Origin of the sequence: Pseudomonas sp. D4002, assembly GCF_013385665.1 — a bacterium.
GTDB lineage: Bacteria > Pseudomonadota > Gammaproteobacteria > Pseudomonadales > Pseudomonadaceae > Aquipseudomonas.
Genome location: NZ_JACAPN010000031.1, coordinates 10,550 through 52,487 on the forward strand (window position 1 = coordinate 10,550; position 41,938 = coordinate 52,487).

The following is a 41,938-nucleotide window of genomic DNA, read 5'->3' on the forward strand; positions in this document are numbered from 1 at the left end:
CTTGAGGACCGTGTCAGCGCTTGAGTTTGCGCTTGTTGCGATACTGGTCGATCACCACCGCCACCACGATGATCAGGCCCTTGATGATGTCCTGGATGTAGGCATCCACGCCGACGAAGGTAAACCCGCTGGCCATCACGCCGAGGATCAGCGCGCCGATCACGGTGCCGGTGATGCGCCCTACCCCGCCCGCCAGGCTGGTGCCGCCGATCACCGCGGCGGCAATCGCGTCCAGCTCATAGGACATGCCCATCCCCGCCTGCCCGGTGGCTGCCCGTGCCGACGCCACTACACCGGCCAGGCCTGCCAGCAGGCCGGCGATGCTGTAGACGATGATCAGGTGGCGCTTGACGTTGATGCCCGAGGTGCGCGCCGCCTGCATGTTGCCGCCGATGGCGTAGGTGTACTTGCCGTACTTGGTGTAGCGCAGGGCGATATGGAAGATCACCGCCACCACCAGGAAGATCACCACCGGCATCGCGCCGTGGCCGATGGCCGTGTAGGAGTCCGAGAGCATGCTCACCGGCTGGCCTTCGGTGTAGTAACGCGCCAGGCCACGGGCCGAGACCATCATGCCGAGGGTCGCAATAAACGGTGGAATCCCGGTGACCGCAATGATACTGCCGTTGATCGCCCCCGCCAGCAGCCCCACGCCCAGGCCCATCGCCACCGGTATCCACACCGGCAGGTCAGTCAATGACGGAAACACCGCACGGGAAAAGTCGGAAGTCTGCGCCAGGCTGGCGGCGATCATCGCCGACAACGCCAGCACCGAGCCCGAGGACAAATCGATACCGGTAGTGATGATCACCTGGGTCACGCCAATCGCCAGCAGGCCGATGATCGACACCTGCAGGATCATCAATACAAGGCGCTGGGAGTTCATCAGGAAGCTCTGGTCGCGCACGATCCAGCCGAACAACTCAAACACCAGGCCGATGCCAATCAGCACCAGCAGGATGCTCAGCTCGGTGGGCATGCGTCGACGGTGCTTGACCGGCGCCGCAGCGGGCTTCTTTTCCTCGGGTTTGCTTTCCAGTATCGCGTTCATAACCACTCACCTTTTTTATCGCGTTGCGCCGGCCACAACGGGCCGGCGCCGTCTGTTCGTTAGTGGACCGCCGTCATACCGGAAGCCAGTTGCATGACTTTTTCCTGGGTCGCATCCGCGCGGTCCAGGGTGCCCATCAGGTCGCCTTCGTGCATCACCATCACCCGGTCGCTCATGCCCAGCACCTCGGGCAGCTCCGAGGAAATCATGATCACCGCCATGCCTTCGCTGGCCAGGTAGGAAATCAGCCGGTAGATCTCGGCCTTGGCGCCCACGTCGATACCGCGAGTGGGTTCGTCGAGGATCAGCAGCCGTGGGTTGGTCATCAGCCAGCGGGCCAACAGGGCTTTTTGCTGGTTGCCACCGGACAAGGTGTCGATGCATTGCTCCAGCGACGGGGTTTTCACCCGCAGCTTGGTGCACATGTCTTCACACAAGGCACGCAGGGCTTTTTGCTGGATAAAGCCATTGCCGGAGTAATGCGGCAGCACAGCCATCTCCATGTTTTCCAGTACCGACAGGCAGGGGAACAGGCCGCTGAGCTTGCGGTCTTCGGTCAGCAGCGCGAAGCCCTTCTCGATGGCCATGTGCGGGTCGGTGATGCGCACGGTCTTGCCGTCCAGCTGGATCTCGCCGCCGGAGCTTGGGGTGATGCCGAAAATGGTTTCCGCCACGTTGGTACGACCGGAGCCCATCAACCCGGCGATACCGAGAATCTCCCCGGCGTGCAGGTCGAACGACACGCCCTGGAATACCCCGTCCAGGCGCAGGTCGCGCACCGACAGCAGCAGATTGCCGATGGGCTTGTCGCGCACCGGGAACAGCTGGCTCAGCTCACGCCCCACCATCATCGAGATCAGGCTGTCGCTGTCCATGCTGTCGGCCCGTTGCAGGCCGATATAGGCGCCATCGCGGAACACCGCCACTTCATCGGCGATGGCGAATACTTCGTTCATTTTATGGGTGATGTAGATGATGCCTTTGCCCTGGGACTTGAGGTCGGCAATGATCGAGAACAGGTGGGCCACTTCCTTGTCGGTAATGGCGGAGGTCGGTTCATCCATGATCAGGATGTCGGAGTCATAGGACACCGCCTTGGCAATCTCGACCATCTGCCGCTCGGCAATGCTCAGGTTGCCGACGTGTTCCTCCGGGTCGAGGTTGATCCGCAGCCGCTCCAGCAATTGCGCGGTGCAGCGGTGCATTTCCCGGTGGTTGACCAGGTGCAGGCCGTTGAGCTGTTCGCGACCGATCCAGATGTTCTCGGCGATGCTCATGTGCGGCATCAGGTTGAGTTCCTGGTGGATCATCGCGATCCCGGCCTTCTGCGCTGCCAGCGGTGTTTCGAATTTGATCGGCTTGCCACGCAAGCGGATTTCACCGGCGTCGGGCTGATAGATGCCGGCGATGATCTTCATCAGTGTCGACTTGCCCGCGCCGTTCTCGCCCATCAGCGCCAGCACCGAGCCGGGGCGCACCCGCAGCTGCACATCGGCCAGGGCCACGACGCCGGGAAAGCCTTTGCTGATGTTGGAGATCTCCAGCAGATAGGGTTCTTCCAGTACCAAGGGCTGGATACCGGGAGGCTGGGAAGCAGTCGCTTGAGCAAACATATCGGGTACTCCGTCAGCAGGGCCGCCGTGGCTGCCCTGCCGGTTTATTGTTGTTATTAAGGGCTACTTGAAGTCTTTGACGTTGTCCGGGGTGATCAGCTTGAACGGGATCACCACGTTCTGCTCGACCGGCTCGTGCCTGGCCATCTTGCGCGCCGCTTCCACCGAACCCACGGCCTGGCCATTGGCGTCCTGGAACGCCGACGCGGCCATGTCGCCCTTGGTAATCGCGTTCAAACCGTCCGGTGTGCCATCCACCCCGGCGATCAACACGGTGCCCGGCTTGGTGCCCGCCGACTTCAACGCCATGGACGCACCGATGGCCATCTCGTCGTTGTTGGCCAGCACCGCGTTGAATTCACGGCCTTGGGTCAGCCAGTCGTTGACCAGGGTCATGCCCTTGTCACGCAGCCAGATGCCGGTCTGTTCCTGCTCGATGGTGATGCCTGGGTATTTGGCCAGGACTTCCTTCACCCCCTTGGTGCGGTTGGTGGTGGAGTTGTTCGCCAGGTCACCCAGCAGGATCACGATCTTGCCCTTGCCGCCGAGCTTTTCGGCGATGTACTGCATTTGCAGGCGACCCGCCTCGACGTCATTGGAGGTCACGGCCACGATGCCTTTGGGCAGATCCGTCTGGTCGGGACGACGGTTGACGTACACCAGCGGAATGCCCGCTGCGAGGGCCGCTTTACTGATATTGGCGGTAGACGCCGTGTCGACCGGGTTGACGATGATGGCGTCGACTTTCTGGCTGATAAAGTTCTCGACCTGGCTCAGTTGCTTGACCACATCGGCGCGGGCGTCTTCGAACTGCAGCTGCACGCCGTCACCCTTGGGGTAGGACTTGGCTTGCTTGTCCATGTCCTCGCGCAGGTAAGTCAGGAAGGTGTCATCGAACGCCGACATGCTCACGCCCACCTTGATATCGGCCGCCGTGGCGAAACCACTGGCGAGCATCATGGACAGGGCCAGCGCGGTAAAACGGATCGGGGTCTTCATGAACGGTCTGTCTCCAATTTCTTGTTGGTTTTGTGGACGTTGCGTTTTTCAGAGCGAAGCGGTCGGCAGTCGAACGATCGGCGCCCCCGGAATGCAGCACACCAGGGAACCCTTGCTTTCGACGCACAGGACATTCAGGAGGGAAAAGTAAAACGGCCGGGCGCGGGGCAGACCGCGTGGCTGGAGGGCAGGACGTAAAACTCGCAGTACAGCGTTGAAGATTTTCATCTGACGGTACCTGGTTGTTTTGATCTTGTTTTTGTCGAGTCGCCCGAATCGAGTCCGAACGTACTTTATGCAACCTGGAATGACTTTATTGGAAAATAATTTCCATATCAACCTGTTTTAGAATTTTATTCTATTTTTCATCCATGAGGCTCCATAGCCGCCATTTCCACTACCTGCTGGCGCTCTGAACTCAGGCGCGCGGCGTCCAGTACGCGGGTGGTTGCCAGCGCATCCAGGACGTTCACCGGCAACTCGCCGTGGCCTTCCACCGCGCTTTGCAGCTGACTGTAGAACTGATTCCAACGGCCCTTTTCCGACGGCACCCGCTCACGATCCGGCCCCTGCTCGAACCAGCCCCAGCGTCGATGTTCTTCAGCGCCCCAGTGCTCGCCTTCGGTTTTCGGGGTCTTGCCGGCCAGCAGCGCCTCTTCCTGGCCGTCCAGCCCTTCGATGGTGTAGCAACCGGCCGTACCATTCACCCGAAACCGCGGGGCCTGGCTGTTTTGCAGGGCGCTGCCCCACAGGTGTGAAATCACCCCATTGGCGTGGGTCAGCGATACAAAGAAGCCGTGGTCTACGTTCGGCTCATCGGCGGTGTAGTGCAACTGCGCGAACACCCGGTCCACCGGGCCGAACAGTTGCATGGCCTGGTCCACCAGGTGGCTGCCCAGGTCCCGCAGGAAGCCGCCGCCGCTGGCATTGCCCACCGAGCCCGGGTTGTAGCGCTCCACCCGGGATTCAAAGCGGGTGACGGTGCCCAGGGCTCCGGCGTCGATCAGCTTGCGCACGGTGAGGAAGTCCGAATCCCAGCGCCGGTTCTGGTAGACGCTGAGCAGCACGCCCTGGCGCTCGGCGGCGGTGATCAAGGCCTGGGCCTGTTCGGCATTGCTGGCAAAGGGTTTGTCGCTGACCACCGCCACACCGTGTTCGATGGCCTCCAGCACCAGGGCCGGACGGCCCTTGAGGGTGGTGGAGATCACCAGCACGTCGACACCGGCCTCGGTGATCTGCCCGATACTGTCGAAGGCCTTCACTCCGGGGTGATCCGTCGCCAGTTGCTGGCGACGTTCGGGTGACCGTGTCACCACGCCGACAAAGGTCGCCCCCGGCAGGCTGGCTATCAGGGGTGCATGAAATACACGGCCGCCTTTGCCGTATCCAACCAGTCCGATTCGCATACAAATACTCCTTGGTTAATTGTGGCGAGGGAGCTTGCTCCCGCTCGACTGCGTAGCAGTCGCAAGCTTTTGGGGGCGCTTCGCACCCCAGCGGGAGCAAGCTCCCTCGCCACAGGGCAAGCCACAACGGTCTAACAGCACAACTCGCGGGTCACCCGCTCCAGCATCATCCGGTTGGACTCATCCGGCCGGTCTTCCCAGGCAAACACCGACACCGTGGCAATGCCGTCGAACTTGATTTCCCGCAGAGTGCCGAAAAACGCCTCCCAGTTCACCTCGCCCTGGCCGATGTCCAGGTGCTGGTGCACGGTGGCGGTGACGCCCGGCGGGTTGACGATGTAGCGCAGGTTGGACGAAGCGCGGTGGTTGTAAGTGTCGGCAATGATCAAGTGGCTGAGCTTGGAGCCTGCGTACTTGAGCATCGAGGCAATATCGCCCTTGCCGTCGTCATAGAAGAAGGTGTGCGGCGCGGCGTAGAGGTAGTTGATCCAGTCGCGGTCGAGGCCGCGAATGATGTCCACCGACTCGTTGTTGCGCTCGCAGAAGTCGTACGGATGCGCCTGGATATCCAGCTTGATGCCTTCGCGCTCGAACTCCGGCATCAGCTCGTCCATGGAGCGCATGAACTGGTTTTCGCACACCAACGGGTTGTCGGACTGGCCGGTGAATTCGGTGTTGACCAGCTCGCAGTCCATTTCCACGGCGATCTGGATCGCGCGCTTCCAGTTGCGCACGGCGGCAACCCGCAGGCCTTCGTCGGCGGCGGCCCAGTGGTACATGGGCAGCAGGGATGAGAGTTGCACGCCGGCGTCGCTCAGGGCCTTGCGAAATTCCTTGATGCGCGCGCGGTCGACCCGGGGGGCCTTGTAGAACGGCAGGAAGTCTTCCCGGGGCGAGAGTTCGATGTGCTGGTAGCCGAGCTCGGCGGCCTTGTCGACCATTTGGCCGAGGGGCAGGTGGCGGTACATGTAGGGGTCTAATGCGATGCGCATGCTTGAGATCTCCCGAATTTGAGGTAGGAACTCGGTCAAATGTGGGAGCGGGCTTGCTCGCGAATGCGGTGGGTCAGTCGATGCAAATGTTGACTGAAAGGCCGCATTCGCGAGCAAGCCCGCTCCCACACTGACTGCGTTACATCAGTGAGGATTGTGGTTAGCCGTAGAAATGCGGACGGGGTGGCAGGCCTACTTTCACAATCTGCCCACTGTTCTGCGCCTCAATGCACGCATCCGCCGCCACCGCCGCCGCAAAACCATCCCACGCCGACGGCCCCCCCACTTGCCCTGCCCTCACACCGTCGATAAACGCCTGCAGCTCAACGTCATACGCCGCGATGAACCGGTCTTTCCAATCCATCAGGATCGCATTCGACAACTTGGCCCCGCTGCGCATCTGCACCTGGGACGGCTCCGGCAATTTCGCAATACCGGTCTCCCCCACCACTTCGCACTGGATGTCGTAGCCGTACTGGCAGTTCACAAACACTTCCACATCGATGCGCGTACCCTTGGCGGTTTCCAGCAGCACGATCTGCGGGTCACGCAGATGGGCCAGCGCCTTGCTCGATTTACGCGGGAACACCACCTGCACCGACACGTAGTCATCGGCCAGCAACCAGCGCAACACATCCAGCTCGTGGATCAGGGTGTCGGTGATCGCCATGTCGGTCTTGTAGTTCTCACCCACCCTCGGGTTGCGGTGGGCACAGTGCAGCATCAGCGGCTCGCCGATCTGGCCGCTGTCGATCACGGCTTTCAAGGCGCGATAGCCTTGGTCATACGGACGCATGAAACCCACCTGCACCAGGCGCTTGCCGTGGGCCACTTCGGCCTCGACGATCTTGCGGCAGCCTTCGGCAGTCACCGCCAGCGGCTTCTCGCAGAACACGGGTTTGCCGGCCGCAATCGCCGCCAACACAAATTCTTCGTGGCTCGGGCCCCATGAGGTCACCAGGATCGCCTCGACCAGCGGCGAATTGATCAGCGCGTGGCCGTCCGGGTACACCTCGGCGGTGAGTTTCAGGTCAGCGACGACCTTGGCCGCCTGCTCAAGGTTGATGTCGGTCACGGCCACCACCTGGCTGTTGAGCAAGGTCTGGCTGCAGCGACGAATGTGATCCTGGCCGATGGCGCCAGTACCGATAACACCCAACTTCAAAGACATGAAAACACTCCTCTTGTTATTAGTACTGCCGGGCCTTGGCCAGGCGTTCATTGAGTTGTTTGGCCACCGCATCGGTGCGCGCGCTGGTGGACACCTGCGCCACCCCGACGCGCCACCACGACAGGTATTTGTGTATCATGGTTTTCGGCAGGACCTTGATATCAATCAGCGTCGACACGGTTTGCGTGCGCGCATCGGCCAGCGCCGCCTGCAACTGCTCCACGGTGTTGACCTTGTAGGTCTTGCAACCATAGGCCGCCGCACTCATGGCGAAGTCCACCGGCACAAAACCGCCGTCGAGCTTGCCGGTCTCGGGGTTGCGGAAGCGGAACTCGGTGCCGAAGCTGTCCATGCCGTGTTCCATCTGCAAATTGTTGATGCAGCCGAAGGTCATGTTGTCCAGCAGCACCACGTTGATCTTGCGCCGCTCCTGGATCGAGGTGGCCAGCTCCGAGTGCAGCATCATGTACGAGCCGTCGCCCACCAGTGCGTACACCTCGCGCTCGGGCTCGGCCAGCTTCACGCCCAACGCGGCGTTGACCTCGTAGCCCATGCACGAATAACCGTATTCGACGTGGTAGGTGTTGACGCCCTTGCTGCGCCAGCTGCGCTGCAAGTCACCCGGCAGGCTGCCGGCAGCGGCGACGATGATTGCGTCGTCGGCCAGGGCTTCGTTGAGCACACCGAGTACGCGGCTTTGGGTCAGGCAGGAACCGGTCAGCTCGATAAACTCACGCAGCACCGCCGGGTCCATGTGGTCGTTGATTTCAGGGACGAAGTTTTCAGTCTGGTATTCCGCCTGGTAGATCCGGTCGACTTCGACGTCCAATTGCGCCTTGGCATCCCGTGGCTGATCCCCCCAACTGGAACGGTAGTCGCCCAAGGCTTCAGCCAGTGCTTCCAGGCCAACCTTGGCATCCGCCAGCAACTGCACGCCATCGAGTTTCAGTGCGTCGCACGGGCTGATATTCAGGTTGAGAAACTGCACCTCAGGATGCTTGAACAGTGACTTCGACGACGTGGTGAAATCGGTATAGCGCGTGCCGATACCAATGATCAGATCCGCCTCGGGTGCCAGCAGGTTCGCCGCCAGGCAGCCGGTTTCACCAAGACCGCCGAGGTTCAGTGGATGGCTTGAAACCACCGCACTCTTGCCCGCCTGGGTTTCCGCGAACGGAATGTCGAAGCGTTCGGCAAAGGCTTGCAGCGCGGCATTCGCCCCGGAGTATTTGACCCCGCCGCCACACACGATCAGCGGTTTGCGCTTGCCCTTGAACGCCGCCACGGCATCCCCCAGCATCGCTTCGGTCGCCGGGCGACGGTCGATACGGTGCACGCGTTTTTGCAGGAAGTAATCCGGGTAATCCCAGGCTTCGCCCTGCACATCCTGCGGCAGGGCCAGCGTCACGGCTCCGGTTTCCGCCGGGTCGGTGAGCACGCGCATGGCGTGGATCGCCGCCGTCATCAGCTGTTCCGGGCGGTTGATGCGGTCCCAGTATTTGCTGACCGCACGAAAGGCATCGTTGGTGCTGATGCTCAAGTCGTGGAACTGCTCGATCTGTTGCAACACCGGGTCCGGCTGGCGACTGGCGTAGACATCACCGGGCAACAGCAGCAACGGAATCCGGTTAGCAGTTGCGGTCGCCGCAGCGGTCAACATATTCGCCGCACCCGGCCCCACCGAGGAGGAGCACGCGTAGATCTTGCGGCGCAAATGCTGCTTGGCAAAACCAATCGCCGCGTGGGCCATGCCCTGTTCGTTGCGGCCCTGATGCACCACCAGGTCGCCGCTGTCCTGCTCCAGGGCCTGGCCCAGGCCCAGCACATTGCCGTGGCCAAAAATCGTGAAGATGCCGGCGACAAACTTGCTCTGCACACCGTCGACTTCGATGTACTGGTTATCCAGAAACTTCACCAGGGCCTGGGCCATGGTCAATCGGGTTGTGGTCATGGGGTGCTCCTTATCGTTTCTGCAGGTGGGCGATACTCGCCCCCAATGCCTGCTTGATATCGGCCAGGCCGTGCACGCTTGCGGCGAACGGTTCGAACGACAGGTGGCCGCTGTAGCCGGTGCTGAGCAGCGTGTCGATCTGCGCGGCATTGCCCAGGATATCGCCCTCGCCCACCAGCACACGGTGGCCGTCGCGGATCGAGTTCAGCGGTGCGTCGGCATCTTCCACACCGGAGATATGCACCAGCCCGGTCAGTTCGGGGAAGAACTCATGTTCACTGGCCAGGTGGTGGTGGAAGGTGTCATGCACCACGCGGAACACATCCAGGCCGCCGACAGACTTGATCGCATCCACGGCCACGCGTTTGCGGCGCAGGGAGCATTCTTCAAACCCCAGGGGTTCGACAAAACCGAGAATCCCGTATTCCCGCAGGATCGGCGCCAGTTCACTCAAGGCGGTGCGCAAACCGGCCGCGCGCTGGGCTTCGTTGCGCGAGTCGGCGCGGTCGTTCAACGGGCACATCACCAACGCCTGCGCGCCGCATTCGCGGGCGTAGGCCGCCAGCTTGATGGCCTGGGCGCGGCGTTCGTCATTCCACACATCGAAGGGGTACAGCGCGTTGATCGACAGCACCGTGATGCCATGCACCGCGCACAATTCGCGCACGCGGCTGGCAGGGGTGCCGTCTTCAATCTCGATGCCCTTGAGGTCGTTGCGGATCTCGATGGCGTCGCATTTCAGGGTCACCGCCAGCTGGATAAAATCGGGCAGGGAAAGGCTGGGGGCGACCATGCGGTTCAGGGCAAAACGTAGAGGCGACTTCATTATTGTTGTGCTCCACACTCGAAAAAATTTTACTTGGCAGTTGGCATGCTGAATTCAGGGCCCTTGGCGATGCTGTCGGGCCAGCGTTGCATGACGCTCTTGTAGCGGCTGTAGAAACGAATGCCTTCTTCGCCATAGGCGTGGTGGTCGCCGAACAGCGAGCGCTTCCAGCCACCGAACGAATGCCAGGCCATCGGCACCGGAATCGGCACGTTGATGCCGACCATCCCGACCTTGATGGTGCGGGCAAAGGCACGGGCAATGCCGCCGTCGCTGGTAAAGCACGACACGCCGTTGCCGAACTCATGGGCGTTGATCAAGGCCACGGCGCTGGCAAAATCCGCCACCCGCACGATGCCCAGCACCGGCCCGAAAATCTCTTGCTGGTAGATGCTCATTTCGGTGGTGACGTTATCGAACAAGGTCGCACCGACGAAGAAACCACCCTCCGCGCCCGGCACCTTGAAGCCACGACCGTCGACGATCAGCTTCGCGCCCTGGGCCACGCCCTGGTCGATAAACCCTTCGACCTTGGCCTTGTGTTCGGCGGTAACCAGCGGGCCCATCTCGCTGTCTTTTTGCATACCGTTGCCGACCTTCAACTGGTCGATACGCGGCAGCAGTTTTTCGATCAGCCTGTCGCCGACATCGCCCACCACCACGGCAATCGAGATCGCCATGCAGCGCTCGCCGGCCGAGCCGTACGCTGCGCCGATCAAGGCGTCAGCCGCCTGATCCAGGTCGGCGTCGGGCATCACGATCATATGGTTCTTCGCCCCGCCCAATGCCTGCACACGCTTGCCGCGCTGGGTGGCCTGCTGGTGGATGTACTCGGCAATCGGGGTGGAACCGACGAACGAAATCGCCTCGATATCCGGGTGCTGCAACAGGCCGTCTACCGCGCTCTTGTCACCCTGCACCACGTTGAACACACCGTCGGGCAGCCCGGCCTCGGTCAGCAGGCGGGCCATCAGCAAACTGGCGGACGGGTCGCGCTCCGACGGCTTGAGGATGAAGCAGTTACCGGTGGCCAGCGCCAACGGGATCATCCACAGCGGCACCATCACCGGGAAGTTGAACGGGGTGATGCCGGCGCACACGCCCAGTGGCTGACGCAGGTTCCAGTTGTCGATGCCGCCGCCGATGTTGTCGCTGAAATCGGTTTTCAACAGGTTTGGCGCACCGCAGGCGAACTCGACGATCTCGATACCACGGGTGACTTCGCCCTTGGCGTCGGAGAACACTTTGCCGTGTTCGCGGCTGATGATTTCAGCCAGCTCATCGTGGTGCCGGTCGAGCAATTCCTTGAATTTGAACAGCACCCGCGAACGGCGCAGGGATGATTGCTCGGACCACGCCGGGAAGGCTTTCAGCGCCGACGCCACGGCCTCATCGACGGTCTTCTGGCTGGCCAGCCCGACGCGGGCCTGGACTTCGCCGGTGGCCGGGTTGAACACATTGCTGAAACGCTCACTGGCGCTGTCGTGCACCTGGCCGTTGATGTAATGGCCGATTACCGGGGCGTTGCTCATTATTGTTCTCCGTCGAAAGTGCTTAAAGATCCAGCAGCCAGCTGTGCTGCGGGTCGTTATGGAAATGCCAGGCGCGCTTGGGGCCGGCCATCACGTTCAGGTAGTAGGACTCGTAGCCATACGGCACGCTGACCGGGTGATACCCCTTGGGCACCACCACCAGGTCGCTGTTTTCCACGGCCATGGCCTGGTCGATGCTGCGGTCGTCGGTGTAGACGCGCTGGAACACGAAGCCCTGGGGCGGGTTGATCTGGTGGTAGTAGGTTTCTTCGAGAAAGCTCTGGTGCGGCAGATCGTCGGTGTCGTGCTTGTGGGGCGGGTAGCTCGACGAGTGACCGGACGGTGTGCGCACTTCCACCACCAGCAGCGAATGGGCAGGCTCGCTGTCGGGCAGGATGTCGCACACGTAGCGGGTGTTGGCGCCCTTGCCACGTACGCTGCGCTTGCATTGCTCGGGGCGAATCAGACGGGGTGCCAGACCTGCGTCGGTTGAGCCGGGAGCGGCGCAGACGGCAATTTGCACGTCGCTCAGCGCGGTGACCTGGGCGTCGGTGCCTGGCGGCAAATAAGCGGCGAAGGGCGACTTGTCTTCGAACACCGAGTGGCGATCACCGAGGTTTTCCCAGTTGAAGCCTTCGCCCTGAATCGTCACCCGGCCGCTGAGCAGCACCAGGCACAGTTCCTTGTCGCCGGCGGTGACTGGCAAGGTTTCACCCAGGCTCAGGCGGTAGGCGGCGAAGCCCACGTATTCCAGGCGCCCTTCTTCCAGCGCCACCATGGTTTGCCCGCGCTTGCTGCTTTTGACCAACAGGCTCATTGTCCAGTCCTCTCGCTCAACAGTGCGCGCAGGGTGTCGTAACCCTTCTTCGCATAGATGTAGCTCGGCGCCACGGCAGGATCCTGCTCGGCCTCCACTACCAGCCAACCCTGGTAATTGGCGGCCAGCAGCACGTCCAGCAGCGCGGCGAAGTCGATATCGCCGTCGCCGGGCACGGTGAAGGTGCCGTTGACGATGCAATCCGGGAAGCTCCACATCTGGTTGCGTGCCAGTTGCACCACCGGCTTGCGCACATCCTTGAAGTGCACGTGGCAGATGCGGGCGATGTGTTTGCGCAGCACCTCGATAGGCTCGCCGCCACCCATGTAGCAGTGGCCCGAATCAAACAGCAGGCCGACTTCCGGGCCGGTGCGGCGCATCAGTTGGTCGATGTCTTCCGGGGATTCGACGTAGGCGCCCATATGGTGGTGGTACGCCAGGCGCACGCCCTGGGACAGGGTGAAGCGCGCCAGTTCTGTGAGTTTGTCGGCGTATTCCTGCCAGGCCTGTTCGCTGTGGAAGCGCGGGCGTTCGATCAGGCGCACCGGCGAACCCTGGATCGAATCGGCGACTTCTCCATACACCAACACGTTGGCGCCGTTTTCACGCAGCAGTTCGACGTGGCTGGCGATGGCTTCGATTTCTTCCGCCACCGAGCGCCGGGCCAGGCGACTGGAGTACCAGCCGGAGACCAGCGCCAGGCCGTAGGGGCGCAATACATCGCCGACGCCTTTGGCGTCCTTGGGGAATTTGCCGTTGAGTTCAAAGCCTTCGTAGCCGATGTCCTTGCCTTCGCTGAGGGCCGTGCTCAACGGCGTTTCACCGCCCAGGGCCGGCAGGTCGTCGTTGCTCCAGGAGATCGGGTTGATGCCAATTCGGATAGCGGGCATGGCTGCACCTATTATTGTTTTTTCAGAGTTGCCTGAGATCTGCTTTATGTGGGAGCGGGCTTGCTCGCGAAGGCGGTGGTTCAGTTGGTGTATCAGTCGACTGACACTCCGCTTTCGCGAGCAAGCCCGCTCCCACATTTGACCGTGTTTAACTTCGAGAACTGCGCCAAGCATTAATCAACTGCTCAAAGATGCACTGCACCTGCTCAATCAAGGCTTGATCGTCAATCTCCCCCGCCAGCCAGGCTCGGCTCGGTTCCTGGAAGATCGTGCGACCCACGGCGAACCCGCGGCAGGTCTGGCTTTGGCTGGCTTGCTGGAAGCCATCGGCCAGGCATTCGGCGGAAGCGTTCAGGCCCAGCAGCACCACGCCCCGGCAGTAGGGATCGCGCTCCTGGATCAGCTCGTCGAGCTTTTTCCAGTCTGCGGCCGACTGCGCCTCGATCTTCCACCACGCCGGGTAGATGCCCAGGTTGTATAGGCGCTTGAGGCTGCGATAGAGCACGTCGGGATAGGTGGACGGGTGATCCTTGGGGGGCACGACTTCCAGCAGCAGCTCATGGCCGCTGACCAGGGACGCCTGATACAGGGCCTTGAGTTGCGCTTCCTGTTCCAGGCGCAGCAATGGCTCGTCATCGGGGTGAAATTGCACCAGGCACTTGATGATCTGCTCCCGGGGCCAGGCAATCAGGTTGCTGCCCACCGAGCGCCCGTGTTCAAAGGCCAGCGGCCGTGAATTCTGGACTTCCACCGGGCGGGCGATCCACCAGCCGCGACCGCTGGCGGCGTTCAGCGCGTCCTGGCCGAAGCGTTGGTCGGCCAGAATCCCGACGTCAGCCTCGACGCCCTGCTCCGCCAGTTTGCTTTCAACCCGTTCCACGGCCTGGATAAACAGTTGCTTGAGGGCGCTGATGCGCGCCGGGTCCTGGCCGCCTTTTTGGGCCAGTTCCACCAACTGCCAGCGGTGGTCGAAGGCAAATACAAACAGCTGCCTCCAGACCTTGCGCGGCACGCTGACCTGGTGCAGGCGTTGCAGCACCGCGTCCTGGTCCGGGCGGGTAATCGGCACCGGGCTGTTGAACAGGTAATCAAGTTCGGCGCGGGTCGGCATGGCCGGCGCGCAGGCATGGCGCGACACCACCAGGCCGCCGCAGGCATTCGCCAACTGGCTGCAGCGCTCGTCGCTGGCGTCTTCAAGCCAGCCGCTGAGGAAGCCGGACATGAAGGCATCGCCGGCGCCCAGCACGTTGAGTACTTCCACCCGTACCCCGGGGTAGATCGCGCCGTCTTCAAGGCGGGCCGGGATATCGCCGTGGATCACCGTGCAGCCCTGGGGGCCAAGCTTGACCACCAGGGTGGCCGAGGTCAGGCCACGCACCGTGCGCAATGCCGTGAGCAAATCTTCACTGCCACCGGCAATCAGGAATTCTTCTTCGGTGCCGACGATCAGGTCAAAACGCGGGAGGATTTTCTGCACGTGCTGGCTGACATTCTGGTCGGCCACAAACCGGGTTTCGCCATCGGCCTTGCCGGCCAGGCCCCAGAGCACCGGGCGGTAGTCGATGTCGAGCACGCGTTTGACGTTGTGCTTCTCGGCGTAGTCCAGGGCCTGGATGCTGGCCTTGTACACGCCGTCGGTGGAGAAGTGGGTACCGGTGATCAGCAACGCCTTGCTGGAAGCAATGAACGCTTCACTGATGTCTTCGGCACGCAGGGCCATGTCGGCGCAGTTCTCGCGGTAGAACACCAGCGGGAAGGTTTCGCGGTCCTTGAGGCCCAGCAGCACCAGGCCGGTGAGGCGTTCCGGGTCGACCTTGATGCCGCTGACGTCACAGCCTTCGCGGGCCAGGGACTCCAGCAGGAAACGCCCCATGTGGTCGTCCCCTACCCGGCTCAACATCGCCGACTTGAGCCCCAGCCGCGCGGTGCCGAACGCGATGTTGGCGGAGGAACCGCCGAGGTACTTGGCGAAGCTCGAGACATCCTCCAGCCGTGCACCCACTTGTTGTGCGTAAAGGTCGACGCCCAGGCGTCCCAGGCAAATCAGATCCAATTGACGCCCACTGGCAAAACGAGTCTGGCCCATGCTGGCTCCTGTTATTTTTATCAGCCTGCGTGTGCCGTCGCGGTGGCGGCATACGCTCTTGGTGCATGCAGACTAGAACGTCTGGTGACGCCAATCAATATTTATTCTATAAATATTTTTCGTGGAATATATTTTCCAATACGCCATCATCGGTATGTTCCAGCCGCAGTGCATCGTTTCAGCTGCACCGTGGGGCGGGATGCCGAGGTTTTTTTTTGCGCCTACCCTGTAGACTTGCGCACATCGACTTATTGTCAGGGGCGCCTCGACGCGCCCTATAAGAACAAGCCAGAAGGATTCCCTATGTCCCAGAGCGCCCCGGAAGACGCACTCGCCAGCCCGCCGCTGAACGCCGAGCGGTTGTTGCAGCTGATCACCGATGAATACGAGAGCCTGCCGCGCCAGCTCAAGCGCATCGCCAGCTACATGAGCCAGCAGAGCGACCGGATCATGGTCGACCGCATCAGCGACATCGCCCGTGAATGCGAAGTGCACCCGTCGGCCATCGTGCGGTTTTCCCAGCGTTTCGGGTTCAGTGGTTTCAGTGAGATGCAGGCGCTGTTCCGCGAGGCCTACACCCACAAGACCACGCCGGTGCAGAACTACCAGCAACGCATCCGCAGCATGATCGCCAACAAGTCGCAGAAAGCCAGCGGCGGCGACCTGGCGCGTGAGTGCGTGAATGCCACCCTCTCCGGGATCGAGCGCCTGGGGCTGGAACTGGATGACGCAGCCTTCGACAAGGCCGTGGACCTGGTGGTGAATGCCGACAATATCTACGTGGTGGGCGTGCGCCGCTCGTTCGCCGTGGCGGACTACCTGGTGTACAACCTGCAGCACACCAACAAGCGCATCCATCTGGTCTCGGGGTTGGGCGGCAGCTATCGCGAGCAGATGCGCAGTGTGCGGGCCAACGACCTGGTGATTGCCATCAGCTTTACGCCCTACGGCAAGGAAACCCAGCACTGCCTGCGGATTGCCCAGCACCATCAGGCCAAGACCCTGATCATTACCGACAGCAACCTGTCGCCCCTGGCCAAGCGGGCAAGCACGGTGTTGCTGGTGAATGAAGGCTCGTCGTTTGCGTTCAGGTCACTGAGTGCGACGCTGTGCCTGTGCCAGGCGTTGTTCATTGCCGTGGCGTATCGGCTGGAATTGAAGGTCGATGAGATTCATGAGCAGGTGGGATTCGACGACTGACGATCGTTCCCACGCTCCGCGTGGGAATGCAGCCCCGGACGCTCCGCGTCCAAAGCGTGACGCAGAGCGTCACAAGAGGCGTTCCCACGCAGAGCGTGGGAACGATCGTAAGGCTTAGCGCAGTGCCCGGCGCAACACCTTGCCCACCGTCGTCTTGGGCAACTCCTGCGTACGAAACTCGACAAACCGCGGCACCTTGTACCCCGTCAAATACTCCCGGCAATGCGCCAGAATCTGCTCCTGGGTCAAACTTGGGTCCTTGCGCACCACGATGATTTTGACCCGCTCGCCGGTCACCCCATCCTCAACCCCGATCGCCGCCACTTCCGCCACGCCCGGATGCAACGCCACCACGTCTTCGATCTCGTTGGGGTACACGTTGAACCCGGACACCAGGATCATGTCTTTCTTGCGGTCCACCAGGCGGATGAAGCCCTGCTCATTCATCACCCCGATGTCCCCGGTAGACAGCCACCCTTCGGCATCCAGCACCTCGGCGGTTTCCGCCGGGCGTTTCCAGTAACCCTGCATCACCTGCGGGCCGCGTACTTGCAGTTCGCCCTGCTCGCCCAGTTCCGCCAACTCACCGTCCTCACGAATGAACCGCACCCAGGTCGACGGCAACGGCACGCCGATGCTGCCAGTGAATTCCATCTCGCGCATGCGTGAGATGTCGATGGGGCTGATGCTCACCACCGGCGAACATTCAGTGAGGCCGTAGCCTTCGATGATCGGCAAGCCGGTGACTTCCTTCCAGCGCTTGGCCACAGCGGTATGGGTGGCCATGCCGCCGGCGATCACCATGCGCAAATCGGAAAAATCCCGGGCGCAGAATTCCTTGTTTTCCAGCAGGCCGTTGAACAGCGTATTCACCCCGGCAATCCCGTTGAAACGCTCCTTGCGCAGGATCATCTGCACCCGCTTCACATCCCGTGGGTTGGCGATCAGGATGTTGCGCCCGCCCAGGCACATGAACATCAGGCAGTTCACCGTCAGGGAAAAGATGTGGTACAGCGGCAGCAGGGTGACGTTGGTTTCCTGCTGGTTCTGATCGAGCTGATCACCGACCCACGCCTTGGCCTGCAACAGGTTGGCGATGATGTTGCGGTGGCTGAGCATGACGCCCTTGGCATCGCCGGTAGTGCCGCCGGTGTATTGCAGGAAGGCCAGGTCTTCGCGGTTCATCGGCACGGCGAGATGGGTCTGGCCGCGTCCCTGCTTCAGCACCTGGTTGAAGCGCACGGCTCCTGGCAGGTTGAAACGCGGCACCTGCTTCTGCACGCTGCGCAGGATGAAGTTCATCGCCGCGCCCTTGAAGGTGCCGAGCAGGTCACCGATGGCCGCGATCACCACACGTTTGACGGTACTGGCGGCCACCACTTTCTCCAGGGTGTGGGCGAAGTTTTCGAAGATCACCAGGGTCTCTGCGCCACTGTCCTTGAGCAAATGCTGCAGCTCCCGGGCGGTGTACAGCGGGTTGACGTTGACCACCACCGCACCCGCGAGGATCGTGCCCAGCAGGCAGATCGGGTACTGCAAGCAGTTGGGCATCATCAGCGCCACCCGGTCGCCCTTCTTCACACCCTGGGCTTGCAGCCACGCAGCAAAGGCGATGCCCTGCACCTCCCAGTCGGCGTAGGTCATTTCGGTGCCGATGCTGACGTAGGCCACGCGGTCGCGGAATTTGTGCAGGTGCTCCAGGAACACCTCGCGCAACGACGGGTAATCCTCGATGCCGACGTCGATGTCTGCCGGTACGCCGGGCAGGTAAGCGTTCAACCAGAGGCGTTCGGTCTGTTCCAGGCTTACAGCGTTCATGGCAGTCTCCTTGTTGTTTTTATGGTGGGAACTACTTTTCGACGATAGCGGTAATGCCCAACCCACCCGCCGCGCAGATCGAAATCAGGCCGCGGCCGCCGCCACGCTGGTGGATCGCCTTGGCCAGTGCCGCGAGTTGCCGGCCACCAGTGGCGGCGAAGGGGTGGCCGCAGCCGAGGGAGCCGCCGTTGACGTTCATTTTGCTGCGGTCGATGCTGCCCAGCGGCGCGTCGAGGCCCAGGCGGTCGCGGCAGTAATCCGGGTCTTCCCAGGCCTTGAGGGTGCACAGCACCTGAGCGGCGAAGGCTTCGTGGATCTCGAACAGATCGAAGTCGGCGAACGTCAGGCCTTCGCGCTTGAGCATGCGTGGCACGGCGTAGGCCGGGGCCATCAGCAGGCCTTCGGTGCCGTCGACGAAATTCACCGCAGCGGTTTCACCGGTTCGCAGGTACGCCAATACGGGCAAGCCGCGCTCGGCGGCCCATTCCTCGCTGGCCAGCAGCACCACCGACGCGCCGTCAGTCAGGGGCGTGGAGTTGCCGGCGGTGAGCGTGCCGTTCTGGCGGTCGTAGGCCGGTGACAGGCCGGCAAGTTTCTCCAGGCTGGCGTCGGCCCGCAGGTTGTTGTCCCGGGCCAGGCCGCGATACGGGCTGATCAAATCATCGAAGAAACCCTGCTTGTACGCCGCATCCAGCCGCTGGTGGCTGGTGAGGGTCAACTCGTCCTGGGCCAGGCGCTTGATCTGCCAGCGCTTGGCCATTTCCTCGCAGTGTTCACCCATGGACAAGCCGGTGCGCGGCTCGCCATTGCGCGGCAGCAGCGGCTTGAAAAACATCGACGGGCGCACACCCATCAAGGCCTTCAACCTGGCGCCAGTGCCCTTGGCGCGATTGGCTGAAAGCAAGGTGCGGCGCAGGGACTCGTTGATGCCGATGGGCGCGTCGGAGTTGGTGTCGGAACCACCGGCAACGCCCACTTCGATCTGCCCAAGGGCGATCTTGTTCGCCACCAGCAACGCCGCTTCCAGGCCGGTGCCGCAGGCTTGTTGCAGGTCGTAGGCCGGGGTTTCGGGAGACAGTGTGGTAGACAGCAGGCTTTCCCGGGCCAGGTTGAAATCCCGGGAATGCTTGATCACCGCACCCGCGGCAAACTCGCCCAGGCGCAGGCCGTGAAGGTTGTAGCGGTCCACCAGGCCTTGCAGGGCGGCGACCAGCAGATCCTGGTTGCTGTCATGGGCGTACACGGTGTTGGAGCGGGCGAACGGGATACGGTTGCCGCCGATAATCGCCACGCGGCGCGTCGGGGCCGGGTTGAAACTGTAGTCACTCATCGATCGGTCTCATTCCAGATAAACAGCCCACGCATATGGGGTTTGTCACCGGCGAAATTACGCACTTCAAACTCACGGCGCGGGCCGGTTGGCGGAACGTTCCACAGCGCCACCTGGCCAGGCAGGAAGATCGGCAGCTTGAAGTCGCAATGGGCCTCGGCCTGGTCCAGTCCGCCGGGGGGTTGCTGGGCGGCCAGGGCGCGGCCCAGGGTCCACATGCCGTGGGCGATGGCCCGGCGAAATCCGAACAATCGGGCGCCGATCACCGAGGTATGAATGGGGTTGAAATCCCCCGAGACCCTGGCGAAACGCCGCCCCAGATCCGCCGGCAGCACCCAGCGTTGAGTGCGCAGCAAACCTTCTTCCTGCAAGGGCAACGCGTCGTCCCACGGCTCGCCAACCGGCGCGTTTACGTCACGGCGCAGGTACAGGCTGTCGCTCTCCCACACCAGGGCGCCCGCGCTGTAGCCACGGGTGGCGATGCTCAGCGCCTGGCCTTTCGGATGGGCGACCCAGCGTTCGCAATACACCTCCAGGCGCAAGGCCTGGCCCGCCTCCAGCCGTCGATGCTGGCGGATGCGATTGGCCAAATGCACCATGCCGCTGGCCGGGTACGGGAAACTCGGGCGGGTCAGCAGCATCAGGTGCAAGGGGAACGCCAGCACATGGGGATAGGACAGCGGCACGCCTTGCTCACGGCGGAAACCACAGGCCCGACCGTAAGCCGCGATCCCTTGGGCAGACAGCTCGACGGCCGAACGCACCAGGCGTTCTTTCGGCAACGTCGGCTCGCCTTCCAGCTTCGGTTTGCGCAGCCCCAATACCCCGTCCAGCAACAGCCGCGAGCGCGAGGGCGGCGGCTCAATGATCTGCGTCACATAGTCCATGCTCAGGCTCCCAACAGGCTTTGGCCACAGACCCGCACCACCTGGCCATTGACCCCGCCGGATGCCGGATGCGCCAGCCAGGCGATGGTTTCTGCCACGTCGATGGGTTGCCCGCCCTGGGACATCGAGTTCATCCGCCGCCCCGCTTCGCGAATCATCAGCGGGATCTTCGCGGTCATCTGGGTTTCGATAAAGCCCGGTGCCACGGCATTCACCGTCACTTGCTGCGCCGCCGCCTGCGGGGCCAGGCCTTGTACCAGGCCGATCACCCCGGCCTTGGAGGTGGCGTAGTTGCTTTGCCCGAGGTTGCCGGCGATACCGGAAATCGATGAGACACACACGATCCGCCCGCCCGGATTCAGGCCCTGGCTTTCCAGCAGCGCCGTGCTCAGATGCAACGGTGCTTCCAGGTTGACCGCCAGTACGCTGCGCCACGCGGTCTCAGTCATCTTGGCGATGGTCTTGTCGCGGGTAATCCCGGCGTTGTGCACCACCACGTCGAATGCACCGTGTTGGCTGACATGGGCGTGCAACTGCTGCGCGGCATCGGTGGCGGTGATGTCCAGCGCCAGTGCGGTGCCTGCGACACTGCCGGCCGCCTGTTGCAGCGAATCCTGGGCCTGGGGCACATCCACGCAGACCACATGGGCTCCATCGCGGGCCAGCACCTGGGCGATTGCCAGGCCGATGCCACGGGAGGCGCCGGTGACCAGGGCACGGCGGCCGCCGAGGGGTTTGTCCCAGTTGATTTCGGTTGGGCTATCGACGGTTTTTTCGAGGCGCACCACCTGCCCCGAAACATAGGCCGAGCGCCGCGACAGGAAGAACCGCAGGCTGCTTTCCAGCCCGTCTTCGGCACCCGGTGCGACGTAGATCAACTGCACGGTGATCGCCCGGCGCAACTCCTTGGCCAACGAACGCACCAGGCCCTCAAGGGCACGCTGGGCAATGGCCTGGGGCAGGTCCTTGCACAACTCCGGCGCGGTGCCGAGCACCACCACCCGGGCGTGTTGCCCAAGGCGCCTGGCGTTGGCGTGGAAGAATTCGTAGAGCTCGTCCAACTGCTTGAGGTCGGCAATGTCGCTGGCGTCGAACACCGCGCCCTGGACCTTGACCGTGGAGGGTGCCTTGAGGGTCGCAGCGGTGGCGGTCACTGTATCGGTGGCGGTGAAGATGCGCTGGATTTGCGCCCCCAGGCGCCCTACCCCCGCGACGATTACCGGGTTGGCCAGGCCTTGCTGGCCGCTGCGGTGACGTTGCAATGCCAGGGGTTGGGGCAGCCCGGCAGTGCGGGCCAACCAGGCTCCCCAGGGGGAATTGACGAAAGAGAGGTAGCTGTCACTCATGGATAAATTCACTCACAAACACGGTGTTGCCATGGAAACCCGATCCTTGTAGGAGCTGGCTTGCCTGCGATTGCGGTGTGTCAGCCAACACATCTGGCACTGAACCAACGCTATCGCAGGCAAGCCAGCTCCTACAGGGGTCGTGTTCCTCCAGTTCCAGTCAGTTGACCGGCGCGTTTTCGCCTTGGTTGGCGCGGCGTCTTGCGCTCGGTTTGGCGGCCTGTTCCAGCGCCTGCTGGCGCTGTTGCAAGGCTTCCAGCAAACCGAAGTCCTGCGGGAAGTCGTCCACCTGGATCGCGTGATCGCCATATTCCACATAGCGCGCGAGCAAGCTGTCGTCTTCCTCGCTGATCAGGTCCAGCGCCCGCGCCTTGACTCGCCACGGAGTAAACGCCGCACTGGAAATCGGCATTGGCTCGATCAGGCCTTGCTTGATCGCCCCCTTGAGCCGCGCCTCGATCAGCTCCACTTGCGGCAACAGGCGCAAGGCCAGCTCGCCGTAAGCCAGCTTGTCGATTTCCGGCCGAGGAATGTAGGAATTGCCCAGCAAGCGGTCGCGGGTTTCCCCCGGCACCTGCACCAGCTCCGCCACTTGCGCCAACAGGCGATCCGACGGTTTGCGCTGTGGAATACCGAACGGGAACGTCAAGCCACGCACCACCGCCGCCGCGGCTTTCGACGGGTAGTTGTCGAGCACTTCGGCCAGGGCCTCATGGGCGCGCAGCAACGCGTCCTGGGCCGCCCAATGCACCAGCGGCAAATCTGCCTGTGGCCGGCCATCATCCTCAAAACGCTTGAGCACGCAGGACAGGATGTACAGCTGGGACAGAATGTCCCCCAGCCGCCCGGTGATGCTTTCCTTGCGCTTGAGGGCACCGCCCAGCACGCCCATGGAAATGTCCGAGATCAACGCCAACACCACCGACAGCCGATTGGCCTGGCGGTAGTAGGACGCCAGCGCCGGATCGGTCTTGCCCGGCACGGAAATCAGCCGTCCGCCCGTCAGCGAATACACTGCGGCACGCACGGTATTGGCCAGCACGAAGCTCAGGTGACCGAACATTGCGCTGTCGAAGTCCATCAGGGCCTTGCGCCGGTCCGTGTTGCGCGCCGCTTCCATCTCGCGGAACACATACGGATGACAGCGGATCAGGCCCTGGCCGTAGATGATCAGGCAGCGAGTCATGATGTTCGCGCCTTCCACCGTGATGGCGATGGGGCTTTGCTGGTAGGCCCGGGCGAGGAAGTTGTTGGGCCCCATGCAGATGCCCTTGCCGGCCACGATGTCCATGCCGTCGTTGACGATGATGCGTGCCCGCTCGGTAACGTGGTATTTGGCGATGGCCGAGATCACCGAGGGTTTTTCACCGGCATCCAGTGACGCCACCGAGACCTTGCGCACCGCGTCGCAGGCATACAAATGCCCGGCCATGCGCGCCAGGGGCGCCTGCACGCCTTCGAACTTGCCGATGGGCAGGCCGAATTGCTTGCGCATCGCCGCATAAGCGGTGGTGCCGCGCACAGCCACCTTGCCCAGGCCGACGTTGGCCGACGGCAGGGAAATCGCCCGGCCAGCCGCCAGGCATTCCATCAGCATGCGCCAGCCGTTGCCGACTTGCTCGCGGCCGCCGATCACCCATTCCAGCGGGATAAACACATCCTTGCCGGTGGTCGGGCCATTCTGGAATACCGCGTTGAGTGGCCAGTGACGCCGGCCGCTGTTCACCCCCGGATGGGTGGTGGGGATCAACGCGCAGGTGATGCCCAGGGAACCCGGCTGGCCGAGCAGACCGTCCGGGTCTTCGGCGCGGAAAGCCAAGCCGAGCACGGTGGCGATTGGGCCGAGGGTGATGTAGCGCTTGTCCCAGGTCACACGGAAACCCAGTACTTCCTCGCCTTCGTGCATGCCCTTGCAGACGATGCCCAGGTCTGGAATCGCGCCGGCGTCGGAGCCGGCATACGGGCTGGTCAGGGCGAAGCACGGGATGTCTTCGCCCCGTGCCAGGCGTGGCAGGTAGTAGTTGCGCTGGGCGTCGGTGCCGTAGTGCAGCAGCAGTTCGGCCGGGCCCAGGGAGTTGGGCACCATCACTGAAATCGCCGCCGCCGAGCAGCGGGTCGAGAGCTTCATCACCACTTGCGAATGCGCATAGTGGGAGAAGCCTTTGCCGCCGTACTGCTTGGGAATGATCATGCCGAGGAAGCCGGCATCCTTGGTGTACTGCCAGCCTTCGGGGGACATGTCTTGCCAGACCTGGGTGGTTTCCCAGTCGTTGGACATGTCGCACAGGGTCTCCACTTCGTTGTCGAGGAAAGCCTGTTCTTCAGCGCTGAGGCTGGCGGGTGCGGCTTGCAGCAGGCGTTCCCAGCGGGGTTTGCCGCTGAACAGCTCAGCGTCCCACCACACGGTGCCGGACTCGATGGCAGCACGCTCGGTGTCGGACATCGCCGGCATGATGCCGCGAAAAAGGTCCAGGGCCTTGCTGGTCAACAGGGTGCGGCGCAGGGGTTTGATCGTCAGCAGCAGCGCGGGCAACACCACCAGCACCGCCACCACGCCGGCGCCGAAACCGGCGACTGCGTTGAACAGGTAACCGGCCGCCAGCCAGACCAGGCCGGCACCCAGCCAGAGGGTGGCAGCGGCTTGTCGATACGCCAGGGCAATCGCTGCTGCGAGTCCCGCCAATAACCAGATAACCATGGGGATACCTCTACTCAATTCAGGGTACGGCCAACGCCCGGGCAGATCGGAATGACCTGTGACGTAAAGCCACACTACAAACTTGAAAAGATAAATTCAAATTTTGTTTTGAAATTTTTATTTAATGCCTGGACGAAAAAATCAAGGGCTGAGCAAGTCAGCCTGATGGATCAAAGGGAACACGTGAGAAATGCCGGAAGAGCAGCAAGATGCGCTTGCCGCCCTCCTTTATCGGCTAGTCAATTCACTTCACTGCACGCGATCAGAACGCGTAAGTCGCTGATAGGCTGACCACCTCCCCTTTGCTGTCGACCTTGCCATCCAGGCGTGCGCCGCCGAGACGATCGACGTTCTGCGTCTTCAACTTGACCTCTTCCACAAACTGCCGGGAGTACGCACCGTCCAGGGTCAGCCCCGGAATAGCTCTTACGGCGTAGCTCAGCCCCAGGGAAGCAAACCAGCGGTCACCGTCAGGAATACGTGGGTCACGTGTGGAGTTACGGGTTGGAGTCTGGTCGTTGGCGACACCGGCACGCACGGTCCAGTCGTCGGTGAGTTTGTAGTCACCGCCCACCGACAGCATCCAGACGTCACGGTACTTGTAGGGAATCGACACGATGGTGCTGCCGTCGGACTTCAGGGTCAGGTCCTTGAACGAAGACCATTGCGTCCACATGGCGCTGACACCCAGGGTGAAGCGGTCATTGAACACGTGCACCCAATCAATCGCGGCATTGGCCGGAATATCCAGCTGGGTTGAGGCGTTGGCGCCATCCGGGTACAGATGCAGGCCAGGGTACGCCTGCTCTACCAGGGTTTTGCCGAAAGCAGGGTTGATATCGGTCATCAGGCTTCTGGAGCCGTCATCGGCATAGATATTGTAGTTACCCTCCAGCTTGTTCTTGATCTTGGCGTGGTAGTTCAGGCCAACAGTATCCTGCAGCGTTGGCTTCCAGACCACGCCGGCAAACCAGCCGACAGAGGTGTTATCTACCTTGACCCGCATCAAGGCATGCCCAACCCCCGAAGGAAAGGGTGCACCGCCCAATCCTGGCGACAAGGCCGCCGCTGCCAGCAGGTCGACGTTCTGGCTGACGAAGCCACTACTGTGCTGCACGATGGCGCCACCACCAATGGAGAACTGGTCGTTGACCTTGAACGACAGCGAGCCCGTCACACCTACCGTTTCGATCTTGGTGTCGACGGCGAAGTCGCGACCCTTCCAATCCGGGTCCCAGGTACTTTTCATGCCTTGAGGGACAACAGCGCTAAAGCCGAGCGCAAAACGGTCATTGAGCGGAATCACCGCAAAGCCGGTAGGCAGCCAAGCGGTGAAGCCTGCTTCGCCGCCGTTGCCTGTGCGCGGGGTTGAGGTAGGTATACCTGTCAACGGATCAATGACGCTGGAACTGCTCGGATCTCCCTTGTAGTCGTAAGCACTGCCCTTGTACTTGATATTGACGCGGGCGTAGTCGACGGTTTGCTGCACGATAGTGTGATCAATAAATGCCATGGCAGCCGGGTTGTTGTACGCAGCTGAAGGGTCATCCTTGAACAGCGAACCACCACCAAAGGCACGGCCCCAGCCCTGCGCGCCATAGGTCGGGGTAGCAAAACCACCTGCCTGCGCCGGAGCGGTAATCATCAGCCCCCCCAGCAATGCGAGCCCCAATACAGCCTGCACCTGTTGTTTTTTATTATTCATGCGGCACTCCTTATTGTTATCAAACTGAGCCTGCTCGAGCCGGCTCGTCTTGCTGCTTCGTTTGCCCGTTCAGGGGCATATTTCAACCTTTGATCTGATGATCAAGTTCAAGGACTAATCGTGAGGACTGGCGAAGGCTTGAAACTGAATGCCGTGATTCGGCAGCTGTCGCTTACGGTGTGAGGGCTAAGGAGGCTAAAGGTGTTATCAGCAGCACTCCATTGCGTGGTCAACGTACTTGGAGACGCGCACGTGTCGGAGAAGAACTTCTCGGCGAAACCTGAAAGTGTTGCGGTGCTGGCATTCGTCGGTACGAGGGTCCACGGCAGATTAAGCGGCCCGGAAACTCCGCACAGTGCGTTGCCCGTAAAAGTGGCACCGGTGATGGTCGCACTTGAACCGTCGGAAGCGACCTTTCCGGTCAGCGCGACTGTGCAAGGGACGGGTGTCCATACCAAAAGTTTTACTGCGGTAGAGATCGAGCCAGTGGCAGTAAATGCGGCGCCCGCCTGGGCAAACGATGCCGCGTGGGTCATTGAGGATGTGAATGCCAGGCCAAGCAGCAGCGCAGTTAGAGAAATACGTGTGGTAAGGCTTTGCATTGTCTTAGTCCCCAGACTTTTTATTGTTATCCACCGGCTCCGCCGGCATCAGTTACATGGCCAGACACCTCGCCTGAGGCGCAAGCCGATCAAAATTCGTTTATCAAGGATTTATCATCAGGTATGGCATTGCGAAGCGCATCGACACAACTTCACAGCTACCGGAAAGTACCTGATTCATTGCATAGAGATTTAAGCCATCGGTGTTATTGAAGAGAGAAACGCTAATAGTTGCAGGACCGCAGTTAGTACCAGGAATAATTGGCGGAAGGCTCGCCACAGTGAAACTGACATTAGATAATGCGCCGAAAGCACTGGCTGTTGGACTCAATACCCATGGCAAGTTACTGACACGATACATGGCACACAGGGCGTTGCTGCCGGCGATATAAACACTGGTCAGACTTGCCGTGGAACCATCGTGGGATACCCGCCCAACAAACTGGATATTACACGTTACAGGTGTCCTCATCGAAGACGGCGACTTCAGCGTCAGGGTGCCGTTAACGGTGGTAAATGATTGGTCGGCAGGAATGAAAGACGCCGCGTTGGCCATCGAAGCCGCACAAATGCACATTGCAACAGCAGTAGCACCCACGAACGTTTTCAAGCTTTCCATGTTTTTCCACCTGTCTGGTGACGTATTCACCAAGCGCAATGAACGGTGTTGTCAGCCGATCCGTTGGCTGTCCATCCCTGAACAAGCGCCTCTCGCGAGGCGCCTGCCTTCCATCGGGGTGATCAACCCTTTTTACGGAGTACGCCTATCAAGGAATTACCACGGCACCCGGTGCGGTGAGGCTCAGCGACACCACGGTGCAACTGCCGGTCAGCGTCTGGTTGGTTGCAGTGATCGTGCTGGAAGCTGGGCTGGCAGTTGACGCCAGGCCCACGGCAATAGTGGTCGGGCCGCAGTTGGTGGCAGGAATGATTGGCGGTGCACCTGCGATGGTGTAGCCAACGTTGGTCACGGTACCCGCAGTAACGGAGGTAGCCGATAGTTTCCATGGCAGGTTAGTCATCTTGGGCAATGCGCACAGGCTGTTGGAACCCGATACGGTGGCGCTATTGATATTGGCAGTACCATCGGCGTTAACAACACCCTGGAAAAGAATGTTGCAAGTCACTGGCTGCTGAAACGACGACGGCGATTTGACCGTAATGCTGCCGTTAGCGGTGATGCTTGCACCAATAGGGCTGAAAGACGCCGCACTGGCCATCGAAGCAGCACCCATGCAAACAGTCAAAGCAGTCAAAGACACGAGGGTTTTCAAGCTTTTCATTATTTTTCCTCACATGTTATGGCGAGTCATTTCGCCAGGGGTAATGGCCATGATCGAGAGGTCACGGTGAATCTGCAGAACTTCCCTTTCCAGCCAAATTTCAATTCAATTACCGCTACAACATCCCACTGCTACTCAACAACTTTGAAACTCGGCGGCATCTTGATCGACACCGTCTTGATCTTGCAGTCTTCGCCGATAGGCACATTCGACGCTTCCAGCTTGCCGGTGGCGTTATCCCAGGTTCCATCGGCAGTAGAAGGCCCGCACTTACCGCCCAAACCAAAGGCATGCACATCCACGGCGATCTTCGACATCGAGCCGCTCCTGGTATCTTTAGCCACTAATACCCACGGCAAGTTGATCGCTTCGACCCGGCTGCACTTGAGCCCGCCATCGAATTCAACTTTGTCGACATTCACCGACGAGCCATCCGCCGCCACTTTGCCGGCGACCTTGATGGTGCAATCCGCGCTGATCAGCGCGCCTTTGGAAAAGCTGATGGGGCCCTGGGCAGTAAACGCGCTGCCGGCGGGTTCGATACGGGCGGCCTGGGCCTGGTGGTAAACGATCAGGCCCAGGGCAGCCAATACAATGTGCGTGGTGAACTTGGCAGGGGTTTGCATGGTGTACGTCCTTCCCTTAATTTTATTTTTGTTCGGGTCAAACAACTGTCTTGCAACTAAGCCGTACTCGAAACCGGTAAAGCCTGGGCGATGAAAACCTGCGCGATACACAGATCCCGAGTACGCCCTACAACTGACTGCTTTCGTTAGAAGGGTCTGGTGGTGTTGCTGTACTTCTCCAGGTACTTCAAACGCTGTGAAGGTTGAAGATTGGTCAGGGTGATATCCCCGGCGTAATGATTAAGTACCCGGTGATCCATGCGTCGTCGCCACAAGTACGGCACATACGCCCAGACAATCATGCTGGCATAACCGTATGGAAGTTGCGGCGATTCATCAAAATGACGCAGTGACTGATAACTTCTGGTTGGGTTGGCGTGATGGTCGGAGTGCCGCTGCAGTTGGAACAGAAAGATATTGGTGACAATCCGATTACTGTTCCAGGAATGCCGTGGCGAGCAACGCTCATAACGACCGTTGGGCAACTTCTGGCGTTTCAGGCCGTAGTGCTCGACATAGTTCACCACTTCCAGCAGCGAGAAACCGTAGATGCCCTGGATGATCAGGAATGGAATCACTGCCGCGCCCAGCCAGGCAATCATCGCGCCCCACAACACCACGCTGTACATCCAGGCGCTGAGTACGGCGTTCTTCCAGTGCCAGGCCGGCAGGCCGAGTTTGCGCAGGCGTTCACGCTCCAGGTTCCACGCCGAGCGTGCGCTGAACCATACCGAGCGCGGCAGGAAGGCCCAGAAGCTCTCCCCCAACCGCGAACTGGCCGGGTCTTCCGGGGTGGCGACGCGCACGTGGTGGCCACGGTTGTGTTCGGTGTAGAAGTGCCCGTAGAAGGTCGGCGCCAGGGTGATCTTGGCCAGCACGACTTCCAGCAGGCGCGGCTTGTGCCCCAGCTCATGGGCGGTGTTGATGGCGATGCCGGTGGCAGCGCCAGTGGACATCGCCATGCCCAGGTAGGTGAACCAGCTCACCTGGCCATGCAGCTCGGTGCGCGCGGTGATGAAGGCGGCGGTTTTCGCCAGCCAACTCGACGGGTCCAGGGTGGCGGTGGCATGCAACAGGCCGCCATTGATAATCCAGTCGATACCGCCTGCGGCCAGCCACCCGGTGACCACCAGGGATGAGATGACAAACAGCACGCCGGTGTAGACGATCCAGCGGTAGTAGCTTTGGGATTCGAGGTTGCTGACGGCGGACTCGGGCGGGTTACTGACGTCTTCACCCAGCAGGCCGTCGATCAGCGGGATCAGGCCGAAGATCACCAGCACGCCGACCCACCACAGTTGTTGCACGCCGGTAGTGATGGCCAGGGCGCCAGAGAGAATTGGGGTTGCCAGGGGCATGATGCCGAGCCACCACAGGTGGCGCTTGCCGTCGGTCCAGACGTTCGGGGCAGCCAGGGTCTGATTCATGGCAGCCTCCGCACGACGCAGGCAGGCAGGGAGCAAAAATCAACACTGGACAGGTACACGGAGCGGTGACTGCCCCGAGAATTCAACCATGCGATAAAAGGCGTTTTTTTCATTATTTTATTCGCTCTTAGGCATTTCAAAAATTGTTTCAAATTAGACATTGAAATAATTTTTTTAAATAAATAGCGCGGAATCGTTAGGTCGTCAACTAGTTTCTTGAACCCTTTTGAACGTGACCGAGCAGTCTCTTTTTCAGCCGTTTGGTCAGGTGTCTAGGGCAAGCATTGACGAGTTCGAACCGCGAGTTCAGTCGCACAATTATTTACTCGCCAACGCAAACGGCGGGTGCAACACCGTGGCGCTTTCCGGCGGCCGGACGCGCTTGGCTATCTGCTCGACCACCGCCGCGACACGCTCGGTGGCCGTGATCGGCAACATATGCCCGCGCCCTTCCACCAGCTGCAGTTTCAGGCCCGGCACCAGGCTGGCCAGGGCCTGCCCGTGTTTGCGGAAATCCAGCACCTTGTCCTGCGCGCCATAAATCAGCCCGATCGGCAACGTCAGCTGCGGGTAGCGCTTGACCATGTCCGGCAGGAAATCGTTGACCAGGTTGATCTCGGTGGAGGCGGCATAGAAGTTCTCGGGCCGCATGCCCAACAAGCCGCCACCACGGGTGGCGAAGTCTTCCGGGGCCGGGTCGGGGGCAAACACGCCCTTGACCACCGAGCCTTTGGTCAGCAATCCGATCGGCATGGTCAGGGTGTGCGACATAAAGCGTCGCAGCCATCCCGGGCGTATCGCCAACGACATAAACACCAGCGGCAGCAGGCGCTGGGGATGGGTCAGGGGCGCCACCAGGATCAATCCGGACACCGCGTGGGGATGGTCCAGTGCCAGTGCCAGGGAGATCGCCCCGCCGAGGGAATGCCCCAGCACCAGCGGCTTATCCAGGTCAAGCGTCTGGATAAAGCTGGCGACTTGCCGGGCCTGGCCAGGCAGGTCCGCGGCCGTGCCGGCATGCCGGGTGGAATAACCCGACCCCGGACGATCCACGGTGATCACTCGAAAGTGCTCACGCAATTGGGCAGACAAGGCGTACGTCAAGTTGCGACTGCTGCCCATCAGCCCGTGGATCATCACCAGCGGTGGGCCCTTGCCCTCGTCTACATAATGAAAGCGCTCGCCGTTGATCTCCAGAAAGCGCCCGTTGATCGGAACAGCAGCTTCTATTCGCCGTGTCATCCGGGCACTGAAGGCCCACAACACTACGCTTAACCCTACACACACACCCGCAGCGACAACCCACTCGACAGCCATAGCTCGGTCCTCTGCATCCCTGCGTTGCTGGCGGCCCGACCGGTATTGGTCAAGGCCTCAGCCATCGTCCACCCTGGACCTTAACTGTGTGCGTACAAGCTCTCGTCCGTCGGATAAGTCGCACATGAGGAACTGGGTCGTAGCCTAGACGATATTTTCAGGTAGATTATTTAAAATCTTTTTTAAAATAAATAATTCAATTTTCCTTTGCAATGGTGTTCTATCTAAAAAGCCAAAACAAAAACAAGGAGCACATCCGATGTCGACACCCGTAAGGCGCCACCGGCCCACGAGGGACAGCCTATGAATGCCCATGACACCATCGACATCGCCATCATCGGTTCCGGATTTGCCGGGCTGTGCATGGCGATCAAACTCAAGGAAGCCGGGTTCCACGACTTCTTTATTGCCGAACAGGCCGATGCTCTCGGCGGCACCTGGCGGGACAACCAGTACCCCGGTTGCGCCTGCGACGTGCAATCCCATGTCTATTCGTTTTCCTTTGCGCCCAACCCGGACTGGACCCGGCAATTTGCGCCACAGGCGGAGATTCGCGCCTACCTGGAGCAGTGCGCCCGGCGCTTCGAACTGGCGCCGTTCCTGCGCTTTGGCATGGGCCTGGAGAAGGCGGTATTTGATGAGGCGCAACAGCGCTGGAGCCTGAGCTTCAGCAATGGCCGCCAGGTCAGTGCGCGGGTGCTGGTGTCGGGAATGGGCGGCCTGTCGCGCCCGGCACTGCCGGATATTCCGGGCCTGGACAGCTTCAAGGGCAAGCGCTTCCACTCCCAGCAGTGGGACCACGAGTATTCATTGAAGGGCAAGCGCGTGGCGGTGATCGGCACCGGCGCCAGTGCCATTCAGTTCGTGCCGCAGATTGCGCCGCAGGTGGCCCACCTGGACCTGTTCCAGCGCACCCCGCCGTGGATCATGCCCAAGCCCGACCGGCCGATTTCACGCTTCGAGCGCTGGGCCTTCAAGCACCTGCCGTTCACCCAGCGCCTGGTACGCGGCGCGTTCTATTGGGCACTGGAAGGTCGCGTGGTGGGCTTTGCCCTGCACCCGCGCCTGATGAAAATGGTGCAGAAAATCGCCGTGCGCCACCTGCACAAACAAGTGGCCCGCCCTTCCCTGCGCAAGACCCTGACGCCGGACTACACCATCGGCTGCAAGCGCGTGCTGATCTCCAACGACTACTACCCGGCCCTGTCCCGCAGCAATGTGCAGGTGGTAACCGACAACGTGCTGCGCATCGAGGCCGACGGGGTGATCACCGCCGACGGCATCAAGCACCCGGCTGACTGCCTCATCTTCGGCACCGGCTTCCAGGCCACCGATCCGCTGCCCCGCAACTGCATCATCGGGCGCCACGGCATCGACCTGATGGACACCTGGCAAGACGGCGCCCACGCCTACCTGGGCACCACGGTGCCGGGTTATCCGAACCTGTTCCTGATCGTCGGCCCCAACACCGGGCTGGGGCATAACTCGATGATTCTGATGATCGAGGCCCAGGTCACCTACATCCTCGATGCCCTGCAGCAAATGCAGCGTCATCGCATCGCCACGGTGGACGTCAAGCCGGCGGTGGAACTGGCCTACAACGCCAGGCTGCAGGAAAAACTCAACGGCACCATCTGGTCCACCGGCGGCTGCAAGAGCTGGTACCTGGACCCACGCACCGGCAAGAACACCACGCTGTGGCCCGGCTCCACCTGGCGTTTCAAGCAGGTCACCCGGCATTTCGCCCTCAAGGACTACGTCGCCAGCCTGGTGCCGATACCGTCCACCGCGCGCCCGGCCGCAACGCCCCACACCACCGCAGAAGGGAGCCTGTCATGAAGTCATTCAACGGCCGCGTGGCGGCCATTACCGGCGCCGCTTCCGGCATGGGCCGCGCGTTGGCCCTGGCGTTGGCGCGTGAAGGCTGCCACCTGGCGCTGGCGGATAAAAACAGCCAGGGCCTGGAGCAGACCGTCGCACTGATCAAGGCCCAGGTGCTTGCACCGGTGCTGGTCACCTCGCAGGTGCTGGACGTTTCCGAGCGCCAGGCCGTGGAAGACTGGGCCGCCCGATGCGCCGCCGAACATGGCCAGATCAACCTGATCTTCAACAACGCCGGCGTCGCGCTGTCGAGCACCGTCGAAGGCGTGGACTACACCGACCTGGAATGGATCGTCGGGATCAACTTCTGGGGCGTGGTGTACGGCACCAAGGCCTTTTTGCCGTACCTCAAGGCCAGCGGCGATGGGCATGTGGTCAACACTTCCAGCGTGTTCGGCCTGTTCGCCCAGCCGGGCATGAGCGGCTACAACGCCACCAAGTTCGCCGTGCGTGGTTTTACCGAGTCCTTGCGCCAGGAACTCGACCTGCAAAAAAGCGGGGTCTCGGCCACCTGCGTGCACCCTGGCGGGATCCGCACCGACATCTGCCGCAGCAGCCGGATCGACGCCAACATGACCGGCTTCCTGATTCACAGCGAACAGCAGGCCCGGGCCGACTTCGAAAAGCTGTTCATCACCGACGCCGACCAGGCCGCCAAAGTGATCCTGCAAGGCGTACGCAAAAACAAACGCCGCGTGCTGATTGGCCGCGACGCCTATTTTCTGGACCTGCTCGCGCGCTGCCTGCCTGCCGCCTATCAAGCACTGGTGGTGTTGGCCAGCAAACGCATGGCGCCCAAGCAACGCAATGCGCCCTCGCCCGTCCTTGAAACCAACGAAGAGCACCGTCTCTGAACTGGAGTACCGACCATGCTGCCGATTCGCCGCGACCTCCGTTTTGCCCTGCCGGCCGAACGCATCAAGGACTGGCATGAACAAGGCCCGTTCATTACCCACTTTTTCAACGCACTGTCGTTGCTGTTTCCCCAGGGCGAGCTGTTCTTCATGGACAGCGTGCGTCACTACCGCCAGCGCATCGAAGACCCGGAGCTGAAGAAAGAAATCCAGGGCTTTATCGGCCAGGAAGCCATGCACAGCCGCGAGCACGTGGCCTACAACGACCTGCTGCAAGCCGCAGGGCTGCCGGCGAATACCCTCGACCGTCGGTTGAAGATGATCCTCGACGCGCAAAAGAAATACCTGCCCGCCTCCTTCAACCTGGCGGTGACCATTGCCCTGGAGCACTACACCGCGATGCTCGCGGAAATCCTCCTCAGCGACCCGTCGCGGTTCGGGGATTCGGTCAAGGGTTACCAGCAGATGTGGTACTGGCATGCCCTGGAAGAAACCGAGCACAAGGCGGTGGCGTTTGATGTGTGGAACAGCGTGATCAAGCCTGGGCCCAAGCGTTATCTGCTGCGCACTTCCACCATGCTCATCACCACGGGGCTGTTCTGGCTGACGATCCTGGACTTTCACCTGCGCCTGTTGTTCGCCGACCGGCGTTCGGGCGGGCATTTGAAGGGCTTCTGGCGGATGCTCAAGTTTCTGTACGGGCCCAAGGGCGTGTTCCCGCGCATGGCGCTGCCCTGGTTGCATTACTTCAAGCCCGGGTTCCATCCCTGGGACCACGACAACCGGGCACGCCTGGCGGGCATTGACCGCCTAGTGGAGGAGATCGAGCAGGCGCATAAAGGTTATGGGCCCGCCTGAGTCCGCTTAGCGCTGGGTCGGGATGCGAATATCGCCATCCCGGCACTGGCTCTTGACGCTGCGCGGGCAGCCGGCAAACGCCAGGTCCTTGGTCAGGCACACCCGCACCTCGGTCAGCACGGCACCCTTGCAGATCACCGCAAGGCCATGGTTGCCCATGGCCGGGTTGCTCTCGCGAAACAGCGCTTCGATGTCCCGCGCGCCCAGGCCGCTTCGGACATTGAAGGGCTCAAGCTGCTGCGGGATCTTGACCACGCTGAGCGCTGCATCGGTCTTGTCCAGGTAAGCCGAAGCCTCAAGGCCGCTGCAGGTGCCGTGCTTGGCCCATTCATGCCTGAGCAGTTTGGGCGACGGGAACAGCGTTCTGCCCCGGGCGAAGTCTGCATCCGACAAGCGCGACTGCGGCTCACACGAAGCCGGCCAGCCGCCCTTCGCGTACTGCGGCCACAGCCCATGCAGGACAAACCCGTAGCCCTTGCCCGAACACTGCTGGTCGTCCGGGTGCGTCAGGCAGAAGGTCGGCGACCAGGACAGCGACAACACATAAAAGTCAAACTCCCCGGCCTGCCCCTGGGCCCGCGGCGCTGCTGTCGCGGCCCCGGCCAACGCCAGGCAAAGCACAATCCAGGCTGCTTTCATTTTCATCCGTTCATTCCTTAAAAAGACAAAATTAAAGCACCGCTAGACCGCCAGGTTGGGGTTACGTTGTAGCACCCGGTCCATGACCCGGTCGGTCTTCAACGCCTCGATCGCCAGTGCCGGGTGTTTGCTCTCGCCGCGAATATGCGCATTCATCCCCAGCACGTGATGCCACTGGATATGTGCATGGTTGGGCACCTCCAGCACCTCGCTGGTCTCGCCCTCAAGCCGCAACGGCGCCTCATCGAACACCGAAAACGTGATGCGGCCCTTGCTGCCGATCATCTCCACCCGGTCTTCGCGCCGGTCGGCGACAAAGTTCCAGCAGCCCATGCCCAGCGCGCCCGAGGCGAACGTCCAGCAGGCGGTGACGGCATCTTCGGCGGCGTAGCGCCCGGCCTGGCGCGCGGTAAACCCGGCCACCTCGACGATATCCCCGACCAGGTACTGGAACAGGTCAAAACCGTGGCTGGCCAGGTCGGCAAAATACCCGCCGCCGGCAATCGCCGGGTCGGTGCGCCAGTTGGCACTGCTGGCATCGTCTTCCGAAGGCGGCTTGCACAGGGTCCAGGTCAGATGACGCAATTCGCCGATGCGCCCGTCCTGCAGCCAGTCCCGCACCTGCTGGAAGCGTGGCAGGGAACGCCGGTAATAGGAGACAAACAGGTGCAGCCCGGCCTGTTCGAAGGTGCGCTGCATCAGCGCGCTTTGCTCGGCATTCAGGGACATGGGCTTCTCGACGCAGCAATGCTTGCCGGCAGCGGCCACCATCAGGCTGTATTCGAGGTGGCTGTCGGGCGGTGTGGCGATGTAGACCGCGTCTACTTCCGGGTCGTCGATCAGCGCCTGGGCGTCAGTGTAGAAACGGGCAATGCCGTGGCGTGCCGCATAATCGCGCACGGCCTCCTCGCGCCGCCCCATCACGGCCACCAGCGCAGAACCTGGCGCTTTGTAGAAGGCGGGTCCACTCTTGAGTTCAGTGACATCGCCACAGCCGATCATGCCCCAGCGTACGGTGTTCATCTGCATCTCCTTCAGGTGAGTTTTTTTCGATGGGGCAGTATCGGTGTTTTCCGGCCCCCTCTCCACCCTGCCGGATAAAGACTGAGCATGACAATTGCATTACACTTTTATGACAATCATCCAGCTGCGGGGGCACAGACGATGAAAATAAGGGCCACGGTGATTTGCGAGCACGACGGGCACATCCTGTTCGTGCGTAAAGCCCGCTCGAAATGGGCATTGCCCGGCGGCAAGGTCGAGCGCCATGAGCGCCCGGCAGGTGCTGCCGCACGAGAACTGGAAGAGGAAACCGGGCTGAACGTGGACGGTTTGCTGTTATTGCAGGAGCTGAAGGCCAGCGACACCCTGCACCATGTGTTCGAGGCGTCGGTGGTGAATATCGACGAAGCCCGGCCCCTGAGCGAAATCAAGGAATGCCAGTGGCATCCCTACACACGCCTGGAAGACCTGGATACCACCCAGGCCACCCAGCAAATCGTCAAATCCTTCCTGCGCCGTCTCTAAGGCGCCGCCAGTTCCGGGCTTTGCCCGCTGCGCAACAACGCCTGTCTTACCAGACCATTGGCTTTCTGCCGTTCGACAAAGGATTTGACGAACGCGGCAGCGGCTGCGTGCGCTACCGGTACCGCGACCGCCTGGCTGATGCTCATGAAGTCATCCTCCAGCAGGCGCCAGCGCTCATCCAGCCGGTTTTGCAAGTAATCCCGAACCCCGGCCGCGGCGTTCAGGCCTTGCTCGATAAACAGGTCCACGGCAGCCGCCGAGGTCGGCGCGCGTACCAGTTCGGCATGCTGCACTGTGCGGCTCAGGTACAGGTCATACGCGGCACCCTGGCCGACAGCGATGCGTTGGCCCGGAGCATCGAGTTGGGACACGCTGCCCAGGGGTGAATCCACCGTCACCAGGTACGTACCCTTGATGATCACGTAGGGCGCGCTGAAGGCGATTTCCTGCTCGCGCACCGGTTCGATGGCCAGGAATGCCACGCGCCAGCGGTCATCGCCCAGCGCGGCGAAGACCTTGCCCGCCGCATCAAAAGTGATCAACTCAAGGTCGACCGCCAACTCATCGGCCAGGGCCCTGGCCAGCGCCACCGACACGCCCTGGGGCTGGCCGTCCTCGCCGCGCTGGGCCAGCACCGGGTTGCCAAAGTTGATGGCAGCCCTGAGCACACCCTCGGGGGCCAGTTGTTGCAGTACCTGCGGGTCAATCATTACGCGCTCCTTGAACGGTTCTTTGCACGGTCTTGCGAATGACGAAGGGCAAGACGCCGCCGTGTTCAAGGTAACCAACCTCCTGCAACGAGTCGAGGCGCAAGGTCAGGGGGGTACGCGTGGTCTCACCGGTGGCGCGGTCAATCTGCAAGGTGATCGGGTTGTCGCCGACCTGCAACGCGTCCAGGCCGATGAAGCTCAGAGACTCACTGCCGTCGAGGTTCAAGTCCTGCACCGATGCGCCTTCATCGAACACCAGCGGCAACACGCCCATGCCGATCAGGTTACTGCGATGGATTCGCTCGATACTGCGGGCCACCACCACCTTGATCCCCAGCAGGGTCAGGACCTTCGCTGCCCAGTCGCGGCTGGAGCCGGCACCGTAGTTGATCCCGGCGAACAACACGGTGGGTGTACCGGCGTAGCTTTGCGCGGCGAGGTACAGCGGCAGGTAGTCGCTGCGGTCGGCATTCCAGGCCCAGACGCCCTGGCGCGGGGGCTGGTCGCAGGACAGCAGATTGTTCAGGCGCGGGTTGGTAAACGCGCCGCGCACCATCACTTCGTGGTTGCTGCGCCGGGTCGAATACTGGTTGAGGTCCGCCAACGCTTCACCGCGCTCCCGCAGCCAGTGCCCGGCCAGGCTGTCGGCCGGAATCGTGCCCGCCGGGGAGATATGGTCGGTGGTGACGTTATCCCCCAGCACCACCAAAGCACGGGCGTTGCTGATGGCCAAGGACACGGCCGGCACCGGCGTTACCCCGGCAAGGTACTGCGGGCGGCGCAGGTAAGTGGAGGCCGGGTGCCAGGCAAACTGCACGCTGGCGTCGGCTTCCAGCGCCTGCCAATGGTGAGTGCCTTGCCACAGCAGTGCCTGGCGCTGGTGAAACAGCGCCGGGCGCACCACCGCCGCCACTTGCGCGGCCACCTCGGCTTCGCTGGGCATCAACTCATGCAGGAACACCGGCTGGCCCTGGGCATCCATCGCCAGCGGCTGGGCCGACAGGTCGGTGTCGATGCTGCCGGCAATCGCATAGGCCACGCACAACGCGGGCGAAGCAAGGTAGCCGGCAGGGACTTTCGGGTTGACCCGGCCTTCGAAATTGCGGTTGCCCGAGAGCACCACCACGCCTTTCAAGCCCTGCTCGGCGAAGGTCTCGACATGGCGTTCGAGGCTGCCGGAATTACCGATGCAGGTCATGCAGCCAAAGCCCGCCAGGTCGAAACCCAGCGCGGCGAAATCCTCCAACAAGCCGGCGGCTTCCAGGTAATCGGCCACCACCCGTGAGCCTGGCGACAGCGACGTCTTGACCCACGGTTTGCGCGTCAGCCCACGGGCGCGGGCGTTGCGGGCGAAGAGCCCGGCCTGGATCATCTGCGCCGGGTTGGCGGTGTTGGTGCAACTGGTGATGGCCGACATCACCACCGCGCCATGGGTGATCGGCACCTGGAATGACGGCTCGAAGAAATCCTGCTTTTGCGCGCATACATGCTGATGAAACGACGCCCCGGCCTGGGCCAGGGACTGGCGCTGATGGGGCTGATGCGGGCCGGCGACACTCGGTTCAACCTGCGCCAGATCCAGCTCGATCAACTCATCGAACACCGGCTCGGGATCGTCGTCCCGGCGCCACAGAGATTGCGCCGACATGTAGGCCGAGACCTTGTTGATCAAGGCCTGCGGGCGCGCACTCAGGGTCAGGTACGCCAGCGTCTCGTCATCAAACGGGAAAAACACCACGGTCGCACCGTATTCCGGCGCCATGTTCGCCACGGTGCCCCGCGCCGCCCAACTCAGGGACGCCAGGCCCGGTCCGGTGAACTCGACAAACTTGCCGACCATGCTGCGCCGGCGCAGCAGTTCAGTCACCGTCAGTGCCAGGTCAGTGGCCGTCACGCCGTCGCGCAACGCATTGGTGACGCGAATGCCCACCACCTGCGGATAAGGAATCGGCACCGGTTCGCCGAGCATCGCCGCCTGCCCTTCCAGCCCGCCAACGCCCCAGCCCAGCACGCCGATGGCATTGATCATCGGCGTGTGGCTGTCGGTGGCGACCATGCAGTCGGGGTGCAACAGCACGTGGCCGTTGCGCGGCGCGCTTTCCCACACCACCTGGGCGATGGACTCCATGTTCATCTGGTGGATGATCCCGGTGCCCGGCGGGATCACCTTGAAGTTATCCAGGCTGGCCTGGGCCCACTTGATAAAACGGTAGCGCTCGCTGTTGCGGCGAAAATCGATGTCCAGGTTGGCATCCACCGCGCCCGCCTCGGCGTAGTGCTCGACGATCACCGAATGGTCGATGGTCAGCACCGCCGGGATCGAGGGGTTCACCGCCCGGGGATCACCGCCCAGTTCGGCCACCACATCGCGCATGCCGGCGAAATCCGCCAGGGCCGGCAGGCACGTGGTGTCGTGGAACATCAGCCGGTTGGGCTGGAACGGCACCTCGCAATCCGGCCCTTCGCCGATGGCCCGCGCCGCTACCTGTGGCAATGAAGCCGGGGCACAGCGGGCAATGTTTTCCAGGAGAATGCGCACGGAATACGGCAGGCGCTGCAGTTGCGCCGGGGTCAGCAACTGGTGCAGGTCGATCCAGGCAAAGCGCTGGCCGTCGATGTCGAGGTGACTGAGATACTCACTCATAGCTGTTTGAATACCCGCTCGATACGCTCAAGGCCCCAGTCCAGTTCTTCGCGGGTAATGGACAACGGCGGTGCGATGCGCAGTACGTTTTCGTGGGTTTCCTTGGTCAGCAGCCCTTCGGCCAGCAGCGCTTCGCAGATGGGCCGCGCATCGCGGTCCAGTTCCACGCCGACCCACAAGCCACGCCCGCGAATCTCGCGGATGGCCGGCGAGTGCATGGCCTTCAGGCGCTCCACCAGGTAGTGGCCCAATTGCGCGCTGTTATCGATCAAGCCCTCCTCTTCCAGCACCTTCAACGCTTCCAGGCCAATGGCCGCCGCCAACGGGTTGCCGCCGAAGGTCGAGCCGTGGCTGCCGGCGTCGAACAGGTCCATGATCGAATGATCAGCGACGAACGCCGACACCGGCATGATCCCGCCGCCCAGGGCTTTGCCGAGGATCAATGCATCGGGGCGAATGCCTTCGTGCTGGAAGGCAAACCACTTGCCGGTACGGCCCAGGCCGGACTGGATCTCATCGAGGATCAGCAAGGTGTTGGTCTGGTCGCACAGCTGGCGCAGTTCCCGCAGGAAACCTGCGGGCGGCACGCGAATGCCGGCCTCGCCCTGGATCGGCTCGATCAGCACCGCGCAGGTGTCGGCGGTAATGGCCTGGCGGAAACTCTCGATGTCACCGAAGCGCGCCTCGGTGAAACCGTTGCAGAATGGGCCGAAGTCGGCCTTGTAGTCCGCCTCCGACGAGAAGCCGACGATGGTCGAGGTGCGGCCGTGGAAATTGTTGTCGGCCACCACGATGTTGGCCTGATTGGCCGGGATGCCCTTGATCCGGTAGCCCCAGCGTCGCGCCGCCTTGATCGCGGTTTCCACAGCTTCGGCGCCACTGTTCATCGGCAGGGCCGAGTCGAAGCCCGTGATGCGGCACAAGGTCTTGAGGAAGTTGCCCAAGGGTTCGCTGTAGAACGCCCGGGACACCACGCTGATCTTGTCGATCTGCGCCACGGCGGCGGCGCGGATGCGCGGGTGGACATGGCCGTGGCTGACGGCGGAATAGGCCGACATCATGTCCAGGTAGCGCTTGTCATCATCGCCAATGGCCCAGACGCCCTCGCCCTTGACGATCACCACCGGCAAGGGGGAATAGTTGTGGGCGCAGAATTGGTTTTCGAGGGTGATTGCCGGGTTGGGGTGCATGGTGGGGATGTCCTGCCGAATAAATAATGAATGAACAACAAAGACCCAATGTGGGAGCGGGC

The 41,938-nt window shown here is 61.8% G+C and carries 34 protein-coding genes; 5 read left to right on the forward strand and 29 right to left on the reverse strand.

What is annotated here, in order from left to right; all coding sequences use genetic code 11:
• Positions 1 to 13 precede the first annotated feature (13 nt).
• The 12 genes from HX824_RS22190 to iolC all read right to left on the reverse strand — a co-directional run bounded on the left by HX824_RS22190 (position 14) and on the right by iolC (position 15,334).
• Positions 14 to 1,051, reverse strand: a complete 1,038-nt coding sequence (locus HX824_RS22190) for an ABC transporter permease (protein WP_003214704.1) — start codon at positions 1,049 to 1,051, stop codon at positions 14 to 16.
• Between the two features lie 59 nt (positions 1,052 to 1,110).
• The gene (locus HX824_RS22195; protein ID WP_177055070.1) at positions 1,111 to 2,664 is read right to left on the reverse strand and encodes a sugar ABC transporter ATP-binding protein; all 1,554 of its coding nucleotides are present in this window, start codon (positions 2,662 to 2,664) and stop codon (positions 1,111 to 1,113) included.
• A 63-nt stretch (positions 2,665 to 2,727) separates the two neighbouring features.
• Positions 2,728 to 3,663: a sugar ABC transporter substrate-binding protein gene (locus tag HX824_RS22200; RefSeq protein ID WP_003214701.1), complete on the reverse strand. Its 936-nt coding sequence runs from the start codon at positions 3,661 to 3,663 to the stop codon at positions 2,728 to 2,730.
• A gap of 365 nt (positions 3,664 to 4,028) precedes the next feature.
• A complete protein-coding gene (locus tag HX824_RS22205; RefSeq protein WP_003214699.1) occupies positions 4,029 to 5,069 on the reverse strand; it encodes a Gfo/Idh/MocA family oxidoreductase in 1,041 nt (346 codons plus the stop codon).
• 131 nt (positions 5,070 to 5,200) lie between these two features.
• Positions 5,201 to 6,061 carry a sugar phosphate isomerase/epimerase family protein gene (locus HX824_RS22210; RefSeq protein ID WP_003214697.1) on the reverse strand — a complete coding sequence of 287 codons (861 nt, stop codon included), beginning with the start codon at positions 6,059 to 6,061 and terminating at the stop codon, positions 5,201 to 5,203.
• 160 nt (positions 6,062 to 6,221) lie between these two features.
• Positions 6,222 to 7,232 (reverse strand): Gfo/Idh/MocA family protein, encoded by a 1,011-nt coding sequence (locus HX824_RS22215; protein ID WP_177055071.1) that lies wholly within the window; start codon positions 7,230 to 7,232, stop codon positions 6,222 to 6,224.
• Positions 7,233 to 7,251: 19 nt separating this feature from the next.
• On the reverse strand, positions 7,252 to 9,183 hold the full coding sequence (iolD, locus tag HX824_RS22220; protein WP_087694124.1) for a 3D-(3,5/4)-trihydroxycyclohexane-1,2-dione acylhydrolase (decyclizing): 1,932 nt from the start codon (positions 9,181 to 9,183) through the stop codon (positions 7,252 to 7,254).
• Positions 9,184 to 9,193: 10 nt separating this feature from the next.
• A complete protein-coding gene (locus HX824_RS22225; RefSeq protein WP_177055072.1) occupies positions 9,194 to 10,009 on the reverse strand; it encodes a TIM barrel protein in 816 nt (271 codons plus the stop codon).
• A 29-nt stretch (positions 10,010 to 10,038) separates the two neighbouring features.
• A complete protein-coding gene (locus HX824_RS22230) occupies positions 10,039 to 11,541 on the reverse strand; it encodes a CoA-acylating methylmalonate-semialdehyde dehydrogenase (protein ID WP_003214689.1) in 1,503 nt (500 codons plus the stop codon).
• 22 nt (positions 11,542 to 11,563) lie between these two features.
• The gene (gene iolB / locus HX824_RS22235) at positions 11,564 to 12,358 is read right to left on the reverse strand and encodes a 5-deoxy-glucuronate isomerase (RefSeq protein ID WP_003214687.1); all 795 of its coding nucleotides are present in this window, start codon (positions 12,356 to 12,358) and stop codon (positions 11,564 to 11,566) included.
• Positions 12,355 to 13,248: a myo-inosose-2 dehydratase gene (gene iolE / locus HX824_RS22240; protein ID WP_177055073.1), complete on the reverse strand. Its 894-nt coding sequence runs from the start codon at positions 13,246 to 13,248 to the stop codon at positions 12,355 to 12,357. The genes iolB and iolE overlap by 4 nt, the downstream gene beginning before the upstream one ends.
• A gap of 148 nt (positions 13,249 to 13,396) precedes the next feature.
• Positions 13,397 to 15,334, reverse strand: coding sequence for a 5-dehydro-2-deoxygluconokinase (gene iolC, locus HX824_RS22245; protein ID WP_177055074.1), 1,938 nt, complete (start codon positions 15,332 to 15,334; stop codon positions 13,397 to 13,399).
• Positions 15,335 to 15,637: 303 nt separating this feature from the next.
• Between iolC and HX824_RS22250 the strand changes: the two genes are divergently transcribed.
• Positions 15,638 to 16,534, forward strand: a complete 897-nt coding sequence (locus tag HX824_RS22250; RefSeq protein ID WP_003214679.1) for a MurR/RpiR family transcriptional regulator — start codon at positions 15,638 to 15,640, stop codon at positions 16,532 to 16,534.
• Between the two features lie 114 nt (positions 16,535 to 16,648).
• Here HX824_RS22250 and HX824_RS22255 read toward each other — a convergent pair whose 3' ends face one another.
• From HX824_RS22255 to HX824_RS22310, 12 genes are all read right to left on the reverse strand, one after another.
• On the reverse strand, positions 16,649 to 18,352 hold the full coding sequence (locus HX824_RS22255; protein WP_177055075.1) for an AMP-binding protein: 1,704 nt from the start codon (positions 18,350 to 18,352) through the stop codon (positions 16,649 to 16,651).
• A 31-nt stretch (positions 18,353 to 18,383) separates the two neighbouring features.
• Positions 18,384 to 19,682, reverse strand: a complete 1,299-nt coding sequence (locus HX824_RS22260; protein WP_177055076.1) for an acetyl-CoA C-acetyltransferase — start codon at positions 19,680 to 19,682, stop codon at positions 18,384 to 18,386.
• Positions 19,679 to 20,569, reverse strand: a complete 891-nt coding sequence (locus HX824_RS22265; protein ID WP_177055077.1) for a MaoC/PaaZ C-terminal domain-containing protein — start codon at positions 20,567 to 20,569, stop codon at positions 19,679 to 19,681. The genes HX824_RS22260 and HX824_RS22265 overlap by 4 nt, the downstream gene beginning before the upstream one ends.
• Positions 20,570 to 20,571: 2 nt before the next feature.
• Positions 20,572 to 21,915: a 3-oxoacyl-ACP reductase gene (locus tag HX824_RS22270; protein ID WP_087694129.1), complete on the reverse strand. Its 1,344-nt coding sequence runs from the start codon at positions 21,913 to 21,915 to the stop codon at positions 20,572 to 20,574.
• 160 nt (positions 21,916 to 22,075) lie between these two features.
• Positions 22,076 to 24,613 (reverse strand): acyl-CoA dehydrogenase, encoded by a 2,538-nt coding sequence (locus HX824_RS22275; RefSeq protein ID WP_177055078.1) that lies wholly within the window; start codon positions 24,611 to 24,613, stop codon positions 22,076 to 22,078.
• A gap of 262 nt (positions 24,614 to 24,875) precedes the next feature.
• Positions 24,876 to 26,318 carry an outer membrane protein transport protein gene (locus tag HX824_RS22280; RefSeq protein ID WP_008437147.1) on the reverse strand — a complete coding sequence of 481 codons (1,443 nt, stop codon included), beginning with the start codon at positions 26,316 to 26,318 and terminating at the stop codon, positions 24,876 to 24,878.
• A 107-nt stretch (positions 26,319 to 26,425) separates the two neighbouring features.
• Positions 26,426 to 26,920: a hypothetical protein gene (locus HX824_RS22285; protein ID WP_008437146.1), complete on the reverse strand. Its 495-nt coding sequence runs from the start codon at positions 26,918 to 26,920 to the stop codon at positions 26,426 to 26,428.
• Between the two features lie 103 nt (positions 26,921 to 27,023).
• Positions 27,024 to 27,539, reverse strand: a complete 516-nt coding sequence (praB, locus tag HX824_RS22290; RefSeq protein WP_134326834.1) for an alkane oxidation protein activator PraB — start codon at positions 27,537 to 27,539, stop codon at positions 27,024 to 27,026.
• A 148-nt stretch (positions 27,540 to 27,687) separates the two neighbouring features.
• Positions 27,688 to 28,203, reverse strand: a complete 516-nt coding sequence (praB, locus tag HX824_RS22295) for an alkane oxidation protein activator PraB (protein WP_008437145.1) — start codon at positions 28,201 to 28,203, stop codon at positions 27,688 to 27,690.
• Between the two features lie 131 nt (positions 28,204 to 28,334).
• The gene (praA, locus tag HX824_RS22300) at positions 28,335 to 28,829 is read right to left on the reverse strand and encodes an alkane oxidation protein activator PraA (protein WP_008437144.1); all 495 of its coding nucleotides are present in this window, start codon (positions 28,827 to 28,829) and stop codon (positions 28,335 to 28,337) included.
• Between the two features lie 146 nt (positions 28,830 to 28,975).
• Positions 28,976 to 30,256, reverse strand: a complete 1,281-nt coding sequence (locus tag HX824_RS22305) for an alkane 1-monooxygenase (protein WP_102369301.1) — start codon at positions 30,254 to 30,256, stop codon at positions 28,976 to 28,978.
• Between the two features lie 318 nt (positions 30,257 to 30,574).
• On the reverse strand, positions 30,575 to 31,573 hold the full coding sequence (locus HX824_RS22310; protein ID WP_023658917.1) for an alpha/beta fold hydrolase: 999 nt from the start codon (positions 31,571 to 31,573) through the stop codon (positions 30,575 to 30,577).
• A 303-nt stretch (positions 31,574 to 31,876) separates the two neighbouring features.
• On the opposite strand from HX824_RS22310, the gene HX824_RS22315 reads away from it, so the two are divergent.
• Genes HX824_RS22315 through HX824_RS22325 form a run of 3 tightly spaced genes read left to right on the forward strand, consistent with a single transcriptional unit; the run spans position 31,877 to position 35,166 of the window.
• Complete coding sequence (locus HX824_RS22315) at positions 31,877 to 33,412, forward strand: NAD(P)/FAD-dependent oxidoreductase (protein WP_177055079.1); 1,536 nt, start codon at positions 31,877 to 31,879, stop codon at positions 33,410 to 33,412.
• Positions 33,409 to 34,308, forward strand: a complete 900-nt coding sequence (locus HX824_RS22320) for an SDR family oxidoreductase (RefSeq protein WP_003214652.1) — start codon at positions 33,409 to 33,411, stop codon at positions 34,306 to 34,308. The genes HX824_RS22315 and HX824_RS22320 overlap by 4 nt, the downstream gene beginning before the upstream one ends.
• Before the next feature lie 15 nt (positions 34,309 to 34,323).
• Positions 34,324 to 35,166, forward strand: a complete 843-nt coding sequence (locus HX824_RS22325) for a metal-dependent hydrolase (RefSeq protein WP_003214649.1) — start codon at positions 34,324 to 34,326, stop codon at positions 35,164 to 35,166.
• A 6-nt stretch (positions 35,167 to 35,172) separates the two neighbouring features.
• On the opposite strand, the gene HX824_RS22330 is transcribed toward HX824_RS22325, so the two are convergent.
• Entirely contained in the window at positions 35,173 to 35,811 is a 639-nt protein-coding gene (locus tag HX824_RS22330) for a ribonuclease T2 (protein WP_003214647.1), read from the reverse strand.
• A 36-nt stretch (positions 35,812 to 35,847) separates the two neighbouring features.
• Positions 35,848 to 36,828: a Gfo/Idh/MocA family protein gene (locus tag HX824_RS22335; protein WP_087694134.1), complete on the reverse strand. Its 981-nt coding sequence runs from the start codon at positions 36,826 to 36,828 to the stop codon at positions 35,848 to 35,850.
• Positions 36,829 to 36,969: 141 nt separating this feature from the next.
• On the opposite strand from HX824_RS22335, the gene HX824_RS22340 reads away from it, so the two are divergent.
• Positions 36,970 to 37,332 carry an NUDIX hydrolase gene (locus tag HX824_RS22340; RefSeq protein ID WP_032899596.1) on the forward strand — a complete coding sequence of 121 codons (363 nt, stop codon included), beginning with the start codon at positions 36,970 to 36,972 and terminating at the stop codon, positions 37,330 to 37,332.
• On the opposite strand, the gene HX824_RS22345 is transcribed toward HX824_RS22340, so the two are convergent.
• From HX824_RS22345 to rocD, 3 genes are read right to left on the reverse strand one after another with little or no spacing between them, the layout of a single operon-like run.
• A complete protein-coding gene (locus tag HX824_RS22345) occupies positions 37,329 to 38,042 on the reverse strand; it encodes a transporter substrate-binding domain-containing protein (protein WP_177055080.1) in 714 nt (237 codons plus the stop codon). The two genes, HX824_RS22340 and HX824_RS22345, sit on opposite strands and share 4 nt — an antisense overlap.
• Complete coding sequence (acnA, locus tag HX824_RS22350; RefSeq protein ID WP_177055081.1) at positions 38,035 to 40,686, reverse strand: aconitate hydratase AcnA; 2,652 nt, start codon at positions 40,684 to 40,686, stop codon at positions 38,035 to 38,037. Before acnA ends, HX824_RS22345 begins: the two co-directional genes overlap by 8 nt.
• Positions 40,683 to 41,876, reverse strand: coding sequence for an ornithine--oxo-acid transaminase (rocD, locus tag HX824_RS22355; protein ID WP_087694138.1), 1,194 nt, complete (start codon positions 41,874 to 41,876; stop codon positions 40,683 to 40,685). The genes acnA and rocD overlap by 4 nt, the downstream gene beginning before the upstream one ends.
• Positions 41,877 to 41,938: the final 62 nt, after the last annotated feature.

What these genes read in the sequence shown, in the direction of transcription:
- HX824_RS22200 (WP_003214701.1), bottom strand. Translation starts at nt 3,663, where the DNA reads ATGAAGACCCCGATCCGTTTTACCGCGCTGGCCCTGTCCATGATGCTC.
- HX824_RS22330 (WP_003214647.1), bottom strand. Translation starts at nt 35,811, where the DNA reads ATGAAAATGAAAGCAGCCTGGATTGTGCTTTGCCTGGCGTTGGCCGGG.
- acnA (WP_177055081.1), bottom strand. Translation starts at nt 40,686, where the DNA reads ATGAGTGAGTATCTCAGTCACCTCGACATCGACGGCCAGCGCTTTGCC.
- HX824_RS22320 (WP_003214652.1), top strand. Translation starts at nt 33,409, where the DNA reads ATGAAGTCATTCAACGGCCGCGTGGCGGCCATTACCGGCGCCGCTTCC.
- HX824_RS22280 (WP_008437147.1), bottom strand. Translation starts at nt 26,318, where the DNA reads ATGAATAATAAAAAACAACAGGTGCAGGCTGTATTGGGGCTCGCATTG.
- iolE (WP_177055073.1), bottom strand. Translation starts at nt 13,248, where the DNA reads ATGCCCGCTATCCGAATTGGCATCAACCCGATCTCCTGGAGCAACGAC.
- HX824_RS22345 (WP_177055080.1), bottom strand. Translation starts at nt 38,042, where the DNA reads ATGATTGACCCGCAGGTACTGCAACAACTGGCCCCCGAGGGTGTGCTC.
- iolC (WP_177055074.1), bottom strand. Translation starts at nt 15,334, where the DNA reads ATGGGCCAGACTCGTTTTGCCAGTGGGCGTCAATTGGATCTGATTTGC.
- HX824_RS22255 (WP_177055075.1), bottom strand. Translation starts at nt 18,352, where the DNA reads ATGAACGCTGTAAGCCTGGAACAGACCGAACGCCTCTGGTTGAACGCT.
- HX824_RS22275 (WP_177055078.1), bottom strand. Translation starts at nt 24,613, where the DNA reads ATGGTTATCTGGTTATTGGCGGGACTCGCAGCAGCGATTGCCCTGGCG.
- HX824_RS22210 (WP_003214697.1), bottom strand. Translation starts at nt 6,061, where the DNA reads ATGCGCATCGCATTAGACCCCTACATGTACCGCCACCTGCCCCTCGGC.
- HX824_RS22305 (WP_102369301.1), bottom strand. Translation starts at nt 30,256, where the DNA reads ATGAATCAGACCCTGGCTGCCCCGAACGTCTGGACCGACGGCAAGCGC.
- iolB (WP_003214687.1), bottom strand. Translation starts at nt 12,358, where the DNA reads ATGAGCCTGTTGGTCAAAAGCAGCAAGCGCGGGCAAACCATGGTGGCG.
- praB (WP_134326834.1), bottom strand. Translation starts at nt 27,539, where the DNA reads ATGGAAAGCTTGAAAACGTTCGTGGGTGCTACTGCTGTTGCAATGTGC.
- HX824_RS22315 (WP_177055079.1), top strand. Translation starts at nt 31,877, where the DNA reads ATGAATGCCCATGACACCATCGACATCGCCATCATCGGTTCCGGATTT.
- rocD (WP_087694138.1), bottom strand. Translation starts at nt 41,876, where the DNA reads ATGCACCCCAACCCGGCAATCACCCTCGAAAACCAATTCTGCGCCCAC.
- HX824_RS22195 (WP_177055070.1), bottom strand. Translation starts at nt 2,664, where the DNA reads ATGTTTGCTCAAGCGACTGCTTCCCAGCCTCCCGGTATCCAGCCCTTG.
- HX824_RS22335 (WP_087694134.1), bottom strand. Translation starts at nt 36,828, where the DNA reads ATGAACACCGTACGCTGGGGCATGATCGGCTGTGGCGATGTCACTGAA.
- HX824_RS22260 (WP_177055076.1), bottom strand. Translation starts at nt 19,682, where the DNA reads ATGAGTGACTACAGTTTCAACCCGGCCCCGACGCGCCGCGTGGCGATT.
- HX824_RS22265 (WP_177055077.1), bottom strand. Translation starts at nt 20,569, where the DNA reads ATGGACTATGTGACGCAGATCATTGAGCCGCCGCCCTCGCGCTCGCGG.
- praA (WP_008437144.1), bottom strand. Translation starts at nt 28,829, where the DNA reads ATGCAAACCCCTGCCAAGTTCACCACGCACATTGTATTGGCTGCCCTG.
- praB (WP_008437145.1), bottom strand. Translation starts at nt 28,203, where the DNA reads ATGAAAAGCTTGAAAACCCTCGTGTCTTTGACTGCTTTGACTGTTTGC.
- HX824_RS22190 (WP_003214704.1), bottom strand. Translation starts at nt 1,051, where the DNA reads ATGAACGCGATACTGGAAAGCAAACCCGAGGAAAAGAAGCCCGCTGCG.
- HX824_RS22250 (WP_003214679.1), top strand. Translation starts at nt 15,638, where the DNA reads ATGTCCCAGAGCGCCCCGGAAGACGCACTCGCCAGCCCGCCGCTGAAC.
- HX824_RS22340 (WP_032899596.1), top strand. Translation starts at nt 36,970, where the DNA reads ATGAAAATAAGGGCCACGGTGATTTGCGAGCACGACGGGCACATCCTG.
- HX824_RS22325 (WP_003214649.1), top strand. Translation starts at nt 34,324, where the DNA reads ATGCTGCCGATTCGCCGCGACCTCCGTTTTGCCCTGCCGGCCGAACGC.
- HX824_RS22310 (WP_023658917.1), bottom strand. Translation starts at nt 31,573, where the DNA reads ATGGCTGTCGAGTGGGTTGTCGCTGCGGGTGTGTGTGTAGGGTTAAGC.
- HX824_RS22225 (WP_177055072.1), bottom strand. Translation starts at nt 10,009, where the DNA reads ATGAAGTCGCCTCTACGTTTTGCCCTGAACCGCATGGTCGCCCCCAGC.
- HX824_RS22285 (WP_008437146.1), bottom strand. Translation starts at nt 26,920, where the DNA reads ATGCAAAGCCTTACCACACGTATTTCTCTAACTGCGCTGCTGCTTGGC.
- HX824_RS22215 (WP_177055071.1), bottom strand. Translation starts at nt 7,232, where the DNA reads ATGTCTTTGAAGTTGGGTGTTATCGGTACTGGCGCCATCGGCCAGGAT.
- HX824_RS22205 (WP_003214699.1), bottom strand. Translation starts at nt 5,069, where the DNA reads ATGCGAATCGGACTGGTTGGATACGGCAAAGGCGGCCGTGTATTTCAT.
- HX824_RS22230 (WP_003214689.1), bottom strand. Translation starts at nt 11,541, where the DNA reads ATGAGCAACGCCCCGGTAATCGGCCATTACATCAACGGCCAGGTGCAC.
- iolD (WP_087694124.1), bottom strand. Translation starts at nt 9,183, where the DNA reads ATGACCACAACCCGATTGACCATGGCCCAGGCCCTGGTGAAGTTTCTG.
- HX824_RS22270 (WP_087694129.1), bottom strand. Translation starts at nt 21,915, where the DNA reads ATGAGTGACAGCTACCTCTCTTTCGTCAATTCCCCCTGGGGAGCCTGG.